Source organism: Pseudomonas fluorescens Q2-87, from assembly GCF_000281895.1.
Classification (GTDB): Bacteria; Pseudomonadota; Gammaproteobacteria; order Pseudomonadales; family Pseudomonadaceae; genus Aquipseudomonas; species Aquipseudomonas fluorescens_S.
Map to the genome: position 1 here is coordinate 5,938,303 of NZ_CM001558.1, position 56,203 is coordinate 5,994,505.

Consider the following 56,203-nt stretch of genomic DNA (forward strand, 5'->3'; position numbering starts at 1 on the left):
GAACGCCGGTTTGTCGGCGAACGGCTCCAGCTCGATCAGGCGCTCCTCGGGGTTGTCGAGCACGCTCGGGCCGAGGGCATCGACCATCATTGACGTCAGTTCGGCGTTGGCCTGGAACAACCAGCGGCGGAAGGTGATGCCGTTGGTCTTGTTGTTGATCCGCTCCGGATAGAGTTTGTGCAGCTCGGAGAACACCGTGCTGCGCATCAGTTGGGTGTGCAGCCCGGACACACCGTTGACGCTGTGGGAGCCGAGGAACGCCAGGTTACCCATACGCACCCGACGCCCGTTGTCTTCTTCGATCAGCGACACCGAGCGCAGCACGTCGAAATCATGCACGCCCTTGGCCCGCAGCGAATCGATGTGCTGGGCGTTGATCAGGTAAATGATCTGCATGTGCCGGGGCAACATGCGCTCCATCAATCCTACCGGCCAGGTTTCCAGCGCTTCGGGCAGCAGCGTGTGGTTGGTGTAGGACAGCGTGTCCTGGGTGATCTGCCAGGCGGCGTCCCACGCCACGTCGTAGACGTCCACCAATTGACGCATCAGCTCGGCCACGGCAATCGACGGGTGCGTGTCGTTGAGCTGGATTGCTGCGTGGTCGCCCAGGGTCAGCACCGAGGTGTGCATGTTGCGATGGCGGCGCAGCAGGTCTTGCAACGAGGCGGCGACGAAGAAATATTCCTGGCGCAGGCGCAGTTCCTGGCCAGCTTCGGTGCTGTCGGCCGGGTATAGCACGCGGGAAATACTTTCGGCACGAGCCACTTCGGCCACCGCGCCCAAGTGGTCGCCGGCGTTGAATCGCTCCAGGTGCAAGTCTTCCACGGCCCGGGCACGCCACAAGCGCAGGGTGTTGACGCTGGCACCACGCCAGCCCACCACTGGGGTGTCATAGGCAATGGCCCGCACGGTTTCGGCCGGGGACCAGACTTGCCGGGTCTTGCCGGCCTCGTCGGTCACGGTTTCGACGCTACCGCCAAAGCCGATCGGGTAGACCACCTCCGGCCGCTCGAACTCCCACGGGTTGCCGAAGTCCAGCCAATGCTCGGTTTGTTCCTGCTGCCAGCCGTCGACGATGGCCTGGCGGAACAAGCCATGCTCGTAACGAATGCCGTAGCCATGGCCGGCGATACCCAGGGTGGACATGCTCTCCATGAAGCACGCCGCCAAGCGGCCGAGGCCGCCGTTGCCCAACGCCGCATCCGGCTCCAGCAGGCGAATGCGCTCCAGGTCCACGCCCAGCTCGGTCAAGGCTTCGCGGGCGGTGTCCAGCAGGCCGAGGTTGCTCAGGCTGTCATAGAGCAGGCGCCCGATAAGAAATTCCAGGGAAAGGTAATACACCCGCTTCTGACCCTTGCGATAGATTTGTCGCGTGTGATCCATCCAGTGTTCGACCATGTGGTCGCGGGCGGCGAGAGCAATGGCTTCGAACCAATCGTGATCAAACGCATGATCGGGGTCCTTGCCGACGGCATAAGTGAGTTTGGTCAACACGGCGTCGCGAAATGCCGCAACTTCAGCTTCGCGAACAAGTGGTTCTTGAGTCATTGGTGAGACCTCGAACGAGCATGGAATTGTCTGAGCCTAGTCGGTCTGACAGACGGTACAGCCTCTTGGTTCGGTGGATTTGCACAGGTAACGGGGAATCGCCGCCAGGCAATTGCCGCTTGAGCGAATGAATGCAGGGGCCGTGCCGCTCCCGCAGGATTTTGCCGTAACAAGAAAAAAACCGGCGGAAGGTCGTTCAAAATTTCACCAGTCCCGGTATGATCGCGCGCCCTGATGCACGCTGGTACACCTTGATGATGAAGCCCAACCTGATCGCCGCCGCGGAGATCGACCGACTCGATACCTGGGCCAAGTACTCCGCCCCGATGTGCGGTTCCTGCGTGTCGAGCTGCTGCACGCTGCCGGTGGAGGTCAAGATCAAGGACCTGATCCGGATCGGCATCGTCGATGAGTTCGAACTGGGCGACCCGCCAAAGAACATCGCCAAGCGCCTGCAAAAGGAAGGCATCGTCGAGCGCTATAACCAGAAGTCGGAAATCTTCACCCTCCAGCGCATGAGCAACAATGACTGCCTTTATCTGGACCGCAAGAGCCGGCTGTGCACCATTTACGAGAAGCGCCCGGACACCTGCCGCAATCACCCACGGGTGGGGCCACGGCCGGGGTATTGCGCGTACAAGCCCAAGGAAGTGGAGCGCGAGCGTAATCCGCGGACGCTGGACAAGTTCTAATCTGTTGCTTATTTTTTTTAGCGCCTAATCCATCGCCTTCGCGAGCAAGCCCGCTCCCACAGTTGGTTGATGCCGGATACAAAATCTGTGTCCGCTGAAGATCCACTGTGGGAGCGGGCTTGCTCGCGAAGGGGCCCTGACAAGCACCGCACAAATTCCAGGCATAAAAAAACGCCCCCGATCTCACGACCGGGGGCGTTTTTTTTCAAGCGTTAACTAAGTCGAAACTCAGTTGCCGCTTTTCTTGGCAGCGCGGGTACGCTCGCTTTCGCCCAGGATCTTCTTGCGAAGACGGATGGACTTCGGCGTCACTTCGCACAGTTCGTCTTCCTGCACGAACTCCAGCGCCTGCTCCAGGGTGAACTTGACCGGCGGAACCAGGGCGATGGTTTCGTCCTTGCCCGAAGCACGCATGTTGTCGAGCTTCTTGCCTTTGGTCGGGTTCACGCCCAGGTCGTTGTCGCGGCTGTTGAGGCCGACGATCTGACCTTCGTAGATGTCCTGGCCGTGTTCAACGAACAGCTTGCCACGGGCTTGCAGGGTTTCCAGCGAGTAGGTCAGTGCCTTGCCGGTCGCAACCGATACCAGCACGCCGTTCTGACGGCCGGACATGTCGCCGGACTTCATCACGTCGTAACGATCGAAGATCGAAGTCAGGATGCCGCCACCGGAGGTCAGGGTCAGGAACTCGTTACGGAAACCGATCAGGCCACGGGCCGGGATGTTGTACTCAAGGCGCACACGGCCCTTGCCATCCGGAACCATGTTGGTCAGGTCGCCTTTACGCAGGCCCATTTGCTCCATGATCGCGCCCTGGGATTCTTCCGGCAGGTCGATGGTCACGTTTTCGTACGGTTCGTGCTTGACGCCGTCGACCATGCGGATGATCACTTCAGGACGGCCAACGCCCATTTCGAAGCCTTCGCGACGCATGGTTTCGATCAGTACCGAGAGGTGCAGCTCACCACGGCCGGAAACCTTGAACTTGTCGGCCGAGTCGCCTTCTTCAACGCGCAGGGCAACGTTGTAGAGCAGCTCCTTGTCCAGACGCTCCTTGATGTTACGGCTGGTCACGAACTTGCCTTCTTTACCGCAGAATGGCGAGTCGTTGACCTGGAAAGTCATGGAAACGGTTGGCTCGTCAACGGTCAACGGCTTCATCGCTTCGACGTTCAGTGGGTCGCACAGGGTGTCAGAGATGAACAGTTGCTCGAAGCCGCTGATGCAGACGATGTCGCCGGCCGCTGCTTCTTCAACGTCGATACGGTGCAGGCCGTGGTGACCCATCAGCTTGAGGATACGACCGTTGCGCTTCTTGCCGTCGGCGTCGATAGCCACCACCGGGGTGTTCGGCTTGATGCGACCACGGGCGATACGGCCAACGCCGATCACACCCAGGAAGCTGTTGTAGTCCAGTGCCGAGATTTGCATCTGGAACGGGCCGTCACGGTCGACTTTCGGTGCTGGTACGTCGTCGACGATCGACTGGTACAGCGGGGTCATGTCTTCAGCCATGGCGGTGTGGTCCAGACCGGCAATACCGTTCAGGGCCGAGGCGTAGACGACTTTGAAGTCCAGCTGTTCTTCGGTGGCACCCAGGTTGTCGAACAGGTCGAAGATCTGGTCCAGAACCCAGTCCGGACGTGCGCCTGGACGGTCAACCTTGTTGATGACCACGATCGGACGCAGGCCGGCTTCGAAAGCCTTCTTGGTCACGAAACGGGTTTGCGGCATAGGGCCGTCCTGGGCGTCGACCAGCAGCAGCACGGAGTCGACCATCGACATCACGCGCTCTACTTCACCACCGAAGTCGGCGTGGCCCGGGGTGTCCACGATGTTGATGTGGTAGCCGTTCCAGTTGATGGCGGTGTTTTTCGCCAGGATGGTAATACCACGCTCTTTTTCCTGGTCGTTAGAGTCCATCACGCGCTCGTCGTTGAGCTCGTTGCGCTCCAGGGTGCCGGATTGACGCAAGAGTTTGTCTACCAGGGTGGTCTTACCATGGTCAACGTGAGCAATGATGGCGATGTTGCGTAGATTTTCGATCACTTGTGTATCTCGATCAGAGGATTCGGTGTGCTGACAAGTCTTGGCAGCGATTAACAGTAGCGTCCGCGAAAGCCGTTACAGCTTCACGGCGGCGTCGGGGGGCCGGTGACGCAGGCCACAGGCAAACAGCCCCGGGCACTTAGCTCGGTCGATAAACGCGCACATTGGCATGCCCCTCACTGAGCAAATGGTGGGCATGCAGGCGACTCATCACGCCTTTGTCGCAATACAACAGGTACTGGCGAGTAGGGTCCAGTTCCTTGAAACGCGCGTTCACTGCATAGAACGGCATCGTTTGTACCTCGATGCCAGCGATGCTCAGCGGGTCGTCTTCAGCGTCGTCCGGGTGACGGATGTCGATAATGATCTGACCGGCCAGCGCCTCGCTGACTTCTTCAATTTGTATGTCCTGGCCCAATTCGTCGATGACCCGATCGATCGGCACCAGCCTGGCGTTTTCGAGCGCACGCTCGAGCACCGCCATGTCGAACTCTTTCTCTTCGTGCTCCACCCGCCCGCGCTTGGCTGCCGTCTTCGGGTTGACCGAGATGACGCCGCAGTACTCGGGCATGTGCCTGGCGAAATCGGCAGTGCCGATTTCAATGGCCGTGTCGATGATGTCCTGCTTGTGGCTGGCGATCAGTGGACGCAAGACCAACTTCTCGGTCACGCAGTCGATCACCGACAGGTTCGGCAACGTCTGGCTCGACACCTGGGAGATCGCCTCGCCGGTCACCAGCGCATCGATCTGCAGGCGGTCGGCGATTCGCGAAGCGGCGCGCAACATCATACGCTTCAAAATGACGCCCATATGACTGTTATCGACTTTGCCGAGAATCTCGCCCAGGACTTCTTCGAATGGCACACTCACAAATAACACGCGTTGGGAGCTGCCGTACTTCTTCCAGATGAAGTGCGCCACTTCCATCACGCCCAGTTCATGGGCGCGCCCGCCGAGGTTGAAGAAGCAGAAATGGCTCATCAACCCGCGCCGCATGATCTGATAGGCCGCCACGGTGGAGTCGAAGCCGCCGGACATCAGCACCAGGGTCTGCTCCAGCGAACCCAGCGGATATCCGCCGATGCTGTCGTGCTGGCTGTGAATCACGAACAGCCGCTGGTCGCGGATTTCGATGCGAACTTCGATTTCCGGGTCTTTCAGCGAAATACCGGCGGCGCCGCACTGTCGGCGCAACTGGCTGCCGACGTACTTCTCCACGTCCATCGAACTGAACGGGTGTTTGCCGGCACGCTTGCAACGCACCGAAAAAATCTTGCCGGCCAGGGCGTCACCATAATGCAGCATGCATTTGGCGAGAATGTCATCGAAATCCCCCAGCGGATATTCATCGACCTGCAGGAAATGCGCGATACCCGGCATGCAGCTCAGGCGCTCGGTCATTTCCTTCAGGATCTTCGGCTCGCTGACGAGGGTTTCCAGCTCGAGGTTGTCCCACACGCCGTTCACCACCACAGCCGGGTCCAGGTCTCGGAGCACGGCACGGATGTTCTTGGCCAACTGGCGGATGAAACGCATCCGTACCGGGCGGCTCTTGATGGTGATCTCGGGGAAGACTTTTACGATTAGTTTCATGAAAACAGCGCGCGAACGGCCAGCCGAAAAAGGGGGGCGCGGATTATAGCGGAAATTGCTCAAGGTTTAACCAGTTTCTGTACAGACGGTTTTGCACGCACCAAAACAGGTCACTAATGCCGAAGCACGCCACATTGCAGTGCGTAATTGTTCGACAATCCCGGTTTTCGCCCTTCAAAAGCGTGGATTTGGTGCAAAAAACCCATGCTGGGGCACTGGCATGCAAATTGCTCCCTTGTGAGGCAGGTTGCCTTGGCAGAGTATTCGCGCCGGCATCACCCATATCTAAGGGCACTCCACTACCCGCCCGAAGCCACCCGGAGGACATATGTCGAAGTCGGTTCAACTCATCAAAGATCATGACGTCAAGTGGATTGATCTGCGCTTCACTGACACCAAAGGTACTCAACATCACGTGACCATGCCGGCCCGTGATGCGCTGGACGACGAATTCTTTGAAATCGGCAAAATGTTCGACGGCTCCTCCATCTCCGGCTGGAAAGGCATCGAAGCTTCCGACATGATCCTGATGCCGGACGACGAAACCGCGGTCCTGGACCCGTTCACCGAAGAGCCGACCCTGATCCTGGTCTGCGACATCATCGAACCTTCGACCATGCAAGGCTATGACCGCGACCCACGCGCCATCGCCCACCGTGCCGAGGAATACCTGAAGTCCACCGGTATCGGCGACACCGCTTTCTTCGGCCCGGAGCCTGAGTTCTTCATCTTCGACGAAGTGAAATTCAAGTCCGATATTTCCGGCTCGATGTTCAAGATTTTCTCCGAGCAAGGTTCGTGGATGTCCGACCAGGACGTGGAAGGCGGCAACAAAGGCCACCGTCCAGGCGTGAAAGGCGGCTACTTCCCAGTTCCACCGTTCGACCACGACCACGAAATCCGTACCTCCATGTGCAACGCACTGGAAGAGATGGGCCAGACTGTCGAAGTTCACCACCACGAAGTGGCAACTGCCGGCCAGAACGAAATCGGCGTGAAATTCAACACGCTGGTCAAGAAGGCTGACGAAGTCCAGACCCTGAAGTACTGCGTACACAACGTTGCCGATGCATACGGTCGTACCGCAACCTTCATGCCTAAGCCTCTGTACGGCGACAACGGTTCGGGCATGCACGTCCACATGTCGATTTCCAAAGACGGCAAGAACACCTTCGCCGGCGAAGGCTATGCCGGTCTGTCGGACACCGCCCTGTACTTCATCGGCGGTATCATCAAGCACGGTAAGGCCCTGAACGGCTTCACCAACCCGTCGACCAACTCCTACAAGCGTCTGGTACCAGGTTTCGAAGCTCCGGTCATGCTGGCCTACTCGGCTCGCAACCGTTCCGCCTCGATCCGTATTCCTTACGTGAACAGCCCTAAGGCACGCCGTATCGAAGCGCGCTTCCCGGATCCGGCTGCCAACCCATACCTGGCCTTCGCTGCACTGATGATGGCCGGCCTGGACGGTATCCAGAACAAGATCCACCCTGGCGATGCTGCCGACAAAAACCTGTATGACCTGCCGCCTGAAGAGGCCAAGGAAATTCCACAGGTGTGTGGCAGCCTGAAAGAAGCCCTGGAAGAGCTGGACAAGGGCCGTGCGTTCCTGACCAAGGGCGGCGTATTCAGCGATGACTTCATCGACGCTTACATCGCACTGAAAAGCGAAGAAGAAATCAAGGTTCGTACCTTCGTACACCCACTGGAATACGAGCTGTACTACAGCTGCTGATCCGGTAGCGTCGCAACACGCGGCGTGAATAAAGAGAGGCCTCCTTCGGGAGGCCTTTTTTATGGGTGCAGGTTACGTGCATGATGGCTAGTCGCTCCCCCATCGAAGACGAGACTGCCCATGACTTTGCGCTTCAAACTCGGCCTTGCGCTCTGCGCCACGCTGTCGGCCGCCACCGCCCAAGCCTCCCCAGCCCCCGCCGACCTGACTCCGCTGCTTAACGCCATCGGCGAACGCCTGGCCATCGCCGATCAAGTGGCGCTGAGCAAATGGGACAGCCATAAACCGGTGGAAGATCGTCAGCGCGAGCGTGAGGTCATTGCCGCCGCCGTCGCCCAGGCGCCGAACTACAAGCTGAGCGGCGAAACGGTGGAAGCGTTTTTCAGCGCCCAGATAGAAGCGAACAAATTGGTGCAATACATCAACTTGTCCGACTGGAGCCTGGAAGGAAAGGCCCCGGACCTTCCGCGTCCGGACTTGGTGAAAGAGATTCGGCCGAAACTCGACCTGTTGCAAAAACGCCTGTTGCAGCAACTGGCCGACTTCGCCCCCTACCGCACCGACCCACAATGCCCGCAGTGGCTGGCCCAGGCCACCCACCATAACAAGCAGCACCCCGTGCACCGGCTCGCGCTTATCCGGGCGACCGCAGAGCTGTGCATCGCGCCAAAAGCCTGAGCCAAGCGACGCATATCCCGTGTGGGAGCGGGCTTGCTCGCGAAGGGGCCAGTACCGCCAACATCCAAGTGACTGACACACCGCTTTCGCGAGCAAGCCCGCTCCCACAGAGGTTGCGCGCAACAACTTGGGCCAATGCCCCTCCCTGACCTATGCTGAAACCCAACACTTTTAGTTTTCGGTCAATTTTATGGGTCGTGGTTTTACAGCATTGTTGCTGCTGTTGGCGCTGCCTGCCGGCGCGCAGATCTACAAGTACACCGACGCCGACGGCAACACCGCCTACAGTAACCAACCTCCCCAGGGCGTACCGGCCCAGGCGGTGGAACTGCCGCCGCTCAACAGCATTGAGCGCCAGGCTCCCGCCGGACCGGGCGCTCCGCCAGCCCCTGCGGACAGGGACGAGCCGGGCAACGCCTACGAGACACTGGAACTGACGGACATCCCCACCGACGAGGCGCTACGCGCCAACAACGGCACCTTCACCGTAGGTGTCCGGACCCGACCGCGCCTGCAAAGCCCTCACCAATTCCGGCTGCTCCTGGACGGGCAACCCTACGGCCAGCCGACCAATGTCCCACGCCTGCAACTGGTGAATGTCGATCGGGGCGAGCACAGCCTGGCGGTCCAAGTCATAGATGGGGATAACCTCGTGCAACAGAGCGAGACCGTTATGTTCACCGTCCAACGGGTGCACCAGCCATGATTCGCTGGCTGTTAGCGCTGGCGCTGTCGCTGGCCGCGCTGCCTGGGGTGGCGCAGGTCTATACCTACATCGACGCCCAGGGCAATCGCGTCTTCACCGACCAGCCGCGCCCCAGCAATGCGAAAAAAATACAACTTTCACCCGGCAACCGAATGCCGACGCCGCGCACCAGCACAAACTCGGCACCCACCGCCCAAGCCCAACCCGAGCCGCTGTTTCATTACGAAATGCTCCGGCTATTGATTCCAGAGCCGGACGCGACGATACGCAGCACCGAAGGACAGCTGATTGTCACGGCAATCAGCGAACCCAGCCTGAAGAAAGGCCACCGCTATCGCCTGCTGCTCGACGGCCAGCCGACCGGCGCGCCGGGGCCGAGCCCGGTATTTGCCCTGAGCAATGTCGACCGGGGCACTCATCATCTGGCGGTGGAAATCCTCGATGAGCAAGACCGCATCGTCGAACGTACCGCCAACCAGCCGTTTCACATGCAGCGCATGTCCCTGGCGCAAAAGCGCCGCGTCAAACCCTGCGCCTTGGCCGATTACGGCCAGCGCCCGGAATGCCCCCTCGCCGAAAAACCTGAAGAAGAAAAAAGCAGCATCCTGCCCTTCTTTTAAGACCGTTCAGGTTGGCGCACTATATTGGTGCACCTAATCGCACCCTTCCCAGTTTACCCACCCATTTTGGTTCGAAAATACCCGTAAAAACTGGCAAAACGCCACGCAAACGGGCGAATAACGCCTTTTTGAGGCTCTAAACGCTTCTTTTCGGAGCCTTGGTTTGGTTTTTGCATTTTCCTCGCATCAGCGCATTAATCGCGCGCGCAATTGGGGATCCGTCCCCCGTTGTTACGCTCCAAAAGAGGTCCTGATGACCATTAGCGACGCACTACACCGCTTGCTACTCGACAATCTCACCACCGCGACCATCCTGCTCGATGCCGAACTGCGCCTCGAGTACATGAACCCGGCGGCGGAGATGCTCCTGGCCGTCAGCGGCCAGCGCAGCCACGGACAGTTCATCAGCGAGTTGTTCACCGAATCCGCCGAAGCGCTCAATTCCTTGCGCCAGGCCGTTGAACAGGCCCATCCGTTCACCAAGCGCGAAGCGATGTTGACCGCCCTGACCGGTCAGACCCTGACCGTGGACTATGCGGTCACGCCGATCCTGAACAACGGCGCAACCTTGCTGCTACTGGAGGTTCATCCGCGTGATCGCCTGCTGCGTATCACCAAGGAAGAAGCCCAGTTATCCAAGCAGGAAACCAGCAAGATGCTGGTGCGTGGCCTGGCCCACGAGATCAAGAACCCCCTTGGCGGGATTCGCGGTGCAGCGCAACTGTTGGCCCGCGAGCTGCCGGAAGAGAGCCTCAAGGACTACACCAACGTCATCATCGAGGAAGCCGACCGCTTGCGAAACCTGGTGGATCGCATGCTCGGTTCGAACAAGCTGCCGTCGCTGGCGATGTGCAATGTCCATGAAGTGCTGGAGCGCGTCGGCAGCCTGGTGGAAGCGGAAAGCCAGGGTTGCATCACCCTGGTGCGCGACTATGACCCGAGCATTCCAGACGTGCTGATCGACCGCGAGCAAATGATCCAGGCCGTGCTGAACATCGTGCGCAACGCGATGCAAGCCATCAGCAGCCAGAACGAGCTGCGCCTGGGCCGCATCAGCCTGCGCACCCGCGCCATGCGCCAATTCACTATCGGCCATGTGCGCCATCGCTTGGTGACCAAGATCGAGATCATCGACAACGGCCCGGGCATCCCTGCCGAGCTGCAGGAAACCATTTTCTTTCCCATGGTCAGTGGCCGCCCGGACGGTACCGGGCTCGGCCTTGCCATTACCCAGAACATCATCAGTCAGCACCAGGGCTTGATCGAATGTGAAAGCCACCCCGGCCACACCACTTTCTCGATCTTCCTGCCACTGGAACAAGGAGCCACATCGACATGAGCCGTAGTGAAACCGTGTGGATCGTCGATGACGACCGTTCAATCCGATGGGTCTTGGAAAAAGCCTTGCAACAGGAAGGCATGACCACCCAGAGCTTCGACAGCGCCGATGGGGTGATGAGTCGCCTGGCCCGTCAGCAGCCCGACGTCATCATCTCTGACATCCGCATGCCTGGCGCCAGCGGCCTGGACCTGCTCGCGCGGATTCGCGAACAGCATCCGCGTTTGCCGGTGATCATCATGACCGCCCATTCCGACCTGGACAGTGCCGTGGCGTCGTACCAGGGCGGCGCCTTCGAATACCTGCCCAAGCCGTTCGATGTCGATGAGGCGGTCTCGCTGGTCAAGCGCGCCAACCAGCACGCCCAGGAACAACAGGGTCTGGAGGAAGTGCCCGCCCTGGCCCGCACCCCGGAAATCATCGGCGAAGCGCCGGCGATGCAGGAAGTGTTTCGCGCCATCGGCCGCCTGAGTCATTCCAACATCACCGTGCTGATCAACGGCGAGTCAGGCACCGGTAAGGAATTGGTGGCCCATGCGCTGCACCGCCACAGCCCACGGGCGGCATCGCCGTTCATTGCGCTGAACATGGCGGCGATTCCCAAGGATCTGATGGAGTCCGAGCTGTTCGGTCACGAAAAAGGCGCGTTCACCGGCGCGGCCAATCTGCGGCGCGGGCGTTTTGAACAGGCCGACGGCGGCACGTTGTTCCTTGATGAAATCGGCGACATGCCGGCCGACACCCAGACCCGCTTGCTGCGCGTGCTGGCGGACGGCGAGTTTTACCGCGTGGGCGGGCATACACCGGTCAAGGTCGACGTGCGCATCATCGCGGCAACCCACCAGAATCTGGAAACCCTGGTTCACGCCGGCAAGTTCCGTGAAGACTTGTTCCACCGCCTTAACGTGATCCGCATCCATATCCCGCGCCTGGCGGACCGTCGCGAAGACATCCCGACCCTGGCCCGTCACTTCCTCAGCCGCGCGGCCCAGGAACTGGCGGTAGAGCCCAAGCTGCTCAAGAGCGAAACCGAGGAATACCTCAAGAACCTGCCGTGGCCGGGCAACGTGCGTCAGCTGGAAAACACCTGCCGCTGGATCACGGTGATGGCTTCGGGTCGTGAAGTGCACATCAGCGACCTGCCGCCGGAGTTGTTGAGCCTGCCCCAGGATTCGGCACCGGTGACCAACTGGGAACAAGCCCTGCGCCAGTGGGCCGACCAAGCCTTGGCCCGCGGTCAATCGAGCCTGCTCGACAGCGCCGTGCCGAGTTTCGAGCGGATCATGATCGAAACCGCCCTCAAGCACACCGCCGGCCGCCGCCGCGACGCCGCCGTGTTGCTGGGCTGGGGCCGCAATACCTTGACTCGCAAGATCAAGGAATTGGGGATGAAGGTTGATGGTGGGGATGATGACGACAGCGAAGAGGGCTGAGCAGCCTTTGGCTCCTCGCCCCTTGTGGGAGCGGGCTTGCTCGCGAAAACGGTGTATCAGACAAATTGGTGTCGACTGACCCACCGCATTCGCGAGCAAGCCCGCTCCCACATTGGATCTTCATGCACCGCATCAATGCACTGCGAACCGCAATTGCGCATGCACAATGAGCTAAAACCAATCGACCTAGTTCGAAAATAACCGCACAAATAAAAACAAAAGCCCCGTAATACGGGGCTTTTCGCACTGTCGGCGGATATTTTGTGACAAACCATTAAAAACTGGCACGCCCCCTGCAATAACTCAATCACTACCCAGTTTCGGGGACCTTGGTACAGGCAGGCCGGGGATTCCCCATTTTATACCGGGCTCATCGAGCCCACTGTTTTGGGGGCCTTGATACAGGCAGGTCAAGGTTTCCCTTCTTTACACCCAGGGCAGCGCCAGCCGCACGCCCTCCCGTTTTGGGGACCTTGGTACAGGCAGGCCGGGGATTCCCTCTTTTATTGCTCCTGGAGACGGACCTCCACCCGCCAGCGGTCATCGACCTCACTGGCGGTCCATTCCCCGCGCAACGGGCGCGCCGCCACCAATGTCAGCAACAACCCCTTGTCGCTCAAACGCACCCGCCAATTCACATCCTTGCCATTGACCTTGAGCTGGCCATTCTGCGGCCGGCCCTGCGCGTCGAACAACAGCGCCACCGAGCCATCGATGACCTCCCCATGCAACTTGGGCTCGTTGTTGAACCAGGCCACCAACTCGCCTTCCGTTACCTCGATCTGCTGCAATTCGTTTGGCTCGGGCGTGGTCAGGCGCCCAATCATCAGCCCGACCATCACGCCTACGATCGCCAGCGACCCCATCACCCGAGGCATTAGCTTCGAACGCCGATCGGTTTGCGGCGTAGAATGCCGCTCATCTTTATCTGCGGAGCCGTGCATGTTTCACGTCATCCTTTTTCAACCGGAAATACCGCCCAATACCGGCAACGTCATCAGGTTGTGCGCCAACAGCGGCTGCCACCTGCATTTGATCGAACCGCTGGGCTTCGAGATGGACGACAAGCGCCTGCGCCGTGCCGGACTCGACTACCACGAGTATGCCACTTTGCAGCGTCATGCAGACCTCGCCAGCTGCCTGGAAAGCCTCGGGCATCCGCGCCTGTTTGCTTTCACCACCAAGGGCTCGCGGCCATTCCATGACGCCAGTTTCGTCGCCGGCGATGCGTTCCTGTTCGGCCCGGAAAGCCGTGGCCTGCCGGCCGAGGTGCTGGACGCCCTGCCCGCCGAGCAACGCCTGCGCCTGCCGATGCGCGAAGGCTGTCGCAGCCTGAACCTGTCCAACACGGTGGCGGTGGCGGTCTACGAGGCGTGGCGGCAGAACGGATTTCAGTAACACCACATAACAAATGTGGGAGCGGGCTTGCTCGCGAATAGGGAGTGTCAGTTGACATCAATGTCGCCTGACACACCGCTTTCGCGGGCAAGCCCGCTCCCACAGGGTTTGCGTCGACTTATTGAACGGTCGCAGCGCCTTCCTGCTGCATGCGCTGCAATTCTTGCGCGTACAGGGCGTCGAAGTTCACCGGGGCCAGCATCAGGGCCGGGAACGAACCGCGGGTCACCAGGCTGTCCAGGGTCTCGCGGGCATACGGGAACAGGATGTTCGGGCAGAACGCGCCCAGGGTGTGGCTCATCGAAGCCGCGTCCAGGTTCTTGATCAGGAAGATCCCGGCCTGCTGCACTTCGGCGATGAAAGCGACTTCGTCACCGTTTTTCACGGTCACCGACAGGGTCAGCACCACTTCGTGGAAATCATCTTCCAGGGCTTTCTGGCGAGTGTTCAGGTCCAGGCCTACGCTCGGCTCCCATTGCTGGCGAAAGATCGCCGGGCTTTTCGGGGCTTCGAAGGACAGGTCACGTACGTAGATACGCTGCAAGGAGAATTGCGGTGCGGCTTCTTCTTCGCTGGCAGCTGTGTTCTGTTGGTCAGTCATCGCAGATCCTTCTTACTTTCAGGTTCTATTGAGTAGGGAATTCAGGCCTTGAGCATCGCGTCGAGCTTGCCGGCGCGCTCCAGGGCGAACAGATCATCGCAGCCGCCCACGTGCGTGCTGCCGATCCAGATCTGCGGCACAGATGTACGTCCGGCCTTCTGGGTCATTTCGGCGCGCAATTGCGGCTTGCCGTCGACCTTGATCTCTTCGAAAGCCACGCCTTTGTTCTGGAGCAGGAACTTGGCTCTGGAGCAATAGGGGCAGTAATCGCTGGAATAGACAACAACGTGGGGCATTTTCACTTCACCAGGGGCAGATTGTCGGCTTTCCAGCTTGCAACGCCACCGGACAGCTTGGCGGCGGTGAAGCCGGACTTCATCAGTTCACGGGCCAAGGTGCCTGCATGCTGGCCTTGGGCGTCCACCAGGATCACTGTCTTGGCCTTGTGTTTTTCCAGTTCACCGGCCCGTGCGATCAGTTTGTCCTGGGGAATGTTCAGCGCCCCGACAATGTGACCGGCGGCGTAATCCTTGCTCGGGCGAATGTCCACCACCACGCCGGCGTCCTTGTTGACCAGCGCGGTCAGTTCGCCAGTGCTCAGGCTGCGGCCGCCGCCCTGCATCGTGTGAGCAACCAGCAACGCCAGCAGCACGACGAAAATACCGACGAGAATGTAGTGGTTAGTGGCAAATTGAATCAGGTGAGCAACCATCGAAGGAGGTTCCAGGGCGTTAAAATGTCGGCCAGTATACACAGCACACAAGGCCGGCCAAACCCCGCCCGGCGGTGACGCCACCGGAACTTACCTTTAAACTGCCCGTCCCTTTTCCATCGTCTTCTTTCAACCAGCCACGAGTGGATTCCATGACTACCACGCCTAAACCTTTGGTCCTGATGATTCTCGACGGCTTCGGTCACAGTGACAGCCACGAATCCAACGCTGTGTATTCGGCCAACAAGCCCGTGCTGGACCGCTTGTGGGCCACCGTGCCGAACGGCCTGATCTCCGGCAGCGGCATGGACGTCGGCTTGCCGGACGGCCAGATGGGCAACTCCGAAGTCGGCCACATGAACCTCGGCGCAGGCCGCGTGGTGTATCAGGACTTTACCCGGGTGACCAAATCGATCCGCGACGGCGAGTTCTTCGAAAACCCGACCATCTGCGCCTCCGTGGACAAAGCCGTCGCCGCCGGCAAGGCCGTGCACTTCATGGGCCTGTTGTCCGACGGTGGCGTTCACAGCCACCAGGACCACCTGATTGCCATGGCCGAACTGGCCTTCAAGCGCGGCGCCGAGAAAATCTACCTGCACGCCTTCCTCGATGGCCGCGACACGCCTCCTAAAAGCGCCACCTCATCGATCGAACTGCTGGATGCCACATTCCAAGCCCTGGGCAAGGGCCGCATCGCCAGCATCGTCGGGCGTTATTTCGCCATGGACCGCGACAACCGTTGGGACCGCGTGTCCCAGGCCTATAACCTGATCGTCGACGGCCAGGCCGAATTCAATGCGGCCACCGCCCAGGAAGGCCTGCAAGCCGCCTACGAACGCGGCGAAAGCGACGAATTCGTCAAGGCCACCACCATCGGTGAGCCGGTCAAGGTCGAAGACGGCGACGCGGTGGTGTTCATGAATTTCCGCGCCGACCGTGCCCGCGAGCTGACCCGTGTGTTTGTCGAGGACGATTTCAAGGAATTCAACCGCGCGCGCCAACCGAAACTCGCCGGCTTCGTGATGTTGACCCAATACGCGGCCAGCATCCCTGCCCCATCGGCCTTCGCCGCCGGCAGCCTGGACAACGTGCTGGGCGATTACCTGGCAAAGAACGGCAAGACCCAGCTGCGTATCGCCGAAACCGAGAAATATGCCCACGTGACGTTCTTTTTCTCCGGTGGCCGCGAAGAACCTTTCCCGGGCGAAGAACGCATCCTGATCCCCTCGCCGAAAGTCGCTACCTACGACTTGCAGCCTGAGATGAGCGCGCCGGAAGTGACCGACCGCATCGTCGACGCCATTGAAAACCAGCGTTACGACGTGATCGTGGTCAACTACGCCAACGGCGACATGGTCGGCCATAGCGGTGTGTTCGACGCGGCGGTCAAGGCCGTGGAATGCCTGGACACCTGCGTCGGTCGCATCGTCGAGGCCCTGGAGAAGGTCGGCGGCGAAGCGCTGATCACGGCTGACCACGGCAACGTCGAGCAAATGTCCGACGAATCCACCGGCCAGGCCCACACCGCCCACACCACCGAGCCGGTGCCGTTCATTTATGTCGGCAAGCGCGACTTCAAGGTCCGCGAGGGTGGCGTGCTGGCTGACGTGGCACCGACCATGCTGATGCTGCTGGGGATGGAAAAGCCGGCCGAGATGACCGGGACTTCGATTCTGGTCTGAACCAGCGCAAATCGAGTGTGGGAGCGGGCTTGCTCGCGAATGCGGTGTATCAGACACATAACTGTCGACTGGCACGCCGCATTCGCGAGCAAGCCCGCTCCCACACGGGGTTTGCAGTGTTTTTCCGGCCAGTTATCACACAGCCCCAAATGGGCGTTTTTTTTGCAGCGTGGGGCGGGCATACTAGGCCGTCCCTTTCCCTGGTGTCGCCCGCCTCTATGCTTCGCGTCCTGATAGCCCTCGTTCTGACCTGCCTGCTCCAACCGGCCTTTGCCGACGAGCGCGCGCAAACCCAACAGCAGTTGGAAGCCACGCGCCAGGACATTGCCGAGCTGAAAAAGCTGCTGGGCAAGTTGCAGGAAGAGAAATCCAGCGTACAGAAAGACCTGCGCGGCACCGAAACCGAGATGGGCAAGCTGGAGAAGCAGGTCGAGGCCTTGCAAAAAGAGCTGAAGAAAAGCGAATCCGAGCTGCAGCGGCTCGATGGAGAGAAAAAAAACTCCAGGGCGCGCGCACTGAACAGCAAAAGCTGATCGCCATCCAGGCCCGGGCCGCCTACCAGAACGGCCGCCAGGAGTATCTCAAGCTGCTGCTCAACCAGCAGAATCCCGAGAAATTCGCTCGCACCCTCACTTATTACGATTACCTGAGCCAGGCCCGCCTGGAACAGCTCAAGAACTTCAACGAAACCCTGCGTCAACTGGCCAATGTCGAAAAAGACATCGAACTGCAACAAGCCCAGTTGCTGGTGCAGAAAAGCAGCCTCGACAGCCAGCGCGACGAACTCGAAAAGGTTCGCAAGGAACGTCAGGTGGCGCTGGCCAAGCTCAATGACGACGTGAAGGCCCGCGACAGCAAGCTCAAGGCCCGCGAGCAGGATCAGGCTGAGCTGGCAAACGTGTTGAAAACCATCGAGGAAACCCTGGCCCGCCAGGCTCGTGAGGCAGAAGAAGCGCGCCAGAAAGCGCTGATCGCCCAGCAGGAAGCCGAAAAAAAGCGTTTGCGTGAGGCCCAGGCCGAAGCGGACGCAGGCGATGCCCCGCGCAAGCCGGCGAAAACCAGTCCTGGCGCACTGGTTTCCAGCGATGGCGAAACCTTTGGCGGTGCTTTTGCCTCAGCCCGAGGCAAACTTCCATGGCCGGTCAATGGTCGATTACTTGCCCGCTTCGGTGAAACCCGTGGCGACGACACCCGCACCAAGTGGGACGGCGTGATGATCAGCGCCTCCGCCGGCAGCCAGGTGCATGCCGTGCATGGCGGGCGCGTGGTGTTCGCTGACTGGTTGCGTGGCGCCGGCCTGTTGGTGATCCTGGATCACGGCAACGGTTATTTAAGCCTGTATGGCCACAACCAGACGCTGCTCAAGTCGGCGGGCGATGTGGTCAAGGCCGGCGAGTCCATCTCCACGGTTGGTAACAGTGGCGGGCAGGACACGCCAGCGCTGTATTTCGCTATTCGTCAGCAGGGTCGCCCCAGTGACCCGGCCCAATGGTGTCGTGCGCAAGGATAAGCGCGCCCATCCTATTAAGGAGTTCGTTCGACATGCTGCATTTGTCCCGCCTCACCTCGCTGGCCCTGACGATCGCCCTCGTGATCGGTGCGCCGCTGGCTTTCGCCGCCGACCCGGCCCCGTTGGCCCCCGCCGCCTCGGCCGCGACCACCAAGGCCCCGCTGCCGCTGGATGAGCTGCGCACCTTTGCCGAAGTCATGGACCGGATCAAGGCCGCCTACGTGGAACCGGTGGACGACAAGACGCTGCTGGAGAACGCCATCAAAGGCATGCTCAGCAACCTTGACCCGCATTCGGCCTATCTGGGGCCGGACGATTTTGCCGAGCTGCAGGAAAGCACCAGCGGCGAGTTCGGGGGCCTGGGCATCGAGGTCGGCAGCGAAGACGGCTTCGTCAAAGTGGTATCGCCCATCGACGACACGCCCGCTTCCAAGGCTGGCATCCAGGCGGGCGACTTCATCGTCAAGATCAACGGCCAGCCGACCCGCGGCCAGAGCATGACCGAAGCGGTCGACAAGATGCGCGGCAAGATCGGCCAGAAGATTACCCTGACCCTGGTGCGAGACGGCGGTACGCCGTTCGACGTGACCCTGACCCGAGCAGTCATCCAGGTCAAGAGCGTGAAGAGCCAGCTGCTGGAATCGGGCTATGGCTATATCCGCATCACTCAATTCCAGGTCAAGACCGGCGAAGAAGTCGCCAAGGCCCTGGCCAAGATGCGCAAGGACAACGGCAAGAAACTCAACGGCCTGGTCCTGGACCTGCGCAACAACCCCGGCGGCGTGTTGCAGTCGGCTGTGGAAGTGGTGGATCACTTCATCACCAAGGGCCTGATCGTCTACACCAAGGGCCGCATCGCCAACTCCGAGCTGCGCTTCTCGGCCACCGGCAACGACCTGAGCGAAGCCGTGCCGCTGGTGGTGCTGATCAACGGCGGCAGCGCCTCGGCATCGGAAATCGTCGCCGGCGCCCTGCAGGACCAGAAACGCGGCGTGGTCATGGGCACTACCAGCTTCGGCAAGGGCTCGGTGCAAACTGTCTTGCCGTTGAACAACGACCGCGCCTTGAAGATCACCACCGCGCTGTACTTCACGCCCAACGGCCGCTCGATCCAGGCCCAGGGCATCGTCCCGGACATCGAGGTGCGCAAGGCCAAGATCACCAACGAGCAGGACAGCGAATACTTCAAGGAAGCCGACCTGCAAGGTCACCTGGGCAATGGCAACGGCGGCGCCGACAAACCGACCGGTTCCGGTGGCAAAGCCAAGCCGATGCCGCAGGATGATGATTACCAGTTGGCCCAGGCCTTGAGCTTGCTCAAAGGATTGAACATCACGTCCGGCCGCTGAGATGGGCCTGCGTTTTACCTTCGTCCTGTTGTGCCTGCTGGCGGGGGCCGTTAACGCGGCGCCCGCCGCACCCTCCTCGCCGCACAAGGCTTACCTGAGCCTGATCATCGATGACCTGGGGCAAAACCTGCCCCGGGACAGACGAGTACTGGCCCTGCCCGGGCCGGTCACCGCCGCGATCATGCCCGACACACCCCACGCCGCCGAATTCGCCCGCGAAGCCCATCGCGCCGGCAAACTGGTCATGCTGCACATGCCCATGGACCCCGCGACCGGGCCGTTCGCCTGGCATCCGGAACTGTCCATCGAAGAATTGGGCAAGCGCCTCGACGCCGCGTTTGCCGCCGTGCCCTACACCAGCGGAATCAACAACCACATGGGCAGCCGCATGACGGCCCAACCAGACGCGATGGCGTGGCTGATGGCGAATTTGCAGCAGCGCCACAAGTTTTTCGTCGACAGCCGCACCAGCGCCCAGACCGTCGCCGCCGCCGAGGCGCAGAAGATTGGCCTGGCCAGCGTCTCGCGGGATGTGTTCCTGGATGACGAACGCACCGAAGCCGCCATCGCCCACCAGCTCCAGACCGCCATCGACCTGGCCCGCCGACAGGGCTCGGCAGTGATGATCGGCCATCCCTACCCGCAAACCCTCGCGGTGCTCGAACGCGAGCTGCCCCGGCTCAAGGCCCAGGGCGTCGAGTGGATCGACATCAAGTCGATGATCAGCTTGCGCAGCAATCAGGCGATGGCCGGACATGGGAAAGATGGGGTTTATCGACCGCGATAACCATGCCGCCGCCATCGCGAGCAAGCTCGCTCCCACAGTAGTTCTGCATCGGGCGCAAGATTTGTGTTCACAGCAGATCCCCTGTGGGAGCGAGCCTGCTCGCGATGACGGCGGCACATTCAATATCTCTGCAAGCTGACCCACCGCTTTCGCGGGCAAGCCCGCTCCCACAGTAGTTCTGCATCGGGCGCAAGATTTGTGTTCACAGCAGATCCCCTGTGGGAGCGAGCCTGCTCGCGATGACGGCGGCACATTCAATATTTCTGCAAGCTGACCCACCGCTTTCGCGGGCAAGCCCGCTCCCACAGGTTTGTGTATCTAGTACCGATCCAGCGCTCAGAGATACCGCGCCATGATCGCATCCACTGCACCTTCCTTGCGCAGCGCATCCAGGGCCGTTTGAAGGCGAGCGACCACGTCGTCGGGCACGTCCTTGTTCAGCGCCAGGTACAGCTCGGCGCTGTTGAATCGCAGCACCGTCTTGAGGTCACTCACCCCTTCCTGACGCGCCAGGTAACGTCCGGCCGGGTCACCGGTTGCCCAGAGGTCGATCTGGCCATTGACCAGCTTCTTCGCATTGTCCTGGTCGCGTAGCACGACAATCGGCTTCAATCCCTGCTTAGCCAATGTCTCGGCAATCGCGTCGCCCTTGTAGGCGCCGATCTTGAATCTGCGCGCCTGCTCCAGCGAATCGAGGGAAATCTGGCTGTCGGCCTTGGCCAGCATGACCCAATCGTCCGGACCAATGGGGCCAACCCATTTGAAGAGTTTCTCGCGCTCTGGCAATCGGGCCATCACGAAAACGCCATAGCCGGGGTTTTCCAGGGCGAGCTTGTAGATCCGCTCCCAGGGGAAACGCAGCGTCAGGCTGTAGGTGATGTCGGCGCGCTTGAATATCTCGCGGACGATGTCCACGGCGATGCCATGGATGTTTTCGTCCTGGGCGAAGTTCTTGCCGTTCTTGGCCATGTTGTATGGCGGGAAGTTTTCCGTCAGCAACACCAGCGATGTATCAGCGGCGCGGGCGGCGCCAGCGAGCAGCAACGAGGCACCGGCGAAGGCGAGAACGAGGCGTTTGAGCATGTCGGGCTACCGCAATCCATGGTGTGCCCAAGAGTGCCTTGGGCCCGCCATGGTGTCCAGCGGTCAGCGAACGCAGATACCGCGATGAGCCATGTAGGCCTTGGCTTCCGGCACGGTGTATTCGCCGAAGTGGAAGATGCTCGCCGCCAGGACCGCGCTGGCGTGGCCTTCGATAATCCCGTCGGCCAAATGCTGCAGGTTGCCGACGCCGCCGGAGGCGATGACCGGGATGCCCAGCGCATCGCTGATGGCGCGAGTGACGCCCAGGTCGAAACCGTTTTTCATGCCGTCCTGGTCCATGCTGGTGAGCAGGATTTCACCGGCGCCCAGGCCTTCCATCTTCTTCGCCCATTCAACAGCGTCGAGGCCCGTGGGCTTGCGGCCGCCGTGGGTGAAGATTTCCCAGCGCGGGGTTTCGCCCGGTCCGGAAACCTTCTTCGCATCGATGGCCACCACAATGCATTGCGAGCCGAAGTGCTGGGCCGCTTCGCCGACGAACTCGGGGTTGAACACCGCCGCGGTGTTGATGGAGACCTTGTCCGCACCGGCGTTGAGCAGGTTGCGGATGTCCTGCACGGTGCGCACGCCACCGCCCACAGTCAGCGGGATGAACACCTGGCTGGCCATGCGCTCGACGGTATGCAGCGTGGTATCACGGCCGTCGACGCTGGCCGTGATGTCGAGGAAGGTAATCTCGTCCGCGCCCTGCTCGTCGTAGCGACGGGCGATCTCCACCGGATCGCCGGCGTCACGGATGTTCTCGAACTTCACACCCTTGACCACCCGGCCGTTGTCCACGTCCAGGCAAGGGATGATGCGTTTGGCCAGCGCCATGGTGAGTCCTCAGCCTTTGTAGGAATCGCAGAAGGCCTGGGCCTCGGCGACGTCCAGGGTGCCTTCGTAGATCGCGCGACCGGTGATCGCACCAATGATGCCCGGGGCCCTGGCGTCGAGCAGCGCCTTGATGTCACCCAGGTTGTGGATACCGCCGGAAGCGATGACCGGGATCTTCGTGGCGGCGGCCAGGGCGGCGGTGAACGGAACGTTGCAGCCCTGCATCATGCCGTCCTTGGCGATGTCGGTGTAGACGATGGCAGACACGCCGTCGGCCTCGAAACGCTTGGCCAGGTCGATCACCTGAACGGTGCTGACTTCAGCCCAGCCGTCGGTGGCGACGAAACCGTCCTTCGCATCGAGACCAACGATGACCTTGCCCGGGAAGGCGCGGCAGGCTTGGGCGACGAACTCGGGCTCTTTCACGGCCTTGGTGCCAATGATCACGTAGCTCACGCCGGCCTTGACGTAGTGCTCGATGGTTTCCAGCGAGCGAATACCGCCACCGATCTGGATCGGCAGGTTCGGATAACGCTTGGCGATGGCCGTGACGACTTCACCGTTGACCGGTTGCCCTTCAAAGGCGCCGTTCAGGTCAACCAGATGCAGGCGACGGCAGCCGCCCTCCACCCACTTGGCGGCCATGCTCACCGGGTCATCGGAAAACACCGTGGAGTCTTCCATGCGGCCCTGGCGCAGACGTACGCAAGCGCCGTCCTTGAGATCGATAGCGGGGATAATCAGCATCTGGCAAACCTTCAAATACGAATATTCAGCTTGGCTCGAAAATCAATTTTTCTCGAGCGCCCACAAGTCGCTTTCAATGCTTTCGAACCTTTCTTTAAGGTGCGTCTGCACGTCGAAAATCGCCCTGTTGTAATAGTGCGGCGCGATTTCGCGGGTAAACAAGTCAAGAATTTCCGCCGCTTCGAACGAACCCAGGTCCAGTTCGAAACGTTCCTCCATGAACCGCTGGATCTTGCGGTTCGCCTCACTCTCCTGCTCGGGCGTGAGGGTGAGGATCGGCGGTTTCTTGCGAGCCATTACCAGCGACCGTCCCACGCCGCGAAGTTTTGCAGCAGTTGCAAGCCGTGTGTATGGCTCTTCTCGGGGTGGAACTGCACGGCGAAGCGCGAACCGTCGGCCAGGGCCGCGGCGAAATCGACGCCATAGTGACCGCTGCCCACCACCTGCCGCGCATTGCCGGCCGCGATGTAGTAGCTGTGCACGAAATAGAAGCGCGCCAGGTCCGGAATGTTGTGCCACAGCGGGTGATCCACCGTCTGCTTCACTTCATTCCAGCCCATGTGCGGGACTTTCAGGTGCTCGCCATCTTCATGCAGGCCCTTGCCGAAAAACTTCACCTGGCCCGGGAACAGGGAGATGCAATCAACGCCGTCGTTCTCTTCGCTGCGTTCGAGCAAGGCTTGCATGCCCACGCAAATGCCGAGGAACGGACGGTCCTGGCTGACCTCGTGGACGAGCTTGTCGAAACCCAGGCGACGAATCTCGGCCATGCAATCGCGAATCGCACCCACCCCAGGAAACACCACCCGGTCGGCTTCGCGAATCACGTCGGCGTCGCTGGTGATCAGCACCTTGCCGGCGCCCACATGCTCGAGGGCCTTGGCCACCGAGTGCAGGTTACCCATGCCGTAATCGATAACCGCGACCGTCTGCATTACAGGACGCCCTTGGTCGAAGGCATTTGCCCGGCCATGCGGTCATCGAGCTCCACGGCCATGCGCAGCGCGCGGCCGAAAGCCTTGAACACGGTTTCGATCTGGTGATGGGTGTTGTGCCCGCGCAGGTTATCGATGTGCAAGGTCACGTTGGCGTGATTGACGAAGCCCTGGAAAAATTCCTGGAACAGGTCGACATCGAAGCCGCCTACGGTGGCGCGGGTATACGGCACATGCATTTGCAGGCCCGGACGACCGGAGAAGTCGATGACCACGCGCGACAGCGCTTCATCGAGCGGCACATAGGCATGGCCGTAACGCCGGATGCCTTTTTTGTCGCCGATGGCTTTGGTAAAAGCTTGTCCCAGGGTGATGCCAACGTCTTCCACCGTGTGGTGGTCGTCGATATGCAGGTCGCCCTTGCTGACGATATCCAGGTCGATCAGCCCGTGACGGGCGATCTGGTCCAGCATGTGCTCAAGAAAAGGCACGCCGATATCGAATCGGGCCTTTCCGGTGCCATCCAGGTTGATCGAGGCTTTGATCTGGGTTTCCAGAGTGTCGCGCTCGACAGACGCCTTACGTTCGGCCATCACCAGCTCCGCAAAATCATTGGGCGAAAAAGGCAGCCATTATAGGGGCGCGAGCGGCAAACAGAAACAAAAGAGGTGACTCACTGACGGGCTGAACGCCGTGTCGGCGGCGATAGACATGTGCATACAAGTATTTGCCTTCACCTAAAACAACTGTGGGAGCGAGCTTGCTCGCGAAGAGGGCGTGTCAGTCAACATAAGTGCCGACTGACCCACCGCTTTCGCGAGCAAGCCCGCTCCCACAGGGTTTGCCCTGGCCCGACGGGTCAGGGCAAGTTTTTAGTGGAACAGCACCGCGGTCTTCTGCAGGGTCACCCACACGCCCCACGCCAACGGAATGCCCACCACCAGCCAGGCGGCGATTGCCAGGGGCTTGGTGCCCGGTGCGGCTTTCCATTCCAGAGAGGTAGTGCTGTCGGCACCCTTGTCATGACCCAGCGCCTGTTCGGCGGCCAGTTCGGCGTCGGTCATGAAGTACTTGTCGGCGACCGGGCGAACCAGCAGATTGCACAGGAAGCCCAATACCAGCAGGCCGGCAAGGATGTACAAGGTGATGTCATAGGCCGCGGCACGTTCCACACCGATGCTCAATTGATACTCACGCAAGTAGTTGACCAATACCGGACCCAACACGCCTGCCGCAGCCCATGCGGTCAGCAAGCGACCGTGGATCGCGCCGACCATTTGCGTACCGAACAGGTCCGCCAGGTAGGCCGGCACGGTGGCGAAACCGCCGCCGTACATCGACAGGATGATGCAGAACGCGGCCACGAACAGCGCGACGCTGCCCAGGTGCCCCAGGTTCGGGATCAGCGCATACAAGGCAAAGCCCAGGGCGAAGAACACGAAATAAGTGTTTTTGCGGCCCAGGTAATCCGAGAACGACGCCCAGAAGAACCGGCCACCGATGTTGAACAGGCTCAGCAGACCCGTGAAACCGGCCGCGATGGCCGCGATCTGGCCCAGCTGTGTAGCGTCCAACTGACCGAACGGCAGGTCGTTGCCGAGCAGTTTGCCGCCGAACACTTCCTGCAACAGTGGCGAAGCCATGCCCAGGATGCCGATACCGGCCGATACGTTCAGGCACAGCACCAGCCATACCAGACGGAACTGCGGGGTTTTCCAGGCGACGTTCACGTGAACGTGGCGATGGGTGATCATCGCGTTCGCGGCTTTCTTCGGCGCCGGGGTCCAGCCTTCAGGCTTCCAGCCGGTCGGCGGGACGCGGTACGACAAGGCGCCACCGATCATGAACACGAAGTAGATCGCGGCCATGACCAGGAAGCTCTGCCATACGCCCACGCCAGTCGGCGAGGCGAAGTGGCTCATCAGCGCTGCGGCCAGCGGAGCACCGACCATCGCACCGCCGCCAAAGCCCATGATCGCCATGCCGGTCGCCATGCCGCGCTTGTCCGGGAACCACTTGATCAGCGTCGACACTGGCGAGATGTAGCCCAGGCCCAAGCCGATACCACCGATGACCCCGGAACCGACCCACATCAGCCAGATCTGGTGGGTATAGATACCCAGCGCGGAAATCAGCAGGCCACCGCACCAGCACAATGCCGATACAACGCCAGCCTTGCGCGGCCCGGCGTGTTCCAGCCAGCCACCCCAAATGGCTGCCGAGCAGCCCAGGAAGATGAAGAACAGGGTGTAGATCCAGCCGAGCATCGAGATCGGCCAGTCACACTGGGATGAAAAGACTTGCGAGATGAAGCTCATGTCCGGTGCGCAGGCCACAGGCTTGGTGACGCCCAAGGCTTTGGACAGCGGCAACCAGAACACCGAGAAGCCATAGGCCATGCCGATGCAAAGGTGGATAGCCAGTGCAGCCGGCGGAACCAGCCACCGGTTGAAGCCAGGCTTGGCGATGATGCGTTCCTTGGAGAGGAACGCAGGCTGGTCGGCGACGCCGCCCGCCATAATGCTCGTGCTCATTTGTGTATCCCCCAGTTATTAGAATGGTTCGCCAGCCACGCATCACCCTCAACCTTATTTGCACGCAGGCATGGCTGTATTTTTAGGTGAAGCTCCATATTGGTGCGACGTCAAGTCGCAGAAAGACGTGCGAACGAGTAAAGGTTACCATTTGCCCGTGACAGAAAAACCAAAGTGCTATCACGTTTTTTGTGTCATTCGTCTTATCGCGCCGTTGGCCATTTTCTATAGGGGGCCAGCTGTTTATTTTTCCGGCCTTTGCAATATAGAGCTGTTTTTCAGGTGATTGTGGAACGGCGCTGGAAAACGATGACCCAACGCTCCATCAATTGCCGGCGTTATACTCCCAGGCAAATTTTGAACTCAACCTGTAAGGATTCGCCCATGAAAGCGTTCGGCAAAATCCTGGGTCTGGTACTTCTCGGGCTGTTGCTGATCATTGTGGCCCTGGGCTTTGCCCTGACCCATCTGTTCGATCCCAACGACTACAAAGAAGAGATCCGCCAGATAGCCCGCGATAAAGCCCACATTGAGCTGACCCTCAATGGCGACATCGGCTGGAGCCTGTTTCCATGGCTGGGTCTGGAATTGCACGACGCCAGCGTAGCCACCCTGGCCAATCCGACACAGCCTTTCGCCGACTTGCAGATGCTTGGCCTTTCGGTGCGGGTGATACCGCTGTTGCGCCGGGAAGTACAGATGAGCGATGTCCGGGTCGAAGGCCTGAACCTGCGCCTGAACCGTGACAAAAACGGTCACGGCAACTGGGAAGACATCGGCAAGGTGCCCACGGCTGCGACGACCGCGAACACGCCAGCACCAGCCGAACAGCCAGCCCCACCTGCCAGCCCCCCAGCGGAGAAACCGGCCCAGCCGACCCGCTTGGACATCGACAGCCTGACCGTGAATAACGCCCGGGTCGAATATACCGACGAGCGCACCGGCAAGCTGCTCACTGCCGAAAGCATCCAGCTGAGCACTGGCCCGGTCCATGATTCCACCAACATCCCGGTCACCCTCACCGCATTCCTGTCCAGCAGCCAACCGGCCGTGCGCGTGCGCACCGAAGTCACCGGTGAACTGCGCTTCGAGCGCGCCTTGCAACGCTACAAGTTCGAAGACCTGAAACTGTCTGGCGAAGCCACGGGCGACCCGTTGCAGGGCAAGACCCTGAATTTCGCCGCCCAGGGTCAATTGTTCCTGGATAAAGCGGCCAACGTCGCCGAATGGACCGGCGTCAAGCTGTCGCTCAATCAGTTGCGCGCCTTGGGCGAACTGAAGGTCAACGACCTCGACAAGACACCACAACTGAACGGTGGATTGTCCATCGCCCCGTTCGACCTGGCGAACTTCGTTGACAGTGTCGGCCAGAAACTGCCCGCCATGGCCGAAGGCAGCCTGAGCAAAGTCGAATTGGTCACCCGCATTGCCGGCACGCCGACCAGCGTCGACTTCAATGACATCAACCTGAAGATCGACGACAGCAGCTTCAGCGGTCGCATTGCCGTGGAGGATTTTGCCAAGCAGTCCCTGCGCGCGCAGCTCAAGGCCGACACCTTCAACGTCGACCGCTACTTGCCGCCGAAATCCGCCGAAGCCGACAGCTCCAAGGCGGCCCGTGAGGCCGAAGTCAGCAACACCGAAGCCAGTGCCATGGCGGGCGCCGGCAGCACACCGCTGCCCAGCGCCCCGACCCAGGGTGCGTGGAGCAATGACCGGCTGTTTCCGGTGGAGCGCCTGAGCAAGCTGGACCTCGATGCCGACCTGACTTTCGGTCAACTGACCCTCGACAAGCTTGCGATCCAGAACGCCGCGCTCAAGGCGACAGGCCTTGCCGGTTTGTTGACCTTGGAAAACCTGCGAGGCGATCTGTATGGCGGCAACTTCGAAGCCAAGGGCACGCTGGACGTGCGCCAGCCCACACCGCAGTTGAGCCTGCAAACCCGCATCAACCGGGTGCCAGCCGAAAAAATCATCGAAAGCCAAGGCAAGAATCCGCCGGTCAAAGGACTGGTCACGCTCAACAGCGCGGTAACCGCCAGCGGCAATAGCCAGAAGGCGCTGATCGACAGCCTCAACGGCAACGCCGGGTTCGTCATCAACGATGGCATGCTGCTCAATGCAAACCTTGAGCAGCAACTGTGCAAAGGCATCGCCACCCTGAATCGCCAAGCCCTCAGTGGCGAACCCCGAGGCAAGGACACGCCGTTCCAGCAACTCGATGGCAACCTCACCTTCCATAATGGCGTCGCCAGCAACCCCGACCTGAAAGTCCGCGTCCCCGGCATGAGGGTCAACGGTAACGGCGACATCGACCTGCGGGTCCTGGGCATGGACTATCGCGTCGGCGTCATCGTCGAAGGCGACAAGAGCGACATGCCCGACCCCGCCTGCCAGGTCAACGAACGCTACGTCGATATCGAATGGCCGTTGCGCTGCCGTGGCCCGCTGGAGTTGGGTGCGAAGGCATGCCGCCTGGACAACGATGGGCTGGGCAAGGTCGCGGCGAAACTGGCCGGCGACCGTCTCGGCGACAAGATCGATGAAAAACTCGGCGACAAGGTCAGCCCCGAACTGAAAAATGCGCTCAAGGGGTTATTCAAGCGATGAGGGCCGAGCAGTTTTCCAGCGCCGTACTGGACTGGTTCGACCGCCACGGGCGTCATGACTTGCCGTGGCAACAAGGCATCAACCCGTATCGGGTGTGGGTCTCGGAAATCATGTTGCAGCAGACCCAGGTCAGCACCGTGCTCAATTACTTCGACCGGTTCATGGCCTCGCTGCCCACCGTCGAAGCCCTGGCCGCCGCGCCGGAGGATGAAGTGCTGCACCTGTGGACCGGGCTGGGCTACTACACCCGGGCGCGCAACCTGCAAAAAACCGCGAAAATCGTGGTCGAGCAGTACGGAGGGGAGTTTCCCCGGGACGTGGAAAAACTCACCGAGCTGCCGGGGATCGGTCTATCCACTGCCGGGGCCATTGCCAGCATCAGCATGGGCCTGCGGGCGCCGATCCTCGACGGCAACGTCAAGCGGGTCCTGGCACGCTTCACCGCCCAGGAAGGCTACCCGGGCGAGCCCAAGGTCGCCAAACAGCTCTGGGCCACCGCCGAGCGCTTCACGCCCCAGGATCGCGTCAACGCCTACACCCAGGCGATGATGGACCTGGGAGCAACGCTCTGCACCCGCAGCAAGCCCAGCTGCCTGCTCTGCCCGCTGAAACAAGGCTGCGAGGCCCACATGCTGGGCCTGGAAACGCGCTACCCGATTCCCAAGCCACGCAAGGACGTACCGAAAAAACGCACCCTGATGCCAATGCTCGCCAACCACGAAGGCGCGATCCTGCTTTACCGTCGCCCTTCCACCGGTTTGTGGGGCGGCTTGTGGAGCCTGCCGGAACTCGACGACCTCGACGACCTGCAGCACCTGGCCCTGCAACACTCGCTGGAGCTGGGCAGGCAGCAAGAAATGCCGAGCCTGGTACACACCTTCAGCCACTTCCAGTTGGCGATCGAACCCTGGCTGGTCCGGGTCCGGGAAACCGCTCATCACGTGGCCGAGGCCGACTGGCTCTGGTATAACCTCGCCACCCCGCCGCGCCTGGGCCTTGCCGCCCCGGTCAAAACCTTGCTCGAACGCGCGGTCGCCGTATTGAACGCAGGAGAGTTGCAATGACCCGCACCATCATGTGCCGCAAGTACAAAGAACAACTCGAAGGCCTGGAACGCGCACCATTCCCGGGTGCCAAGGGCCAGGACATCTACGACAACGTCTCGGCCAAGGCCTGGGGCGACTGGCAAAAACACCAGACCCTGCTGATCAACGAAAAGCGCCTGAACATGATGAACGCCGAAGACCGCAAGTACCTTCAGGGCGAAATGGACAAGTTCTTTTCCGGCGAAGAATACGCCAAGGCCGAAGGCTACGTGCCGCCGTCCGAATAAGTGGTTCAGGCCGGGGCGGATCGTAACCGACGGTAATAATTAAATATTTTTTGAAATCATGCTTGACGCCCCCCTGAAAAACCCGTTTAATGCGCCCCGTTGCCCAGATAGCTCAGTCGGTAGAGCAGGGGATTGAAAATCCCCGTGTCGGCGGTTCGATTCCGTCTCTGGGCACCAAATACCGAAAACCCCGATCAAGAAATTGATCGGGGTTTTTTATTGCCTGCGGTTTCTTGCAATGGCGACTGATCTCTTTTAGGCCGCCCCCCTATAGATCAGTCGGCAGAAGTGTTGCGGCTCGTTTCCGCCTTTGATCGCCGCATCGTGAGCGATTAACCTTTCTCCACGCTGATCCGACGGGCTCTCCCATTTGGGATCGCCTTTTTGCGCCACACGCAGCGAGAGTTTGCGTCACACGCAGAATCTGCGTAATACTGCGCCCAACAACTAACCCTCGTGACCGGTGTGGCATGTCCATCTGGTTGGAGGGGGAAAAAGCCGGCGCAAGCCGGTTTTTTCATTTCTGGAGCAAGGGATATGCAGCGAGTGCCCGATTTCGAACCTCTGCGCACTCGTATTTACATCGATGGCTATAATTTCTACTACGGTTGCCTGAAGGGAACCTCCTACAAATGGCTCGACCTGCTGTCACTTTTTGAAAAGCACCTTTTGCCATCAGTGCTGGTCAAGGACACTAACAACCTCGTCAGGCAATCAGCCCTGCTCGCCTGCCCCTCGATAAAATTCTTTACAGCCAAAATCATCGAAACCGTGGCGCGAGCACCTGACTCGGTTTCATCCCAAGCCCGCTATCACACTGCTCTACGCAAGCTATACGGCAACCGTATTGACTTGGTGGAGGGCTATTACGCGGTCAACAAGATGAAGGTGAAAGTTGTCGATGCCAGCCACCCAAATCGCGCGCCTCGTGAATGTGAAGAAATCCAGGCCTGGAAAGTTGAGGAAAAGCAGAGTGACGTAAACCTGTCTCTACAGGCCTATCACGACGCAATGACTGGGGAGATCGATCATGCTGTTTTCGTCACGAACGACACGGATATCGCCCCAGCCCTTCAGATGATTCGTAGCTACACCCCTGTCCGGGTGGGCGTAGTCATTCCAACGACAAATCACGAACGAATCCCCAATACCGAACTGGCCGAATCAGCTCATTGGGTGCGAACCCATATCACTCGTGCAGAGCTCGCGGCATGCCAGCTCCCCCGAGTAATTCCCGGGCGAAAAGCGACGGTTAAGCCCGAATCCTGGTATCCCCGTCCTGATCTACTTCATCAGGTCCTCAAGCTGGCAATCCCAATCCGAGGTGATCGTGGCAAGGCGTTCAAATGGATGGAACAACCGAATAGCCATCTAGATGGCCAACGGCCCATTGAATTGGTAGAAACAGAGGAGGGAACCCAGCAAGTCTTGAGTTACATCCAGGACTGGATAGCTCATCAAACCAAACTCCAAGACAGTGTTTAGACGCCATCAAAGAGTGGAAAGGAAGGCAGCCAAAGCTTCCTCTTCCGGCGAGTTCTTCCTCTGCCCAACCGACTCAGTTACATTCCCTCATGTTGCTCCCCTTTCCCTACAGACGAGTCGACATGGACATCACCGGCATCCCCTTTGGCACCACCGATTGGTCAACCATCGAGCCCACCGAACACAAGGGCGTTACCGGAACCGCTTACTGGCGCACCCGGCAGTTCGGGAACATCCGGGTGCGGATGGTGGAATATACGGCGGGGTATCTGGCCGATCACTGGTGCACCAAGGGGCACATCCTGTTTTGCCTGAAAGGCGAGCTGCACACGGAATTGGAGGATGGGCGGCAGTTCGTGCTCAAGGCTGGCATGAGCTATCAAGTGGCCGACCAGGCCGAGCCTCATCGATCTTCCACCGAGCTGGGCGCAACCTTGTTCGTGGTGGATTGAGGTTCGAAGCGTCGGCCGTGAAGCTGTAGGATAGATGGCCTTATTTACATGCCAGGAATCGACTCATGTCATCGGCGGACAAACAGCAGAAACGCAACCAGCGCGCCAAGGCGAAAGCCAAGAAAAACCGGATTCAACGCGCCGCTGCGCCGAACGATTTCCTGGACCCGAACGATGAGCGCATCGATCTGGAGACGGTGGATCTGTCGGAACTGTTCCAGGTCATGAACGCAGCCGAAAAGATCAGCCAACAGGCCATGTGTGCGGTTTTCCTGGGGCATCCTCTGCTGGCGCTGGTGTTGGAGCAGGAAGGCGAAGAAGAAGCCACTGATTTCATCATTACCACCCTGATCGAATACCGGCGCATGACCAAAGGCGTCGATGAGCAGACCGCGCTGGACTGGGTCGAGAGCAAGCAATTCCAGGCCGATTATGTGGCCGCCTCCCAGGCGCTGGCGCAAGGCTAGGCCTGAGCGTCGTCCCGCCAGACACTTTTTGGCGGGGGGCGCTTGCGGTGGACGACACGCTGCTGGGATAACTCCTACAAACCAGGTTCAAGCGACATATAGCGGCGTCATCCCCATCCTGCGTTGACTACCTATATTTCCTCCAAGCCAATCAGCCCCGTCCTGCATCATCGAAAATGCCTCTGGAGCATGCTTTGGGTCCGCCCCCTTTAATGGCTGGACGCATCGATGACTTCTATTTCGCCTCAGGATGACCCACAACTCGCGCCACTGATCACCGAGCTCGGCGAACTGATCCGCCAGGCTCGCCAGAAGGTCCTGCGCGCCGTTGATACGCTCCAAGTACAGACGTGCTGGCAGATCGGGCGACACATCATTGAATTCGAACAGGGCGGGGCTGAACGAGCGGCGTATGGAAAACGCCTGCTGCCGTCGCTGGCGAAGGTGCTGACGGCTCGGTTTGGCAAGGGGTTTGATGAACGCAACCTGCGTCACATGCGAGACTTTTATCAGAAATTCCCGATTTGGGACGCAGTGCGTACCGAATTGAGTTGGACCCATTACCGCACGCTTTTGCGCGTGGAGCACGACGACGCCCGGCGCTGGTACATGAAAGAAGTGGTCATCCAAAACTGGTCCACCCGCGCCCTCGAACGCCAGATCGGCACCTTCTATTACGAACGTCTGCTCACCAGCCGCGACCGGCCGGCGGTGGAGCAGGAGGCTGTGGTCAACACGAGGGAATTGAACCTCGGCCCCAGGGATATCGTCAGGGATCCGGTAGTTCTGGAGTTCCTCGGCCTACCCAATGCCGGCATCGTCCTGGAAACAGAACTGGAACAGGCCCTGATCGACCAACTGCAGGGTTTTCTTCTGGAGCTGGGCAAAGGCTTCGCCTTCATCGCTCGTCAACAACGCATCAGCACCGAAAGCAAAGATTTCTACGTCGACCTGGTCTTCTACAACTACCTGCTCAAGTGCTTTGTCATCGTCGACCTCAAGCGTGGCGAACTGAGCCACCAAGACATCGGGCAAATGGATATGTACGTGCGCCTCTACGAAGATCTCAAACGCAGCCCCGAAGACAAACCCACCGTCGGCATCATTCTCTGTGCCCAGAAAGACGAATCGGTGATGCGTTATTCGGTATTGCTGGGCAATGAGCAGTTATTCGCCAGCCAGTACAAGCTGGTGCTCCCCACGGAAGAAGAACTGCGCACCGAGCTGGACCGTGAACGGGCACGGCTTGAGCACATGACAACCGGGCCAGGTTTGTAGATTTCCAAGGGGATTGTCCAGGCTCATGGCGGTAAACTGCACGCCGAAAGCCAGCCAGGCCAGGGCAGCGAGTTCCGCTTCACTGTGCCGAAAATCGACTGAGCCGTGCGCCGCCCCTTCAACAATTGGAAACCGAAGCCCAATGGCCTCACTGAACAAACAGCAAAAACGCGCCAAGCGCGCCAAAGACAAAGCCAAGCAGATCCGCATGACCGGGCGTAAATCCACCCCGATGTACGGTGACCCGGCCTACGCCACCGCCCAGCCTCCGGTCTATGTGCTGGAACTGTTCGCCAAGCTGCGCGAAGCCGAAGCCATCAGCCGCAGCGAAATGCTCGACACGTTGCTCGCCTCGCTGAGCGTGATGATCAGCGAACGCCCAGGGCTGCTCGATCTGAAAAACGCCGAGAACGAAAGCATGGCGGCGACCAACCTGGCCGCCGACATGCTGGTGGACTACCGCATGTGGGTCGATGAAATGGACCGCGAGACGGCACAGCGCTGGCTCAGCACGCCGGAGTTCATCAAGGACTTCAGCGAAGCATTGGACCGGTATCGTCAGTCCATGAAAGAGCCCGCCGGCGAATAAGCCGACCGGTTATTCGTCGCCGTTCCAATGGAACACCAGGTTGCGTGCAGCGCCGCTGCCAACTTCGGCGGTGTCGCGCCGCTCCTCACCGTTGCGCTTCGCCAGCACGGTGTACTTGCCCGGCGGCAGTTGGACATATACGAGCGGCCCCGCGTCGCTGAGCGTTAGTAGCGTCTGCCCTGATGCAGTCTGGACGACGACATCCACATCCGGGATGTATTTGTTTTCCGGCCCGACCGCGAAGGTCATGTGCAGGTTGTAGCCCTGGGCCTGCCCGATTGCCCGGGCTTCATCCTCACCAATCCCGCCGGACAGGTAGCTGATACCGTTCTGCTGCATGGGCTGGACCTGGACACCTGTGTTGTCTATGGGCGCTAGGTTGGTGGCATTGAGCCCGATGGGGAACAGCAGGATACTGATGGCGATGAAAGGTAATACAAAATAATGAATGAGCTTCATGGCGAGGACTCCAGGTTCTGGAAACAACTCACATGAGTTCTTTTTGGAGCACCATTGCGCGTTAAGGTTTAGATCGATTGGGACTATTCCTGATAATCGAATCCACGCTCAGTACCACCCCGGACCGCGCATCGAGAATAGGATTACTGTGGCAACGCCAGGGTTGTAACTTAGGTAGCATGGCGTTAGAAAACAGCTCCATCGCCCCTGTGGGAGTGAGCTTGCTCACGATGAGGCCATCAACCTCAGCTCTTCGTTGGCTGCTCTACCGCTATCGCGAGCAAGCCCGCTTCCACAGGCTTTATCGATTTTTGTTCAATAGATAACGGAACCACGCCCATGGCCTCCGCGAACAAGCAACAGAAACGCGCCAAGCGCGCAAAAGCAAAAGCCAAGCAAATACGCGTCAGTCGTACAAAACCTGCTGCCACCACGTTTGGTCTTCCCGAATACGACGATCCATATGTAATGGATGCCCTGCACGACGAATTCGCAGAACGCCCAAGAGACTTCTTGTCGTTGTTTTATGAGATGCACGACGCCGAAGAAGAGTCGGGGCGCATTGACATGATGGTCAGGATGATCGGACTACTCCTTGCAATGACGAATGAACAGCCCGAGCTGCTGCATAATGAAAATGCTGAAAACGAAGCCATGGCGGTCCAGACTCTGGCCGAAAATACCCTGGTCGCTTACCGAAGGTGGGCTGACGACATTGATCAGGAAGCAGCGGAGCATTGGCTTCACAGCCCTGAAGTACAGACGGATTTCGAAACTGTACGAGCCAGTTTCAAAGAGGTTCTCAAAATACTGTGGGATCTCGAGGATGCTCCCGAATAACCCAACAGACTTTTGATTGTGGCACGCTCATCCGGTTAACCCTTCCAACCCCCGTCCAAAGCTGGCACCATCGCGCCTTTTTTTACGCGACTCCCCGGGCTTTTCACCGGTAAATACGGTTCAAACGGCCGTTCGGTTGTTGATGGCGCGACAGACTGCTGTGCCGATGCGACAACCTGCCACACATCACCGGTTTACCGCCCGTAGCGCTGTTGGCTGCCATTCGGACGCATGCTAGCTTGGCCGCCTCGCCACGGAAGGCAGCCAACAGCAAGGGAGCACACACCATGAGGACCGCACATGGCCCAGGCCACGCCCGCGCTTGAAATCCGCAACCTGCACAAACGCTACGGACAGCTTGAGGTGCTCAAGGGCGTCTCGCTGACCGCCCGTGACGGCGATGTGATCTCGATCCTGGGCTCATCCGGGTCCGGCAAGTCCACGTTCCTGCGCTGCATCAACCTGCTGGAAAACCCTAACCAAGGGCAAATTCTGGTGGCCGGCGAAGAGCTCAAGCTCAAGGCTGCAAAAAACGGTGAGCTGATGGCCGCCGACGGCAGGCAGATCAATCGCATGCGCAGCGAGATCGGTTTTGTATTTCAAAACTTTAACCTTTGGCCGCACATGAGCGTGCTCGATAACATCATCGAAGCCCCACGCCGGGTGCTTGGCCAGAGCAAGGCCGAAGCCGTCGAAGTGGCCGAAGCCCTGCTCGCCAAGGTCGGCATCGCCGACAAGCGCCACGCCTATCCTGCCGAGCTGTCCGGCGGCCAGCAGCAACGTGCGGCCATCGCCCGCACCCTGGCGATGCAGCCCAAGGTAATTCTGTTCGACGAGCCCACTTCTGCCCTTGACCCGGAAATGGTCCAGGAAGTACTAAGTGTGATCCGCGCCTTGGCCGAAGAGGGTCGCACCATGCTGCTGGTGACCCACGAAATGGGCTTTGCCCGCCAGGTTTCCAGCGAGGTGGTGTTCCTCCATCAAGGCCTGGTCGAGGAGCAGGGATCGCCACAGCAGGTCTTTGAAAACCCACTTTCGGCGCGCTGCAAACAATTCATGTCCAGCAACCGCTAACGGAGCAGTACACATGCAGACCTACAGGAAATTTCTTTTGGCCGCAGCCGTCAGCCTGGTCGTTTCGGCCAGCGCCACGGCCGCTGACAAACTGAAGATGGGCATCGAAGCGGCCTACCCGCCATTCAACAACAAGGACGCCAGCGGCCAAGTCGTCGGGTTCGACAAAGACATTGGCGACGCCCTGTGCGCCAAGATGAAAGTTGAATGTGAAGTGGTCACGTCCGACTGGGACGGCATCATCCCGGCCCTGATGGCCAAGAAGTTTGATTTCCTGATTTCTTCGTTATCCGTCAACGACGAGCGCAAGCAAGCCGTGGACTTCACCGACCCGTACTACTCCAACAAACTGCAATTCATCGCGCCGAAAAACGTCGAATTCAAAACCGATAAAGATTTTCTCAAAGGCAAGGTTATCGGGGCACAGCGCTCGACCCTCGCCGGCACTTGGCTGCAAGACGAACTGGGCGACGATATTACCGCCAAGCTCTACGACACCCAGGAAAACGCCTATCTCGACCTGACTTCCGGCCGCCTTGACGCGATCCTGGCGGACAAATATGTGAACTACGACTGGCTGAAAACCGAAGCCGGCCGTGCCTACGAATTCAAGGGTGACCCGGTGGTAGAGGGCGACAAGATCGCCATTGCCGTGCGCAAGGGCGATCCTCTGCGCGAAAAATTGAATGCCGCTTTGAAGGAAATCGTCGCCGACGGCACCTATAAGAAAATCAATGACAAGTACTTCCCGTTCAGCATCTATTGATCCTGACGTGCCTGGCCGGTGCGGCTCCACAGCTGCGCCGGCCCTTAGCAAAGCCTGCCGCGATATGAACACACACCCATGATGATCGATCTCTACGGATTCGGCCCGGCGCTCGCCGCTGGCGCGCTGATGACCGTCAAACTCGCGCTCTCGGCCCTGTGCCTGGGGCTGGTACTCGGTCTGCTTGGCGCCTTGGCCAAGACCTCACCGCACAAGCCGCTGCAATGGCTTGGCGGCACTTATTCGACATTGGTCCGCGGCATTCCGGAATTGCTCTGGGTACTGCTGATCTATTTCGGCACCGTCAATCTGATGCGCGCCTTGGGCGAATACCTGGGCGATCCCGAGCTTGCCCTCAACGCTTTCGCCGCCGGCGTCATCGCCCTGGGCCTGTGCTTTGGCGCCTACGCCACGGAAGTGTTTCGCGGCGCGATCCTGGCGATTCCCAAGGGTCACCGTGAGGCCGGCGTCGCCTTGGGCCTGTCAAAGTGGCGGATCTTCACCAAGCTGATCATGCCGCAAATGTGGCGCATCGCCCTGCCCGGCCTGGGCAACCTGTTCATGATCCTCATGAAAGACACCGCGCTGGTCTCGGTGATCGGCCTGGAAGAAATCATGCGCCACGCGCAAATCGGTGTGACCGTGTCCAAACAACCGTTCACCTTCTACATGGTGGCAGCGTTCATGTACCTGGGCCTCACTGTACTCGCCATGATCGGCATGCACCTGCTGGAACGACGCGCCGCCCGTGGATTTACCAGGAGCACCCAATGAACTGGGACGTCATCATCAAGTGGCTGCCGAAGCTGGCCCAAGGCGCCACTCTCACCCTGGAACTGGTAGCCATCGCCGTGATTGCCGGCCTGCTGCTGGCGATCCCGCTGGGCATCGCCCGTTCTTCGCGGCTGTGGTACGTGCGGGCCTTGCCCTATGCCTACATTTTCTTTTTCCGTGGCACGCCGCTGTTGGTCCAGCTGTTCCTCGTCTACTACGGCCTGGCGCAATTCGACGCCGTGCGCAGCAGCGCGTTGTGGCCGTACCTGCGCGATCCGTTCTGGTGTGCCACCGCCACCATGACCCTGCACACTGCCGCCTACATCGCCGAGATCCTGCGCGGCGCAATCCAGGCCATTCCCCGTGGCGAGATCGAAGCCGCACGGGCCCTGGGCATGTCGCGGCCCAAGGCGCTGTTCTACATCATGCTGCCCCGCGCCGCGCGCATCGGCCTGCCGGCCTACAGCAACGAAGTGATCCTGATGCTCAAGGCCAGCGCGCTGGCGAGTACCGTGACCCTGCTGGAACTCACCGGCATGGCCCGCACGATCATTGCGCGGACTTATCTGCCGGTGGAGCTCTTCTTTGCAGCCGGCATGTTCTACCTGTTGATGGCATTCCTGTTGGTGCAAGGCTTCAAGCAGCTGGAGCGCTGGTTGCGCGTCGATGCCTGCCAAGGACGCTGACGGCAGCGTGCTGACGGGCCCAGCCTTGCTGGCCCGTTTCACAGCGCTGGACGCATTCCTCACGGCGCATCAAGCGCTGTGGAAACCGCGCCCGTTCACCCATCTGCACCTGCCCTGGGAAACCTCCTACCCGGAACTGGCCCAATGGCTACGTCAGCGCTCACTGGAGGCTGCGGAAAGCGACCATCATCAACCCTGGTTGATTCAAGACGCGCCAGCACCCTTTCCTGAACTGGCGGCAACTTCCCGTACATTGAGTGCTGTCGCAGCATTGCCGGACAGAACCCTCGAAGCGCCTGTCTATCGCCTCAACGTCGACGTGCCCGGGCGCAAATGGCAACAGATCGAAGCCTTCGCCAGCCGCCTGCACTTCGCCAACGAACCGACCCACTGGCTGGACTGGTGCGGCGGCAAAGGCCACCTTGGGCGACGCCTGGTGCACGGTTCACAAAGCCTGACGTGCCTGGAATACGATCCGGCCCTGATCACCAGCGGCGAGCAACTGAGCCGACACCATCACCTGCCCGCCGTACACCTGCAGCAAGACGTGATGGCGGCGGATGCAGCCCAGGCGATACGCCCTGAACACACGCCCGTCGCCCTGCATGCCTGCGGCGATCTGCATGTGCGACTCATGCAGTTGGCGAGCGCCGCCGGTTGCGCGCAGTTGGCTATCGCCCCGTGCTGCTACAACCGCATCAACGCTGAGCGTTACCAGGCATTGTCCGACCCCGGCAAAGGCTCTGCCCTACAACTCTCCCTTGATGATCTGAGCCTGCCACTGACGGAAACCGTCACCGCCGGTGCCCGCATACGTAGGCAACGGGACCAATCCATGTCTCGGCGCCTGGGGTTTGACCTGTTGCAACGGCAAATCCGGGGGCGCGATGACTACCTGCCCACGCCTTCATTGCCCAGCGCCTGGCTGGAAAAATCCTTCGCCCAATACTGCATCGACCTGGCAGCCTTGAAAGACTTATCCACAGTCGGCACGCCTGATTGGGTGGCGCTGGAAGCCGCAGGCCAACAACGCCTGGCCCAGGTGCGCAACCTGGAACTGGTACGGGGCCTGTTCCGACGCCCCCTGGAGCTTTGGCTGGTGTTGGACCGGGCACTTTTCCTTAGGGAAAAAGGCTATGAGGTTCGCCTTGGCACCTTCTGCGAAACGCCCCTGACGCCTCGAAACCTGATGCTGCTGGCAGAGCGTCACTAAGGCCTGACAGCCTGTGGATAACTCTGTTGATGAAATCCAGCTGGATCCAAGAAATTCATGATTTCCTGACCAAAACAAGGCTGGTCATTTTTTGTTCATATGGATAAAAAACCATGAAAACAGCCATTTGCGACGAAACGAGAAACTGGTCACAAAATCGTAAGACGTCGCCCACAGCGTCCTTTCCGTTGTGCATAAGCATCTAAGCAAAACGACATAACCGCCGAATTCAGTGCTCCCCCGCGCCAATAATTGCGTCCACCGCGTCCGTGCTATACAACAGCCCCACGTATCGTGATTGACACAATGCCGACACACTCAAGGACTGGCCGTGACGTTCATTTCCTACGCTCAAAATTTCGAAGACATACGCCTGTGGCGCGTCCTTCAGTCGGTGGAAGACGGCTTTTACCTCGACGTCGGCGCCAACCATCCGACAGATGACTCCGTCACCCGGGCGTTCTACGAACGTGGCTGGCGCGGTATCAATATCGAGCCCGTCCAGGCCTACCACGACGCGCTCAACCAAGAACGCCCCCACGACATCAACCTGCAATGCGTGGCCGGCGAAAACGCCGACAGCCTGACCTTCTACACCATCGCCGACACCGGCCTGTCCACGGTCGAAGCCAGCGTCGCCCAACAACACCGCGACGCCGGCATGGACGTGCGCAAGCAGACCGTCCAGTCCCGCACCCTGGCCTCGATCTGCGAGCAATACGCCCAGGATCGCCCCATCCACTTCCTGAAAATCGACGTCGAAGGCCACGAAGAAACCGTGCTGCGCGGTATGGATTTCAGCCGCTGGCGCCCATGGATCATCCTCATCGAAACCCCATGGGCCCGCGACCAGACCTGGGAAACCCTGGTCACCGACGCCGGCTACCAGGCCATCCTCTTCGATGGCATCAACACCTACTACCTCGCCGAAGAACACCTGGCCCTCAAACCCGCCTTCGACATCCCGCCTTGCAACCTCGACGGCTTCCAGCTCTGCAAAGGCCACAAACTCAGCCACCCCGTCAGCGACACAACCCCACAACTCACCGCCGCCCTGCAACGGGCCGAACAGGCTGAAGCCCAACTCCACGCCATCCAAAACAGCCGCGCGTGGCGAGCCCTGAACAAACTGCGCAACCTGCTGCATCGCGCCTGAGTCGGACCTAAGCAAAAATAGTCAGAATTCAGGGGTTTACAGAACGCGCCCAATCGCTATAATCGTCGCCCACACGCCGGTATAGCTCAGTTGGTAGAGCAACTGACTTGTAATCAGTAGGTCCCGGGTTCGACTCCTGGTGCCGGCACCATTTAAGGTTCCAGAGAAGGCTTTCAAAATCTCTGAACCCCTCGAAAAACCCGCCTTCTGGCGGGTTTTTTCGTTTTGGCGTTCCATCGGTTTCCGTCAGGAACTGGTGGATTCCAACCGTTTTAGGGGTAGTGTTAGGGGTAAGGTAATTCGATAAAGGGGGAGTACCCTTATGTCGCGCACCACTGCTCCACTCTCCGATTCGGCTTGCCGCTCAGCCAAGCCCACCGACCGCGCTTACAAGCTTTTCGACGGCGACGGCCTCTACCTTCTAGTCCAACCCAATGGCCGTAAAGGCTGGCGTCTCAGGTATATCAAGCCTGATGGACGCGAAGGACTGACCCCGTTCGGCAGCTATCCCGTGGTCGGCCTCGCCGATGCGCGCAACAAGCGCCTGGAGGTCAAGCGGATGCTGGCGAATGGCATCGACCCCATAGAGACCAAACACCAAGCCAAGACGCAGGCCGCAATCAAAGGCCGAACCTTTGAAAGCGCCGCACTGGACTGGCACAAAGCGATGTCTGCCAAATGGGCTCCGGGCCATGCCAAGACCGTCCTGAGCCGCCTCAAAACCCATGTCTTCCCGCTGATCGGCGCTCGCTCCATTGTCGATCTGGACACCCATGACCTGATGCAACCTCTGGAAGCGATCCAGAAGCGCGGCACGATTGACGTCGCTTTAAGGGTACAAAACTACCTGCAGAGCATCATGCGCGAGGCGAAGCGTGCTCGACAGATCGCGGCAAACCCGGCCTCCGACCTTGAAGGTTTGATCAAAGCTCCGAGGGTGATTCACCGCCCTGCTTTACCTTTATCGCGTCTGCCTGAATTGCAGGAGCGTATCGACACCTACAGAGGCCGCGCACTTACCCGGCTGACGGTCATGCTCTCGCTGCATGTGTTCGTCCGCTCCAGCGAACTGCGCTTCGCCCGCTGGAGCGAGTTCGACCTCAAGCGCGGCACCTGGGAGATACCGGACACTCGACCCGCGTTGGACGGAGTACCCTTTTCAACAAGGGGTACGAAGATGGCCGGGGACATCCACCTTGTACCCTTATCGCCGCAAGCCGTGACCCTGCTTGAACAAATCCACGTCCTCACCGGCAAATTCGACTTGGTGTTTGCAGGCGATGCCAAGCCCTGGAAGCCCATGTCTGAAAACACGATGAACAGCGCACTCAGAAAGATGGGGTACAACACCAAAGCCGAAATATGCGGGCATGGGTTTCGGTCGATGGCCTGTAGCGCGCTGATTGAGTCAGGCTTGTGGTCGGAGACAGCCATTGAACGGCAGATGAGTCACAAGGAGCGGAATAACGTCCGAGCTGCTTACATCCACAAGGCCGAGTTCATCGAGGAGCGCAGGCTGATCATGAACTGGTGGAGCCGGTATCTGGAGGCCAACCGGCAGGAGCATGTCACCCCGCACGAATTTGCAAACCAGACCGGGACGAACGTCACGCGGCTCAAGGCGAAAAGCCACTTGAGGGAGTAGGCCGTTAGCCTACTCCTCGTCCTGCCCACCAACGTACGCTTTGTACGCCTGCCTTTCATGAGTCGGCTTGGACGGAAATGCCAACTGAATCTGCCTACTTTTCACCATTCCATTCAGGTACTGCTGACGGAGGGCATCTGGACTGCGCTTTACCAAATTAGCCAACACGTTGAGCGTCAGATAGTGCTCCTTGCATAGGGTGATAATCACCTGTTGCATACGATCCTTTTGCATGCGCTCTCGATTGCGCGGCTCCTCAGCCAGTATTTCGAGCTTTTCTCGAAACCCTACATCAAGCCTGTCCAAATCATCGATCAGCGGCGCGTCAATATGATCGCTCAACAAGCAGCCATCATCGTTTCGCTGCATATCCAGCTCGACCTTATGTTCGGAGCTACCTGCGTTATGTTCGGAGCTAGCCCCGTTATGTTCGGAGCTGCCGGCGTAATGTTCGGAGCTCTGTAGCGGACCTGCGAACACTTGCTCCGGCGTAGGCAGTTGCTCACCCGGCAGGTGATAAATCATGCCCCGTGAGCGCCCGTCGGGCACAAGGAATCCCTCGCGTACCAACCGCGCAAGCAGTTGGCTCAAGTCATGAGCATGAGTATCACAAATCTCAAGAAGACGATTATGGCTGACCACCCGCTCAATCGCGGCCGTGGCCAAAATCAACCTGGCAGTATGTTCCAAGCTCTCGAAACGAACCCCAAATCGCTCTCGTAACTGCTCCACCACCCCTTCAGGAAGCAAGTCCAACATGCGAAGCTCAAGAAGGGTTTGCTCGGGCTCGGGCTTTTCATAAAGGGCTGGCGGTCGCCAATGCTGGCTGCGCCACCCGCTGTAGATTTTTGGAACCCCAGAACCACCACGCTCGCCAAGGCCTATAAGAAGAAACATTTGGTGCATTAGCCTGTTCCGGCAATCGCTGGTACCACCTTGCAACACCTGCTCAAGGGGTAAACGCAAGCCGCCAGGATTGCGAAAGCCAAACAAGTCAGGACGCTTCACGACTAACACAGAAACCCGTCCGGTATAGTCGGCATGGACCAAGGTATTAACCAAAGCCTCGCGCAGAGCTTCATGTACCGGTGTGTCATCCTGGCGCTGATCACCTTTGAGAACGAACGGTACCTTTAGGTCCTCAACCAACTTGCGATAAACCCGCCGGTAGAAATCAAACAGATTTCCTGACCAGGTTCCATCAGGGACGAGTCTATCCACCCAACGTAGTTCTGTTTTGGCGTGCGGCCGCTCCTGATAGTCCACAAAGTAATGCGGCACACTCTCTTGGATCGAAAGCCAGCGTCCGAACATCAGTAAACCTGCCAGAGTCAGCCCTTCGACTCCGTTCGCTCGGTCCTTTCGCCAGCCGCCTATCTGTCGAAGAAACTCAATCCCTTGGTGCTCCAGCGCTGGATGGCCTGGCTTTATGTCGCTAAGCATCTGGCGGTAGATACGCAGACTGTCCGGATCGATGTCTGCGAAGTCGTAATTTGGCAAAATCCGCTCGTCCCGACAGTCCTCCACTTGCTCTGCGAACATGCGGCGAACATCTTCCTCAGAGCAACGCCGATCACCCTCATGTAATCGACGATAAGTGTTACCTAGCGGCTGACCATTGAGAAATACTGGCTTCTGCTTACGCGAAGCCGCCGGGATTTTCACTTCAAGTACCTGCTTGCCCTCCAACTCTCTGACGATCCGCTTGTCCACGCGGGTCCATCCAAGCGGGGCTGCAAAGCCGCCCTGCTTGGATGGACCTCACTTAAAAAATCTAAAGCCCACGCAACTGTCTGTGGAAAACCACTGATTTCCACCGGTGGATAATTTCATCCACAGCCGCAGAACTCCCGAAAATTCGAGCCTTGACCCGAATTATCCACAGGCGTAGAAAAGATCGGGCAAAGCGCTGTCGTTGACAGCAACCCAGGTAGTCAGAACCTTTAAGGCTACGCCACACGGTGGTGGTTCTCCCAAAGTGCGATTAGCGTCCGGCGGCTCGCACGGTCACAGCGATGTGATGGATGCCTACTTTTATCAGTGTGCCCACTGCGGCAACTCATCCCCTTTCATAGCTGCCCTGCAGCAACCTATCCGCTTGTCCATTTCCTTGCGCCAACCTGCGCCCGTCTCTTTCTTCCGGAAAGAGACGGGCGCTCCTACCGCTGCTGCAGCCCAACTCGTACAAGGCTTTGCGGCATTCCCTCTCGTGACAATCGGCGTGACAAACACCGAAGTCACCAGCATCAGCGATGCCGATGATGGTGCCGCAGCCCACGGAATGGACTGCACCTGACTGACAGTCAGGCATGCCCCGGTCACCGCATCACTACCTTCACTCGACTCAGGATCTCGCGGCATTGGTCTCGTCAGCCAGTGCAGCCTCCACCCGCCCACTTCTTTGGAAGTGTTCAGGAGGTCAGATCATGAGATGCCCAACCGCCAGTCCTGCGTTAGAGGACAACCCTCACAGGTCGCAGGGGCCTTGATCCCTGATAACACTCAACATTCGTGGCGGGATGACGTGAGGAAGGTTTGAAACTTTTTGGCTTCGAGAGGAGTTCGATCATGGCACTGGTAGGTAAACGTGGCGGGCGCAATTTTGGCTATGGCCGGCAACTGAGTTATGCCGGGCCGCAGGCGTTAAAAGACATGTTCGGCGGAGGGCATTACGGGACCGTCAAAGCGCACAGTGATCGTTGGCTGGCATTTGTACGATGGTGTCGGTCTGAGGATGGGCCCGGGTTTAACGATGCGAGGCAAATTGATTGGCGGACCTTGCTGGACTACGCCGGTCATCTGCGTCACCAAGTTGAACAAGGCGCTATCAGCATCGCCACCGCGCAAAACCGGTTGTCCAGCGTAAACCGAACCATGGCCGCACTTCGCGGTGATCAGTATGTGAAAGTGCCGAGTCCGAGCAAGACGCTGGGAATGCGGCGGAACAGTGTTCGTCGCTCGGTGCCGCAAGGCCAAGACCGCGAACACGTGAAGCGGATCGTCGACGTGCTCTGCGAACACCAAATGCCGCGTGCGGCGGCCATCGCCCAGCTGGCGCGAGCCACCGGCATGCGCTTGCGCGAGGCCATCTTGGCCGACCTTCCGCGCCTGCGAAGAGAAGCCGAACACTACGAAAAGATCAACATCCAGGATGGCACCAAAGGTGGCCGCGGCGGCGGAACCGCGCCTCGGTGGATCAGGGTGGATGACCATATTCGCGAAGCGCTCAGGTACGCCGAACAGGTCTCTCCCGACGGTAGCCGCAACCTGCTGGCACCGAACGAGAGCTACCTCGATTTCCAACCGAGTGTCATACGCCCCGCCCGAGACATCCTCCATACGCACAACCTCAAAGGCTTCCACGAATTGCGCGCGGCTTATGCATGCGAACGCTATGAGCAGATCACCCATCACCTAGCGCCCATCAACGGTGGCAGGGGCAGGCGCCTCGATCCATGCCTTGATCGAGAGGCACGCTTTCAAATCAGCTATGAGCTGGGACACGGTCGAATCGACGTGGTATCGGCGTACATCGGTGGTCGGGTATGAATAAACCATTCGATATGGAGATCTTCTTGGCTGGGGCACTGACTGGAGCACATGCCACACGAGAACGTCACATCCGCCAGGCCAAGACTATTCAAGCAGCCATTTCTGAACGCTGGAACCGAGATAATCCATGGACATGGCAAAGAAAGCATCTCGTTTGGTTTTTGAACCACCACATGAACTCAAACTCGAAATCGACGCGCTACTACTACCTGCTGACCACAAGCCTGATCACTCTGCGCCTAGGAAAATCCTGGAATTTTCAACGTTAGCCGAATGCCAGCAACTGCGCGCTCTGTATCCCTAACTGGCAGATTGAGCCAGCCAACAATTTGATTGGGATTAGGGCGGACCTCTTGAGCCCCTGAACCTAACCTCTGTTGTTTGATAACCTCTATGTTTTACTGATGGACTGAGGGTTGTAGCTCGAGGCTACAGGCTTCACCTGAGACGTAGAGGCTGAAGGCGGTGATAGACACTAGTCTGGTGGCGAAGCTAAGGGCTGAGAATGCAAGATTGGTTGCCTTGCTGGATGCTCATGGCATCGAATGGCGTCCGCCTGCTGAGCCAGTCAAGATAGCGATTGTCCAAGCAGAACAATCACAGCAACTCGATACTGATGGAAAGCTTGCCCTATTCCGAAGCTTGTTTCGTGGTAGGACGGACGTTTATCCCATCCGCTGGGAAAGCAAGGCAGGCAAATCAGGATACGCACCCGCTTGCGCAAACGAATGGAAGCCTGGTGTTTGTGAGAAGCCCCGAATTAAGTGTGGCGACTGCGGTAACCGCCAGCTGCTTCCGCTGACCGATGAGGTGGTCTATCGCCATCTGGCGGGCGAAGTGGTCGTTGGTATCTACCCCCTACTCTCTGATGACACTTGTTATTTTTTGGCAGTCGACTTCGATGAGGCCGAATGGCGTGATGATTCCAAAGCTTTTGTACAGTCATGCCATGAGTTGAACGTCCCGGTGGCGCTGGAAATATCGCGCTCAGGCCAAGGGGCTCATGGCTGGATTTTCTTTGAGCGTAATGTTCCTGCCTGCGATGCGCGCCGCCTCGGTGCCGCAATCATCAGTCATGCCTGTGAGCGCACCCGCCAGTTGGCGCTCAGCTCCTATGATCGACTGTTTCCAAACCAGGACTATATGCCCAAAGGCGGCTTTGGAAATCTCATCGCGCTCCCTTTACAAAAGCGGGCCAGGGCCCAAAACAATAGCGTTTTTGTAGACGACTCGCTTGAGCCTCATCCTGATCAATGGGCCTTCCTGGCATCGATTCAGCGCATGAGTCCAGAAGATATCCAGCCCGTTATTATCCAGGCGATGGGTAATCGGGACCCTCTAGGGGTCGCCTATGTCGATGACGACGGTGATGCAGAACCTTGGAAAGATCGTGAATCGAGATCACGTAAATTGACATGCCCGTTGCCTGCTGCTGTCAACATCACGCTGGCTAACTTAATTTACTTTGAAAAGTCGGAATTGCCACAGCCATTGGCAAACCAGCTTGTCCGGCTCGCTGCCTTTCAAAATCCTGAGTTCTACAAAGCTCAGGCCATGCGCATGTCAGTGTGGAACAAGCCAAGGATTATCGGCTGTGCCCAGAACTTCCCCAAACATATTGCGTTACCACGTGGCTGTTTGGATGCTGCGCTGGAGCTTTTAGAGGAAAACGGGGTTACCCCTATTCTTAAAGACGAACGCTTCGCGGGCGACCCCATCGACGTGAGCTTTCTCGGGACCCTGCGTTCTGACCAAGAGGCTGCTGTCAGCGCAATGCTAAGTCATGACACCGGTATCCTCTGCGCACCGACAGCTTTCGGTAAAACAGTGAGTGCTGCTGCGTTGATTGCCGCACGTGGCATTAACACGTTGGTGCTTGTGCATCGGACAGAACTATTAAGGCAGTGGCAAGAGCGCTTGCAGGCGTTCTTGAGAGTCGGGAATGGTGTCGTTGGTACTCTTGGGGGCGGAAAAGCGAAACTTACAGGCATCATCGACATTGCCGTAATGCAGTCGTTATCGCGAAAAGGCGAGATCAGCGATCAGGTAAAAAATTACGGCCAGATCATCGTTGATGAGTGTCATCACCTATCAGCAGTGTCATTCGAGGCACTACTGAGAAGCGCTACAGCGCGGTACGTACTGGGACTCACTGCAACCCCAGTGCGCCGAGATGGGCAGCAGCCCATTATTTTCATGCAGTGCGGACCGATCCGACATTCTGCTGCTCGACCTGCGAGTGCGCCCCATGACCTCTCCGTCGTGCCTCGATTGCTGCCCAAACCAATAGTGGTCCCCGACGGCTTTGGGATTCAGGACGTTTTTCGGCGTCTAGCCGACGACTCTGAGCGGACAGCCAAAATCGTCTCGGAGATTGAGCTGGCGTACAACGAGGGTAGAAAAATTCTAGTGTTAACGGAGCGGACGGAACATGTGGATGCCCTTGAATTAGAATTGAAGCAGCGCGTGCATAACCTTTTCACGCTTCATGGGCGAGTGCCTAAGAAACAGCGAACTTCCCGTATGCATGATCTTGAGTCCCTTCCCCCTGATGCTCCACGAGTGCTGCTGGCAACAGGAAAACTAGTAGGTGAAGGCTTCGATCATCCGCCGTTGGACACGCTGGTGCTGGCAATGCCCATCTCATGGAAGGGTATCCTTCAGCAATATGCGGGACGATTGCATCGATCGCATGCCGAAAAGGCCGACGTGAGAGTGATCGACTTCGTTGACGAGGGTAATGTCGCGCTGATGAGGATGTGGGATAAGCGCCAGGCGGGTTACAAAGCGATGGGCTACCGCATGGCTGATTCCATGGCCACCATGGACCTACTCTAACTCTAACGTGATTGACAGTTGACACAGCAACGGCCCAACTCTCATAGACGAATGACCGGCCGCTGTGGGGGCAACTCCGGCCCTTCGCCGTTAGTCACGTCAAGCAAGATCCTCAGGCGCGCGAGGTCCTTGAGGTAGTTTTAGAGGTAGAATCGCACAGGTCTTTAAGTATTAATCAGCTAACTCAATAACTTATTAGATCGTTCGACTCCTGGTGCCGCACCATACAAAACGAAGCCCTCGCAGAAATGCGGGGGCTTTGTTGTTTCTGATGCTTGAAATTTCCAGAAAACAGATACGACCCACACCGCCTTGTCAGCATCGACAGACCAAACCTTGCTTGCGCGCCTGCTCGTTACAATTTCACGTTAGTGCGACGTTGACGGGTAACCGTCTGGGCAACACATCTTCCTGATGCCATCGCTTAAGGCGATGGTGTCCACCTAAATTTAAGTGGACACCATTTTTTAGCCTTTTTAAGCGGACGCCCATGCCACAAGAACGTCGTTCCTATTCCAAATCCTTCAAGGCCCAAGTCATTGCCGAATGTGCGCAGCCTGACACCTCGATTGCCAATGTCGCTTTGACCCACAACCTCAACGCCAATCTAGTCCATAAATGGATTCGGGTGCATGCGCAGAAAACTCTGGCGCTGCAAACCGCCTTCATCCCGGTCAAGGCAGCGCCAGCGGTGCATCAAGTCCTTTCTGCCACGATTAGGATCGAAGTGCCTCATTCAAAAGGCGTAGTTGTGGTGAGTTGGCCGACAGAAAATGCAGCGTCGTGTTCCGCTTTCCTACGAGACCTGCTTCGATGATCCGCGTCGACTCCATCTGGCTCGCCACCGAGCCCATGGACATGCGCGCCGGCACTGAAACCGCGCTGGCGCGAGTTGTCGCGGTGTTCGGTGCGGCGAAGCCGCACTGTGCCTATCTGTTCGCCAACCGCCGCGCCAATCGCATGAAAGTGCTGGTGCATGACGGCGTGGGGATTTGGCTTGCCGCCCGGCGTTTGAATCAAGGACGCTTCTTCTGGCCGGGTGTGCGACACGGCTCAGAAGTTGAGTTGGATGCCGAGCAACTTCAGGCCCTGGTGCTCGGTTTACCTTGGCAGCGCGTCGGTGCAGGCGGAATCATCTCGATGCTTTAAGACCTGCCATGGCGCGCTTGCCAGCGCAATTGGCCCATCAGTCTGTCGCAGCCATGTGCCCTCTCTGGCAAAATCGGCGGTATGACTTCGCATCCGAATCTCGATCAATTAAACCCTGAAGAACTGCGAGCCTTGGCGGCGCAGTTGATCCAGCGCGTCGAGACGATGGACAAGCAAATTACTCATCACAAGTCGGTCAACGAGAAGCTGGCCCACGAGATCGCGCTGCTCAAACGCTTCAAGTTTGCCAAGCGCAGCGAGCAGCTAAGTCCGGATCAAGCCAGCTTGCTCGACGACTTGATCGACACCGATATCGCCGCCATCGAAGCTGAGCTTGAAGCACTGCAACCCGTGTCTGTCGAAGCCAAAATGCGCCAGCAGCCCAAGCGCGCTGCGCTGCCACCGCAGTTCCCTCGCACTCTGATCCATCACGAACCGGAAAACAGCCACTGCCAATGCGGCTGCGCCCTCAAGCGTATCGGCGAAGATGCCAGCGAAAAGCTCGACTACACACCGGGCGTTTTCACGGTCGAGCGCCATATCCGTGGAAAATGGGCCTGCGAGCAGTGCGAAACACTGATCCAGGCGCCGGTACCGGCGCACGTCATCGACAAAGGCATCCCGACGGCGGGCCTGCTGGCCCACGTCATGGTGGCCAAGTTTGCCGACCATCTGCCGCTGTATCGGCAGGAGAAAATCTTCGGCCGCGCCGGACTGCCTATTGCTCGCTCGACCTTGGCGCAATGGGTGGGCAACTGCGGCGTGCAATTACAGCCGCTGGTTGATGCGCTGCGCGAAGCCGTGCTGACGCACGGCGTCGTCCACGCCGACGAGACGCCGGTACAAATGCTGATGCCTGGCGCTAAGAAAACTCACCGCGCTTATGTCTGGGCCTATGCCACCAGCCAGTTCTGCGATCTGGCAGCAGTCGTTTATGACTTCAGTCCGAGCCGTGCTGGCGAACATGCCCGAGCCTTCCTTGGCCACTGGAACGGCAAGCTAGTCTGCGACGACTTCGCTGGCTACAAGGCAGGCTTTGAACTGGGCGTCACGGAGATCGGCTGCATGGCCCATGCACGCCGCAAGTTCTTCGACTTGCACGCGACCAACAAAAGCCAGATCGCCGAAAAAGCGCTGCACTACATCGGGGCCTTGTACGAAGTAGAACGAGAAGTCCGCGAGCTGGAACCGGGTGTCCGACAGCGAATACGGCAGGAAAAAGCAGCGCCTATTATCGACGCACTTCATACCTGGATGATCGCCCAGAGGCAGCTTGTGCCTGAGGGATCGGCCATCGCCAAGGCATTGGATTACAGCCTCAAACGCTGGATAGCGCTAACGCGTTATCTCGATGACGGTGCTGTACCCATCGATAATAACTGGTGCGAGAATCAAATTCGGCCGTGGGCTCTTGGTCGCTCGAACTGGCTGTTCGCGGGCTCGTTACGCAGTGGTAAACGTGCCGCAGCGATCATGAGTTTGATCCAGTCGGCGCGGCTCAACGGGCATGATCCGTATGCGTATTTGAAGGATGTTCTTACACGCCTGCCGACGCAGCGGGCGAGTGAGATTACCGAGCTGTTGCCGCACAGGTGGGTGCCCGTTTAATCACGCAAGGTGTGTTGGGCGGACGCTTACGTTGACGGCCCCTTACACCCACCTATAATGCACCCCAACACACCCGCCAAGCCTAGGTTGACCCAGTCAGCAAGCTCAAATCGTGCGGGTTTTTTTTGCCTGGAGAAAACTACATGAGGCCCTTCGACAAACCGGCTCTCAGCGTAGAACAGCAATTGGAACTGCTAAAGCAACGAGGCTTGCACATCGCCAACGATGATCGGGCCATGCGTTTTCTTGAAGTGGCCACGCTGTTTCGCCTGAGTCCTTACATGCGCCCTTTTCAAGAGCCAGACCCTGAACATACTTTCAAGCCAGGCAGCACACTGAAGGCAATCGTCGACATCTACCGCTTCGATGGTTCGTTGCGGCGCATTACCATGGACGCCATCGAACGTGTCGAAGTCGCCATACGAGCGACTATCAGCAATCATATGTGCCCAAAGTATGGGGCTGACTGGATAGCTGACTCGTCAGTCTTCTCCTCGTCATACTCACACCCCGATCTGTTGCGTCCGTTGCGGGAGCAAATGAATAAGGAGCGCAGCAAACTCAGACGTGATATTGACCGCATCAAAAAGGGTCGACAAGCCGATGGGCTTCAGCACCAGCGGATCGAAAACCGCATGCGCGACAATTATTTTCGATATTACGGTGCAACCTATGCCCACCCTGAGTTGCCGCCCGCTTGGGCGATCATGGAAGAGCTGAGCCTTGGGACGGTATCTGCTCTCTTCAATGCCATAGGCAAAAGCGCCGACAAGAAAGCTATTGCCACCCGCTTCAGCCTGCCCTTCGAAGTATTAGCCTCCTGGCTACACACGTTGACCTTCATTCGCAACTGTTGTGCTCACCACTCCAGACTATGGAACCGAGAGCTTTCGATTCGACCGTCCTTGCCTAAAGAATGGACCATCCCAACGGCTCCTGCTAACCGACCTCAGCCCAAACAGCGGTTATACATCGTATTGACGATGCTGGCCTACCTAACCGACTTGATCAGCCCAGACAGCCAATGGAAGCTTCGCCTGGCCGAAATCATGGATCGGCAGGAAGTGGATTATTTGAGACTCATGGGGTTTCCAGATAAATGGAAGGATCAGCAGCAATGGCGCCGAGCGTAAAAAGCTAGAAACAGAACAGGATTAATGTTTTGAGTTCCGCTGCGAGGACAACGCCAGGGAGTTGGTGTCCGGTCTGTAGGGACAAGTCCAACTCCCGGTTTTCCTACCCCGTGCATGGCCGCCACCCAATCCCGTAGGAAGGACGGTTGCGGCTCTCACAGTCAAGGAGCCAGGCAATGCCGAATCCGCAAGACCTCAAAACCGTAGGCCTAACCTTCTTCTCCTACCACGCCGACCGCCCTCTCTTTCGCGTCAACAGCGGCATACCCGTAGGCGAAGCCCTAACCCACGCTTCCAACCTCCTCCACGTTGCCAAGGTCCTGGCCGAGGGCGCGGCGATGATTCGAGGTACGGATCGTTATGCCTGGGCTTCACTCAGACCAACCGAGCCCCGCCATCGATGTTCAACGTGGCGCCGTTCATAAACGTATTGGTCATCAAGAAAACGGTAGCCGCGCCTGCTTCAGCGGCGGTGCCCACACGATGCAACGGCAACGCTTGTTCCCATGCGCGGACGTACGCATCGCGCCCCTCGCCCAGGGCTTTGCTGAAAATGGGGGTGTTGATCGGGCCTGGGGACAGGGTGTTGACGCGAACGGGCGCCAGTTCCAGAGCCAAGCCACGGGCCAGTGCTTCCATGGCTGCCGAAGCAGCAGCGAGCACAGCGGTGCCGTGGGCATTGGGCCGATCGGCCAAGCAGCCGGAGACAAAGGTGATGGAACCGTCCTTGGACAACCGATTGCCGAGCGCGCGAATGGCGTGCACAGAGGCCCATATCCGCTCTTCAAACGCCCGGCGCAGGTGATCGATTTCCGCATCCAGCACCTTGCCCGCCACAAATGTCCCGGCGAGTAGAACCAGATGATCCACGTGTGGGATGTCCGCCAAGGCGGCATAGATGGCTTCGCTATGGGTGACATCAGCGGCACGCCAGCCGGCGAGCCCGTGCTCCAGGGCTGCTTGTTCGGCACGTTCGGCGTTGGAGCCGATTACTATCACGAGTGCCCCGGCAGCTTTGGCTTGAATCGCCGCGGCTAAACCAATGCCGGACGTGCCGCCGAAAATCACCACGGTGCGGCCTTCCAATTGGGCTGGAAGCGGTTGGGTAAATGCGTTTTGTGTAGCTGTGGAATGGGTCATGGTCTCTCTCCTTGAACGCCCTGATGGCGTCGATGGGCAAAGACTAAAGGCGCGAGCCAATATTGATAATTAGGGCATAAGTCGCTTTACTGATGCCATGAAGGAACAAATTGGGTTGGACCGCCTTACAGGTCTCATTGCCTTTGCTCGCGCAGCCTCCTTGGGCAGCTATACCGCTGCAGCGCGCGATTTATCGGTGTCGCCGTCTGCCATCAGCAAGAGCGTGCAACGCCTGGAGCAGCATTTCGAGCTGAGTTTGTTCAGCCGTACCACCCGCTCGCTCACTCTGACAGCGGAAGGACGAGACCTGTACGAACGAGCGTTACGGATTTTGCGCGAGGTGGAGGACATTGAGCAGGCTGCTGCTGCCTCGCGCGCTGAGCCCTCCGGCACCTTGAAAGTGACAGCGCCACCACCTATCGGACTGAACATATTGGCGCCGGCGATTCCCAGGTTTCGCCAGCGCTACCCCAAGCTCGCCATCGACCTGCGCTTGGGCGATCAGTTTGCGGACATCGTCGAGCAAGGCATCGATGTGGCCGTGCGCGTGGGCGACCTGACCGACTCGCGACTCATCTCTCGTAGACTGGGGCCGCATCGAATTTGCGCTTTTGCCTCGCCAGCCTATTTAGCCGAACGCGGCACGCCGCTGGAGCTCAGTGATCTGGCCGACCACGACTGCGTGAATTTTCGCTACCAGAGTTCGGGCCAGGCGTTGCGCTGGCCATTCAGCGTGGGAGATCGAATAGTGGAAATCGCACCCGACGCCTCCATCATCATCGACGCCAGCGATGCGGTAGCCGCGGTGCTCGCAGCGGGCGGTGGCATTGGCATTTCACCCACCTATGTCGCGGCGCCTTATGTCGCTCGGGGAGAACTGAAGCCGCTCTTTCCACAGTTCGCCGTCGACCGCTCCTCCATCACAGCCTTATGGCCTGAAAGCCGCCGGGCAAGCCCGAACGTTAAAGCGTTTGTAGGTTTTCTGAACGAGCTGTTTCCCACCCCCACGGCGTGGGACGAGATCGTAGCAAAGGGCGCCCTGAACTCCATCTAAAGTGTCCGCTTCCAGCTCATTACAGGAAGAAGGGCTGCTTCGCAGCCCAGCGGGAGCAAGCTCCCTCGACACGTGGAATATTCATTGAATCATTCCCCGTGGATAGCCGGGCGGATCATGCACCCAGGCGATAGGTGGACTGAACCAATCCCGAAGGAAAGCTGCGACTGGATACCAGCTTCAATTCAACGTCCTGCTGAAGGGCCCCGAACAACGGTCTACCCGATCCGATCAGCACAGGAACCGTGGTGATCACCATGTCGGCGACTAATCCATCACGCAGGAATGACTGCACCACTTGCCCGCCGTCGACATAGACTCGACGTACGCCCTGCG

54 protein-coding genes, 2 tRNA genes and 1 pseudogene (2 of these 57 running past the window's edge) are annotated in these 56,203 nt (G+C 59.0%); 39 read left to right on the plus strand and 18 right to left on the minus strand.

Translation table 11 applies throughout. From position 1 onward, the window contains the following. Positions 1-1,548: the 5' portion of a glycogen/starch/alpha-glucan phosphorylase gene (locus tag PFLQ2_RS01750; protein ID WP_003186723.1), read on the minus strand. The gene continues 903 nt to the left of window position 1, outside the view; only the first 1,548 of its 2,451 coding nucleotides appear in the window; the start codon lies at positions 1,546-1,548; the stop codon falls past the left edge of the window. Positions 1,549-1,802: 254 nt separating this feature from the next. On the opposite strand from PFLQ2_RS01750, the gene PFLQ2_RS01745 reads away from it, so the two are divergent. Further along, positions 1,803-2,240: a YkgJ family cysteine cluster protein gene (locus PFLQ2_RS01745; protein ID WP_003196865.1), complete on the plus strand. Its 438-nt coding sequence runs from the start codon at positions 1,803-1,805 to the stop codon at positions 2,238-2,240. A gap of 228 nt (positions 2,241-2,468) precedes the next feature. On the opposite strand, the gene typA is transcribed toward PFLQ2_RS01745, so the two are convergent. Continuing rightward, on the minus strand, positions 2,469-4,289 hold the full coding sequence (gene typA, locus PFLQ2_RS01740; RefSeq protein WP_003186725.1) for a translational GTPase TypA: 1,821 nt from the start codon (positions 4,287-4,289) through the stop codon (positions 2,469-2,471). Positions 4,290-4,428: 139 nt separating this feature from the next. Continuing rightward, complete coding sequence (gene thiI / locus PFLQ2_RS01735) at positions 4,429-5,883, minus strand: tRNA uracil 4-sulfurtransferase ThiI (protein ID WP_003186726.1); 1,455 nt, start codon at positions 5,881-5,883, stop codon at positions 4,429-4,431. A 328-nt stretch (positions 5,884-6,211) separates the two neighbouring features. Between thiI and glnA the strand changes: the two genes are divergently transcribed. The 6 genes from glnA to ntrC all read left to right on the plus strand — a co-directional run bounded on the left by glnA (position 6,212) and on the right by ntrC (position 12,394). Beyond that, the gene (gene glnA, locus PFLQ2_RS01730) at positions 6,212-7,618 is read left to right on the plus strand and encodes a glutamate--ammonia ligase (RefSeq protein WP_003186728.1); all 1,407 of its coding nucleotides are present in this window, start codon (positions 6,212-6,214) and stop codon (positions 7,616-7,618) included. A 120-nt stretch (positions 7,619-7,738) separates the two neighbouring features. Continuing rightward, positions 7,739-8,296 (plus strand): chorismate mutase, encoded by a 558-nt coding sequence (locus PFLQ2_RS01725; RefSeq protein ID WP_003186729.1) that lies wholly within the window; start codon positions 7,739-7,741, stop codon positions 8,294-8,296. Between the two features lie 190 nt (positions 8,297-8,486). Beyond that, entirely contained in the window at positions 8,487-9,002 is a 516-nt protein-coding gene (locus tag PFLQ2_RS01720) for a DUF4124 domain-containing protein (RefSeq protein ID WP_003186730.1), read from the plus strand. Next, complete coding sequence (locus tag PFLQ2_RS01715; protein WP_003186731.1) at positions 8,999-9,622, plus strand: DUF4124 domain-containing protein; 624 nt, start codon at positions 8,999-9,001, stop codon at positions 9,620-9,622. Before PFLQ2_RS01720 ends, PFLQ2_RS01715 begins: the two co-directional genes overlap by 4 nt. Before the next feature lie 253 nt (positions 9,623-9,875). Then, positions 9,876-10,961: a nitrogen regulation protein NR(II) gene (gene glnL / locus PFLQ2_RS01710; protein ID WP_003186732.1), complete on the plus strand. Its 1,086-nt coding sequence runs from the start codon at positions 9,876-9,878 to the stop codon at positions 10,959-10,961. Continuing rightward, positions 10,958-12,394 (plus strand): nitrogen regulation protein NR(I), encoded by a 1,437-nt coding sequence (ntrC, locus tag PFLQ2_RS01705; RefSeq protein ID WP_003186733.1) that lies wholly within the window; start codon positions 10,958-10,960, stop codon positions 12,392-12,394. The genes glnL and ntrC overlap by 4 nt, the downstream gene beginning before the upstream one ends. Before the next feature lie 503 nt (positions 12,395-12,897). Here the strand turns inward: ntrC and PFLQ2_RS01700 are convergent. Further along, positions 12,898-13,338, minus strand: coding sequence for a hypothetical protein (locus PFLQ2_RS01700; RefSeq protein ID WP_003186734.1), 441 nt, complete (start codon positions 13,336-13,338; stop codon positions 12,898-12,900). On the opposite strand from PFLQ2_RS01700, the gene trmL reads away from it, so the two are divergent. Next, positions 13,337-13,792, plus strand: coding sequence for a tRNA (uridine(34)/cytosine(34)/5-carboxymethylaminomethyluridine(34)-2'-O)-methyltransferase TrmL (gene trmL, locus PFLQ2_RS01695; protein ID WP_003186735.1), 456 nt, complete (start codon positions 13,337-13,339; stop codon positions 13,790-13,792). The two genes, PFLQ2_RS01700 and trmL, sit on opposite strands and share 2 nt — an antisense overlap. Before the next feature lie 118 nt (positions 13,793-13,910). Here trmL and secB read toward each other — a convergent pair whose 3' ends face one another. The 3 genes from secB to PFLQ2_RS01680 are packed head-to-tail and all read right to left on the minus strand — an operon-like array spanning position 13,911 to position 15,105. Further along, the gene (gene secB / locus PFLQ2_RS01690; RefSeq protein ID WP_003186736.1) at positions 13,911-14,393 is read right to left on the minus strand and encodes a protein-export chaperone SecB; all 483 of its coding nucleotides are present in this window, start codon (positions 14,391-14,393) and stop codon (positions 13,911-13,913) included. A 41-nt stretch (positions 14,394-14,434) separates the two neighbouring features. Then, complete coding sequence (gene grxC, locus PFLQ2_RS01685; RefSeq protein ID WP_003186737.1) at positions 14,435-14,689, minus strand: glutaredoxin 3; 255 nt, start codon at positions 14,687-14,689, stop codon at positions 14,435-14,437. Positions 14,690-14,691: 2 nt separating this feature from the next. Next, entirely contained in the window at positions 14,692-15,105 is a 414-nt protein-coding gene (locus PFLQ2_RS01680) for a rhodanese-like domain-containing protein (RefSeq protein ID WP_003186738.1), read from the minus strand. A gap of 152 nt (positions 15,106-15,257) precedes the next feature. Between PFLQ2_RS01680 and gpmI the strand changes: the two genes are divergently transcribed. The 4 genes and pseudogenes from gpmI (at position 15,258) to PFLQ2_RS01655 (ending at position 20,433) form a co-directional block, all read left to right on the plus strand. Further along, on the plus strand, positions 15,258-16,787 hold the full coding sequence (gene gpmI / locus PFLQ2_RS01675; RefSeq protein ID WP_003186739.1) for a 2,3-bisphosphoglycerate-independent phosphoglycerate mutase: 1,530 nt from the start codon (positions 15,258-15,260) through the stop codon (positions 16,785-16,787). A gap of 218 nt (positions 16,788-17,005) precedes the next feature. Beyond that, positions 17,006-18,297, plus strand: a pseudogene (locus PFLQ2_RS29190) (murein hydrolase activator EnvC family protein). Between the two features lie 32 nt (positions 18,298-18,329). Beyond that, positions 18,330-19,646: a S41 family peptidase gene (locus PFLQ2_RS01660; RefSeq protein WP_003186743.1), complete on the plus strand. Its 1,317-nt coding sequence runs from the start codon at positions 18,330-18,332 to the stop codon at positions 19,644-19,646. Position 19,647: 1 nt separating this feature from the next. Then, positions 19,648-20,433: a divergent polysaccharide deacetylase family protein gene (locus PFLQ2_RS01655; RefSeq protein WP_003186744.1), complete on the plus strand. Its 786-nt coding sequence runs from the start codon at positions 19,648-19,650 to the stop codon at positions 20,431-20,433. Positions 20,434-20,769: 336 nt separating this feature from the next. Here PFLQ2_RS01655 and PFLQ2_RS01650 read toward each other — a convergent pair whose 3' ends face one another. The 7 genes from PFLQ2_RS01650 to PFLQ2_RS01620 all read right to left on the minus strand — a co-directional run bounded on the left by PFLQ2_RS01650 (position 20,770) and on the right by PFLQ2_RS01620 (position 26,566). After that, entirely contained in the window at positions 20,770-21,516 is a 747-nt protein-coding gene (locus PFLQ2_RS01650; protein WP_003186745.1) for a substrate-binding periplasmic protein, read from the minus strand. Between the two features lie 63 nt (positions 21,517-21,579). Beyond that, positions 21,580-22,350, minus strand: coding sequence for an imidazole glycerol phosphate synthase subunit HisF (gene hisF / locus PFLQ2_RS01645; protein ID WP_003186747.1), 771 nt, complete (start codon positions 22,348-22,350; stop codon positions 21,580-21,582). Between the two features lie 9 nt (positions 22,351-22,359). Next, positions 22,360-23,097 carry a 1-(5-phosphoribosyl)-5-[(5-phosphoribosylamino)methylideneamino]imidazole-4-carboxamide isomerase gene (gene hisA / locus PFLQ2_RS01640; protein WP_003186748.1) on the minus strand — a complete coding sequence of 246 codons (738 nt, stop codon included), beginning with the start codon at positions 23,095-23,097 and terminating at the stop codon, positions 22,360-22,362. 42 nt (positions 23,098-23,139) lie between these two features. Further along, positions 23,140-23,394, minus strand: coding sequence for a DUF2164 domain-containing protein (locus tag PFLQ2_RS01635; protein WP_003186749.1), 255 nt, complete (start codon positions 23,392-23,394; stop codon positions 23,140-23,142). Then, positions 23,394-24,032 carry an imidazole glycerol phosphate synthase subunit HisH gene (hisH, locus tag PFLQ2_RS01630; protein ID WP_003186750.1) on the minus strand — a complete coding sequence of 213 codons (639 nt, stop codon included), beginning with the start codon at positions 24,030-24,032 and terminating at the stop codon, positions 23,394-23,396. Before hisH ends, PFLQ2_RS01635 begins: the two co-directional genes overlap by 1 nt. Beyond that, positions 24,032-24,625 (minus strand): imidazoleglycerol-phosphate dehydratase HisB, encoded by a 594-nt coding sequence (gene hisB, locus PFLQ2_RS01625; RefSeq protein WP_003186751.1) that lies wholly within the window; start codon positions 24,623-24,625, stop codon positions 24,032-24,034. The genes hisH and hisB overlap by 1 nt, the downstream gene beginning before the upstream one ends. A gap of 279 nt (positions 24,626-24,904) precedes the next feature. Next, complete coding sequence (locus PFLQ2_RS01620) at positions 24,905-26,566, minus strand: OFA family MFS transporter (protein ID WP_003186752.1); 1,662 nt, start codon at positions 26,564-26,566, stop codon at positions 24,905-24,907. Positions 26,567-26,950: 384 nt separating this feature from the next. Between PFLQ2_RS01620 and PFLQ2_RS01615 the strand changes: the two genes are divergently transcribed. The 9 genes from PFLQ2_RS01615 (at position 26,951) to PFLQ2_RS01575 (ending at position 34,780) form a co-directional block, all read left to right on the plus strand. After that, complete coding sequence (locus PFLQ2_RS01615; RefSeq protein WP_003186753.1) at positions 26,951-29,176, plus strand: AsmA family protein; 2,226 nt, start codon at positions 26,951-26,953, stop codon at positions 29,174-29,176. Next, positions 29,173-30,240 (plus strand): A/G-specific adenine glycosylase, encoded by a 1,068-nt coding sequence (mutY, locus tag PFLQ2_RS01610; RefSeq protein WP_003186754.1) that lies wholly within the window; start codon positions 29,173-29,175, stop codon positions 30,238-30,240. Before PFLQ2_RS01615 ends, mutY begins: the two co-directional genes overlap by 4 nt. Then, complete coding sequence (locus tag PFLQ2_RS01605; RefSeq protein WP_003186755.1) at positions 30,237-30,509, plus strand: oxidative damage protection protein; 273 nt, start codon at positions 30,237-30,239, stop codon at positions 30,507-30,509. Before mutY ends, PFLQ2_RS01605 begins: the two co-directional genes overlap by 4 nt. Positions 30,510-30,610: 101 nt before the next feature. Further along, a tRNA-Phe gene (locus tag PFLQ2_RS01600) sits at positions 30,611-30,686 on the plus strand. A gap of 360 nt (positions 30,687-31,046) precedes the next feature. Continuing rightward, positions 31,047-31,994: an antitoxin Xre/MbcA/ParS toxin-binding domain-containing protein gene (locus PFLQ2_RS01595; protein WP_003186756.1), complete on the plus strand. Its 948-nt coding sequence runs from the start codon at positions 31,047-31,049 to the stop codon at positions 31,992-31,994. Between the two features lie 122 nt (positions 31,995-32,116). Continuing rightward, positions 32,117-32,446, plus strand: coding sequence for a DHCW motif cupin fold protein (locus PFLQ2_RS01590; RefSeq protein ID WP_003186757.1), 330 nt, complete (start codon positions 32,117-32,119; stop codon positions 32,444-32,446). A gap of 65 nt (positions 32,447-32,511) precedes the next feature. Further along, positions 32,512-32,913 (plus strand): hypothetical protein, encoded by a 402-nt coding sequence (locus tag PFLQ2_RS01585; protein WP_003186758.1) that lies wholly within the window; start codon positions 32,512-32,514, stop codon positions 32,911-32,913. A gap of 228 nt (positions 32,914-33,141) precedes the next feature. Further along, a complete protein-coding gene (locus PFLQ2_RS01580) occupies positions 33,142-34,191 on the plus strand; it encodes a PDDEXK nuclease domain-containing protein (protein WP_003186759.1) in 1,050 nt (349 codons plus the stop codon). A gap of 142 nt (positions 34,192-34,333) precedes the next feature. Beyond that, on the plus strand, positions 34,334-34,780 hold the full coding sequence (locus PFLQ2_RS01575) for a hypothetical protein (RefSeq protein WP_003186760.1): 447 nt from the start codon (positions 34,334-34,336) through the stop codon (positions 34,778-34,780). 9 nt (positions 34,781-34,789) lie between these two features. Here the strand turns inward: PFLQ2_RS01575 and PFLQ2_RS01570 are convergent, their stop codons facing one another. Next, positions 34,790-35,239, minus strand: a complete 450-nt coding sequence (locus PFLQ2_RS01570) for a hypothetical protein (protein ID WP_003186761.1) — start codon at positions 35,237-35,239, stop codon at positions 34,790-34,792. Between the two features lie 339 nt (positions 35,240-35,578). On the opposite strand from PFLQ2_RS01570, the gene PFLQ2_RS01565 reads away from it, so the two are divergent. The 9 genes from PFLQ2_RS01565 to PFLQ2_RS01525 all read left to right on the plus strand — a co-directional run bounded on the left by PFLQ2_RS01565 (position 35,579) and on the right by PFLQ2_RS01525 (position 43,393). Next, positions 35,579-36,079, plus strand: coding sequence for a hypothetical protein (locus PFLQ2_RS01565; RefSeq protein WP_003186762.1), 501 nt, complete (start codon positions 35,579-35,581; stop codon positions 36,077-36,079). Between the two features lie 300 nt (positions 36,080-36,379). Next, positions 36,380-37,153 carry an ABC transporter ATP-binding protein gene (locus tag PFLQ2_RS01560; protein WP_003186763.1) on the plus strand — a complete coding sequence of 258 codons (774 nt, stop codon included), beginning with the start codon at positions 36,380-36,382 and terminating at the stop codon, positions 37,151-37,153. Positions 37,154-37,166: 13 nt separating this feature from the next. Continuing rightward, entirely contained in the window at positions 37,167-37,919 is a 753-nt protein-coding gene (locus PFLQ2_RS01555; protein WP_003186764.1) for an ABC transporter substrate-binding protein, read from the plus strand. A gap of 78 nt (positions 37,920-37,997) precedes the next feature. Continuing rightward, positions 37,998-38,693, plus strand: coding sequence for an ABC transporter permease (locus tag PFLQ2_RS01550; RefSeq protein WP_003186765.1), 696 nt, complete (start codon positions 37,998-38,000; stop codon positions 38,691-38,693). Beyond that, on the plus strand, positions 38,690-39,379 hold the full coding sequence (locus PFLQ2_RS01545) for an ABC transporter permease (protein WP_003186766.1): 690 nt from the start codon (positions 38,690-38,692) through the stop codon (positions 39,377-39,379). The genes PFLQ2_RS01550 and PFLQ2_RS01545 overlap by 4 nt, the downstream gene beginning before the upstream one ends. After that, positions 39,360-40,592, plus strand: coding sequence for a methyltransferase (locus tag PFLQ2_RS01540; RefSeq protein WP_003186767.1), 1,233 nt, complete (start codon positions 39,360-39,362; stop codon positions 40,590-40,592). The genes PFLQ2_RS01545 and PFLQ2_RS01540 overlap by 20 nt, the downstream gene beginning before the upstream one ends. Before the next feature lie 331 nt (positions 40,593-40,923). After that, positions 40,924-41,748 carry an FkbM family methyltransferase gene (locus tag PFLQ2_RS01535; protein ID WP_003186768.1) on the plus strand — a complete coding sequence of 275 codons (825 nt, stop codon included), beginning with the start codon at positions 40,924-40,926 and terminating at the stop codon, positions 41,746-41,748. Positions 41,749-41,823: 75 nt separating this feature from the next. Beyond that, positions 41,824-41,899: transfer RNA gene (locus tag PFLQ2_RS01530), tRNA-Thr, on the plus strand. A 171-nt stretch (positions 41,900-42,070) separates the two neighbouring features. Continuing rightward, a complete protein-coding gene (locus PFLQ2_RS01525) occupies positions 42,071-43,393 on the plus strand; it encodes a tyrosine-type recombinase/integrase (protein WP_003186769.1) in 1,323 nt (440 codons plus the stop codon). 9 nt (positions 43,394-43,402) lie between these two features. Here the strand turns inward: PFLQ2_RS01525 and PFLQ2_RS01520 are convergent, their stop codons facing one another. Continuing rightward, positions 43,403-45,106 (minus strand): ATP-binding protein, encoded by a 1,704-nt coding sequence (locus PFLQ2_RS01520; RefSeq protein ID WP_088021806.1) that lies wholly within the window; start codon positions 45,104-45,106, stop codon positions 43,403-43,405. 855 nt (positions 45,107-45,961) lie between these two features. Here PFLQ2_RS01520 and PFLQ2_RS01515 point away from each other — a divergent pair. The 8 genes from PFLQ2_RS01515 (at position 45,962) to PFLQ2_RS29215 (ending at position 54,098) form a co-directional block, all read left to right on the plus strand. Further along, the gene (locus tag PFLQ2_RS01515) at positions 45,962-46,942 is read left to right on the plus strand and encodes an integrase domain-containing protein (RefSeq protein WP_003186771.1); all 981 of its coding nucleotides are present in this window, start codon (positions 45,962-45,964) and stop codon (positions 46,940-46,942) included. Further along, the gene (locus PFLQ2_RS29200; protein ID WP_080932528.1) at positions 46,939-47,214 is read left to right on the plus strand and encodes a hypothetical protein; all 276 of its coding nucleotides are present in this window, start codon (positions 46,939-46,941) and stop codon (positions 47,212-47,214) included. The genes PFLQ2_RS01515 and PFLQ2_RS29200 overlap by 4 nt, the downstream gene beginning before the upstream one ends. 196 nt (positions 47,215-47,410) lie before the next feature. Continuing rightward, positions 47,411-49,783: a TOTE conflict system archaeo-eukaryotic primase domain-containing protein gene (locus PFLQ2_RS01510; RefSeq protein WP_033046338.1), complete on the plus strand. Its 2,373-nt coding sequence runs from the start codon at positions 47,411-47,413 to the stop codon at positions 49,781-49,783. 490 nt (positions 49,784-50,273) lie between these two features. Then, a complete protein-coding gene (gene tnpA, locus PFLQ2_RS29205) occupies positions 50,274-50,600 on the plus strand; it encodes an IS66-like element accessory protein TnpA (protein WP_003177792.1) in 327 nt (108 codons plus the stop codon). After that, positions 50,597-50,932 carry an IS66 family insertion sequence element accessory protein TnpB gene (tnpB, locus tag PFLQ2_RS30330; RefSeq protein WP_003177794.1) on the plus strand — a complete coding sequence of 112 codons (336 nt, stop codon included), beginning with the start codon at positions 50,597-50,599 and terminating at the stop codon, positions 50,930-50,932. Before tnpA ends, tnpB begins: the two co-directional genes overlap by 4 nt. Positions 50,933-51,013: 81 nt before the next feature. Beyond that, positions 51,014-52,540 (plus strand): IS66 family transposase, encoded by a 1,527-nt coding sequence (gene tnpC, locus PFLQ2_RS01500; protein WP_003177796.1) that lies wholly within the window; start codon positions 51,014-51,016, stop codon positions 52,538-52,540. A gap of 143 nt (positions 52,541-52,683) precedes the next feature. Then, positions 52,684-53,673 (plus strand): Abi family protein, encoded by a 990-nt coding sequence (locus PFLQ2_RS01495; RefSeq protein WP_003186773.1) that lies wholly within the window; start codon positions 52,684-52,686, stop codon positions 53,671-53,673. 176 nt (positions 53,674-53,849) lie between these two features. Continuing rightward, positions 53,850-54,098, plus strand: coding sequence for a DUF3077 domain-containing protein (locus PFLQ2_RS29215; RefSeq protein WP_088021807.1), 249 nt, complete (start codon positions 53,850-53,852; stop codon positions 54,096-54,098). Here the strand turns inward: PFLQ2_RS29215 and PFLQ2_RS01490 are convergent. After that, complete coding sequence (locus PFLQ2_RS01490) at positions 54,049-54,813, minus strand: SDR family oxidoreductase (RefSeq protein ID WP_003186774.1); 765 nt, start codon at positions 54,811-54,813, stop codon at positions 54,049-54,051. The two genes, PFLQ2_RS29215 and PFLQ2_RS01490, sit on opposite strands and share 50 nt — an antisense overlap. 97 nt (positions 54,814-54,910) lie before the next feature. Between PFLQ2_RS01490 and PFLQ2_RS01485 the strand changes: the two genes are divergently transcribed. Further along, entirely contained in the window at positions 54,911-55,867 is a 957-nt protein-coding gene (locus tag PFLQ2_RS01485; RefSeq protein WP_003186775.1) for a LysR family transcriptional regulator, read from the plus strand. A 115-nt stretch (positions 55,868-55,982) separates the two neighbouring features. Here PFLQ2_RS01485 and PFLQ2_RS01480 read toward each other — a convergent pair whose 3' ends face one another. After that, positions 55,983-56,203, minus strand: partial view of a dihydrofolate reductase family protein gene (locus PFLQ2_RS01480; RefSeq protein ID WP_003186776.1) — the end only. The gene runs 316 nt beyond the window's last position; the window shows 221 of its 537 coding nt (coding positions 317-537); its start codon lies off the right edge, out of view; the stop codon is at positions 55,983-55,985.

Coding starts and splice junctions, on each gene's coding strand:
- PFLQ2_RS01745 (WP_003196865.1), top strand. CDS start 1,803: ATGATGAAGCCCAACCTGATCGCCGCCGCGGAGATCGACCGACTCGAT.
- thiI (WP_003186726.1), bottom strand. CDS start 5,883: ATGAAACTAATCGTAAAAGTCTTCCCCGAGATCACCATCAAGAGCCGC.
- glnA (WP_003186728.1), top strand. CDS start 6,212: ATGTCGAAGTCGGTTCAACTCATCAAAGATCATGACGTCAAGTGGATT.
- PFLQ2_RS01725 (WP_003186729.1), top strand. CDS start 7,739: ATGACTTTGCGCTTCAAACTCGGCCTTGCGCTCTGCGCCACGCTGTCG.
- PFLQ2_RS01720 (WP_003186730.1), top strand. CDS start 8,487: ATGGGTCGTGGTTTTACAGCATTGTTGCTGCTGTTGGCGCTGCCTGCC.
- PFLQ2_RS01715 (WP_003186731.1), top strand. CDS start 8,999: ATGATTCGCTGGCTGTTAGCGCTGGCGCTGTCGCTGGCCGCGCTGCCT.
- glnL (WP_003186732.1), top strand. CDS start 9,876: ATGACCATTAGCGACGCACTACACCGCTTGCTACTCGACAATCTCACC.
- ntrC (WP_003186733.1), top strand. CDS start 10,958: ATGAGCCGTAGTGAAACCGTGTGGATCGTCGATGACGACCGTTCAATC.
- trmL (WP_003186735.1), top strand. CDS start 13,337: ATGTTTCACGTCATCCTTTTTCAACCGGAAATACCGCCCAATACCGGC.
- PFLQ2_RS01700 (WP_003186734.1), bottom strand. CDS start 13,338: ATGCACGGCTCCGCAGATAAAGATGAGCGGCATTCTACGCCGCAAACC.
- secB (WP_003186736.1), bottom strand. CDS start 14,393: ATGACTGACCAACAGAACACAGCTGCCAGCGAAGAAGAAGCCGCACCG.
- grxC (WP_003186737.1), bottom strand. CDS start 14,689: ATGCCCCACGTTGTTGTCTATTCCAGCGATTACTGCCCCTATTGCTCC.
- PFLQ2_RS01680 (WP_003186738.1), bottom strand. CDS start 15,105: ATGGTTGCTCACCTGATTCAATTTGCCACTAACCACTACATTCTCGTC.
- gpmI (WP_003186739.1), top strand. CDS start 15,258: ATGACTACCACGCCTAAACCTTTGGTCCTGATGATTCTCGACGGCTTC.
- PFLQ2_RS01660 (WP_003186743.1), top strand. CDS start 18,330: ATGCTGCATTTGTCCCGCCTCACCTCGCTGGCCCTGACGATCGCCCTC.
- PFLQ2_RS01655 (WP_003186744.1), top strand. CDS start 19,648: ATGGGCCTGCGTTTTACCTTCGTCCTGTTGTGCCTGCTGGCGGGGGCC.
- PFLQ2_RS01650 (WP_003186745.1), bottom strand. CDS start 21,516: ATGCTCAAACGCCTCGTTCTCGCCTTCGCCGGTGCCTCGTTGCTGCTC.
- hisF (WP_003186747.1), bottom strand. CDS start 22,350: ATGGCGCTGGCCAAACGCATCATCCCTTGCCTGGACGTGGACAACGGC.
- hisA (WP_003186748.1), bottom strand. CDS start 23,097: ATGCTGATTATCCCCGCTATCGATCTCAAGGACGGCGCTTGCGTACGT.
- PFLQ2_RS01635 (WP_003186749.1), bottom strand. CDS start 23,394: ATGGCTCGCAAGAAACCGCCGATCCTCACCCTCACGCCCGAGCAGGAG.
- hisH (WP_003186750.1), bottom strand. CDS start 24,032: ATGCAGACGGTCGCGGTTATCGATTACGGCATGGGTAACCTGCACTCG.
- hisB (WP_003186751.1), bottom strand. CDS start 24,625: ATGGCCGAACGTAAGGCGTCTGTCGAGCGCGACACTCTGGAAACCCAG.
- PFLQ2_RS01620 (WP_003186752.1), bottom strand. CDS start 26,566: ATGAGCACGAGCATTATGGCGGGCGGCGTCGCCGACCAGCCTGCGTTC.
- PFLQ2_RS01615 (WP_003186753.1), top strand. CDS start 26,951: ATGAAAGCGTTCGGCAAAATCCTGGGTCTGGTACTTCTCGGGCTGTTG.
- mutY (WP_003186754.1), top strand. CDS start 29,173: ATGAGGGCCGAGCAGTTTTCCAGCGCCGTACTGGACTGGTTCGACCGC.
- PFLQ2_RS01605 (WP_003186755.1), top strand. CDS start 30,237: ATGACCCGCACCATCATGTGCCGCAAGTACAAAGAACAACTCGAAGGC.
- PFLQ2_RS01595 (WP_003186756.1), top strand. CDS start 31,047: ATGCAGCGAGTGCCCGATTTCGAACCTCTGCGCACTCGTATTTACATC.
- PFLQ2_RS01590 (WP_003186757.1), top strand. CDS start 32,117: ATGGACATCACCGGCATCCCCTTTGGCACCACCGATTGGTCAACCATC.
- PFLQ2_RS01585 (WP_003186758.1), top strand. CDS start 32,512: ATGTCATCGGCGGACAAACAGCAGAAACGCAACCAGCGCGCCAAGGCG.
- PFLQ2_RS01580 (WP_003186759.1), top strand. CDS start 33,142: ATGACTTCTATTTCGCCTCAGGATGACCCACAACTCGCGCCACTGATC.
- PFLQ2_RS01575 (WP_003186760.1), top strand. CDS start 34,334: ATGGCCTCACTGAACAAACAGCAAAAACGCGCCAAGCGCGCCAAAGAC.
- PFLQ2_RS01570 (WP_003186761.1), bottom strand. CDS start 35,239: ATGAAGCTCATTCATTATTTTGTATTACCTTTCATCGCCATCAGTATC.
- PFLQ2_RS01565 (WP_003186762.1), top strand. CDS start 35,579: ATGGCCTCCGCGAACAAGCAACAGAAACGCGCCAAGCGCGCAAAAGCA.
- PFLQ2_RS01560 (WP_003186763.1), top strand. CDS start 36,380: ATGGCCCAGGCCACGCCCGCGCTTGAAATCCGCAACCTGCACAAACGC.
- PFLQ2_RS01555 (WP_003186764.1), top strand. CDS start 37,167: ATGCAGACCTACAGGAAATTTCTTTTGGCCGCAGCCGTCAGCCTGGTC.
- PFLQ2_RS01550 (WP_003186765.1), top strand. CDS start 37,998: ATGATGATCGATCTCTACGGATTCGGCCCGGCGCTCGCCGCTGGCGCG.
- PFLQ2_RS01545 (WP_003186766.1), top strand. CDS start 38,690: ATGAACTGGGACGTCATCATCAAGTGGCTGCCGAAGCTGGCCCAAGGC.
- PFLQ2_RS01540 (WP_003186767.1), top strand. CDS start 39,360: ATGCCTGCCAAGGACGCTGACGGCAGCGTGCTGACGGGCCCAGCCTTG.
- PFLQ2_RS01525 (WP_003186769.1), top strand. CDS start 42,071: ATGTCGCGCACCACTGCTCCACTCTCCGATTCGGCTTGCCGCTCAGCC.
- PFLQ2_RS01515 (WP_003186771.1), top strand. CDS start 45,962: ATGGCACTGGTAGGTAAACGTGGCGGGCGCAATTTTGGCTATGGCCGG.
- PFLQ2_RS29200 (WP_080932528.1), top strand. CDS start 46,939: ATGAATAAACCATTCGATATGGAGATCTTCTTGGCTGGGGCACTGACT.
- tnpA (WP_003177792.1), top strand. CDS start 50,274: ATGCCACAAGAACGTCGTTCCTATTCCAAATCCTTCAAGGCCCAAGTC.
- tnpB (WP_003177794.1), top strand. CDS start 50,597: ATGATCCGCGTCGACTCCATCTGGCTCGCCACCGAGCCCATGGACATG.
- tnpC (WP_003177796.1), top strand. CDS start 51,014: ATGACTTCGCATCCGAATCTCGATCAATTAAACCCTGAAGAACTGCGA.
- PFLQ2_RS01495 (WP_003186773.1), top strand. CDS start 52,684: ATGAGGCCCTTCGACAAACCGGCTCTCAGCGTAGAACAGCAATTGGAA.
- PFLQ2_RS29215 (WP_088021807.1), top strand. CDS start 53,850: ATGCCGAATCCGCAAGACCTCAAAACCGTAGGCCTAACCTTCTTCTCC.
- PFLQ2_RS01490 (WP_003186774.1), bottom strand. CDS start 54,813: ATGACCCATTCCACAGCTACACAAAACGCATTTACCCAACCGCTTCCA.
- PFLQ2_RS01485 (WP_003186775.1), top strand. CDS start 54,911: ATGAAGGAACAAATTGGGTTGGACCGCCTTACAGGTCTCATTGCCTTT.